General features: G+C 58.6%; 54 protein-coding genes and 2 tRNA genes (1 of these 56 cut by a window edge). 30 read left to right on the top strand and 26 right to left on the bottom strand.

Annotated features, from left to right (window positions below; genetic code table 11):
• Positions 1-948, top strand: partial view of a cardiolipin synthase gene (gene cls / locus AC2FNN_RS04900; RefSeq protein ID WP_496756987.1) — the 3' portion only. 465 nt of this gene lie to the left of the window's left edge; 948 of the gene's 1,413 nt are visible here — the last part of the coding sequence; its start codon lies beyond the left edge, outside the window; its stop codon occupies positions 946-948.
• Here cls and AC2FNN_RS04895 read toward each other — a convergent pair.
• Entirely contained in the window at positions 945-1,379 is a 435-nt protein-coding gene (locus tag AC2FNN_RS04895) for an ion channel (protein WP_496756985.1), read from the bottom strand. The genes cls and AC2FNN_RS04895 overlap by 4 nt on opposite strands.
• 173 nt (positions 1,380-1,552) lie before the next feature.
• On the opposite strand from AC2FNN_RS04895, the gene AC2FNN_RS04890 reads away from it, so the two are divergent.
• Genes AC2FNN_RS04890 through AC2FNN_RS04880 form a run of 3 tightly spaced genes read left to right on the top strand, consistent with a single transcriptional unit; the run spans position 1,553 to position 5,641 of the window.
• A complete protein-coding gene (locus tag AC2FNN_RS04890; protein WP_496756984.1) occupies positions 1,553-2,200 on the top strand; it encodes an ABC transporter ATP-binding protein in 648 nt (215 codons plus the stop codon).
• Positions 2,197-4,611 (top strand): ABC transporter permease, encoded by a 2,415-nt coding sequence (locus tag AC2FNN_RS04885; protein WP_496756983.1) that lies wholly within the window; start codon positions 2,197-2,199, stop codon positions 4,609-4,611. The genes AC2FNN_RS04890 and AC2FNN_RS04885 overlap by 4 nt, the downstream gene beginning before the upstream one ends.
• The gene (locus tag AC2FNN_RS04880) at positions 4,601-5,641 is read left to right on the top strand and encodes a lipocalin-like domain-containing protein (protein ID WP_496756982.1); all 1,041 of its coding nucleotides are present in this window, start codon (positions 4,601-4,603) and stop codon (positions 5,639-5,641) included. Before AC2FNN_RS04885 ends, AC2FNN_RS04880 begins: the two co-directional genes overlap by 11 nt.
• 77 nt (positions 5,642-5,718) lie before the next feature.
• On the opposite strand, the gene AC2FNN_RS04875 is transcribed toward AC2FNN_RS04880, so the two are convergent.
• The 4 genes from AC2FNN_RS04875 to AC2FNN_RS04860 form a co-directional block, all read right to left on the bottom strand.
• Entirely contained in the window at positions 5,719-6,150 is a 432-nt protein-coding gene (locus AC2FNN_RS04875) for a universal stress protein (RefSeq protein ID WP_171328294.1), read from the bottom strand.
• Entirely contained in the window at positions 6,147-8,756 is a 2,610-nt protein-coding gene (locus AC2FNN_RS04870; protein ID WP_496756980.1) for a TRAP transporter permease, read from the bottom strand. Before AC2FNN_RS04870 ends, AC2FNN_RS04875 begins: the two co-directional genes overlap by 4 nt.
• Positions 8,757-8,855: 99 nt before the next feature.
• Positions 8,856-9,824 carry a TAXI family TRAP transporter solute-binding subunit gene (locus AC2FNN_RS04865; protein ID WP_496756979.1) on the bottom strand — a complete coding sequence of 323 codons (969 nt, stop codon included), beginning with the start codon at positions 9,822-9,824 and terminating at the stop codon, positions 8,856-8,858.
• A 602-nt stretch (positions 9,825-10,426) separates the two neighbouring features.
• Positions 10,427-10,512 (bottom strand) — tRNA-Leu (locus AC2FNN_RS04860).
• Positions 10,513-10,659: 147 nt separating this feature from the next.
• On the opposite strand from AC2FNN_RS04860, the gene AC2FNN_RS04855 reads away from it, so the two are divergent.
• Both AC2FNN_RS04855 and AC2FNN_RS04850 read left to right on the top strand, forming a co-directional pair.
• Complete coding sequence (locus AC2FNN_RS04855; protein WP_496756978.1) at positions 10,660-11,238, top strand: YqaA family protein; 579 nt, start codon at positions 10,660-10,662, stop codon at positions 11,236-11,238.
• The gene (locus tag AC2FNN_RS04850; RefSeq protein ID WP_496756976.1) at positions 11,235-11,705 is read left to right on the top strand and encodes a disulfide bond formation protein B; all 471 of its coding nucleotides are present in this window, start codon (positions 11,235-11,237) and stop codon (positions 11,703-11,705) included. Before AC2FNN_RS04855 ends, AC2FNN_RS04850 begins: the two co-directional genes overlap by 4 nt.
• Here the strand turns inward: AC2FNN_RS04850 and AC2FNN_RS04845 are convergent.
• On the bottom strand, positions 11,702-12,289 hold the full coding sequence (locus tag AC2FNN_RS04845) for an HNH endonuclease (RefSeq protein ID WP_152458073.1): 588 nt from the start codon (positions 12,287-12,289) through the stop codon (positions 11,702-11,704). The genes AC2FNN_RS04850 and AC2FNN_RS04845 overlap by 4 nt on opposite strands.
• Positions 12,290-12,502: 213 nt before the next feature.
• Between AC2FNN_RS04845 and AC2FNN_RS04840 the strand changes: the two genes are divergently transcribed.
• On the top strand, positions 12,503-13,108 hold the full coding sequence (locus AC2FNN_RS04840) for an rRNA large subunit pseudouridine synthase E (RefSeq protein ID WP_496756975.1): 606 nt from the start codon (positions 12,503-12,505) through the stop codon (positions 13,106-13,108).
• A 32-nt stretch (positions 13,109-13,140) separates the two neighbouring features.
• Complete coding sequence (locus AC2FNN_RS04835; RefSeq protein WP_496756973.1) at positions 13,141-13,566, top strand: VOC family protein; 426 nt, start codon at positions 13,141-13,143, stop codon at positions 13,564-13,566.
• Here AC2FNN_RS04835 and AC2FNN_RS04830 read toward each other — a convergent pair.
• The 3 genes from AC2FNN_RS04830 to AC2FNN_RS04820 are packed head-to-tail and all read right to left on the bottom strand — an operon-like array spanning position 13,563 to position 15,348.
• Positions 13,563-14,051 carry a GNAT family N-acetyltransferase gene (locus AC2FNN_RS04830; protein ID WP_496756971.1) on the bottom strand — a complete coding sequence of 163 codons (489 nt, stop codon included), beginning with the start codon at positions 14,049-14,051 and terminating at the stop codon, positions 13,563-13,565. The genes AC2FNN_RS04835 and AC2FNN_RS04830 overlap by 4 nt on opposite strands.
• Positions 14,052-14,053: 2 nt before the next feature.
• Positions 14,054-14,719: an alpha/beta hydrolase gene (locus tag AC2FNN_RS04825; RefSeq protein ID WP_496756969.1), complete on the bottom strand. Its 666-nt coding sequence runs from the start codon at positions 14,717-14,719 to the stop codon at positions 14,054-14,056.
• Positions 14,716-15,348 (bottom strand): DNA-3-methyladenine glycosylase family protein, encoded by a 633-nt coding sequence (locus AC2FNN_RS04820; protein WP_496756968.1) that lies wholly within the window; start codon positions 15,346-15,348, stop codon positions 14,716-14,718. Before AC2FNN_RS04820 ends, AC2FNN_RS04825 begins: the two co-directional genes overlap by 4 nt.
• Before the next feature lie 97 nt (positions 15,349-15,445).
• Between AC2FNN_RS04820 and AC2FNN_RS04815 the strand changes: the two genes are divergently transcribed.
• Entirely contained in the window at positions 15,446-16,672 is a 1,227-nt protein-coding gene (locus AC2FNN_RS04815) for an MFS transporter (RefSeq protein ID WP_496756967.1), read from the top strand.
• On the opposite strand, the gene AC2FNN_RS04810 is transcribed toward AC2FNN_RS04815, so the two are convergent.
• The 3 genes from AC2FNN_RS04810 to cysS are packed head-to-tail and all read right to left on the bottom strand — an operon-like array spanning position 16,673 to position 20,567.
• Positions 16,673-17,449: a squalene/phytoene synthase family protein gene (locus AC2FNN_RS04810; RefSeq protein WP_496757012.1), complete on the bottom strand. Its 777-nt coding sequence runs from the start codon at positions 17,447-17,449 to the stop codon at positions 16,673-16,675.
• 2 nt (positions 17,450-17,451) lie between these two features.
• On the bottom strand, positions 17,452-19,086 hold the full coding sequence (gene cimA / locus AC2FNN_RS04805; RefSeq protein WP_496756965.1) for a citramalate synthase: 1,635 nt from the start codon (positions 19,084-19,086) through the stop codon (positions 17,452-17,454).
• Positions 19,087-19,124: 38 nt separating this feature from the next.
• The gene (gene cysS, locus AC2FNN_RS04800) at positions 19,125-20,567 is read right to left on the bottom strand and encodes a cysteine--tRNA ligase (RefSeq protein WP_496756964.1); all 1,443 of its coding nucleotides are present in this window, start codon (positions 20,565-20,567) and stop codon (positions 19,125-19,127) included.
• 218 nt (positions 20,568-20,785) lie between these two features.
• On the opposite strand from cysS, the gene AC2FNN_RS04795 reads away from it, so the two are divergent.
• The gene (locus AC2FNN_RS04795) at positions 20,786-21,130 is read left to right on the top strand and encodes an MmcQ/YjbR family DNA-binding protein (protein WP_496756963.1); all 345 of its coding nucleotides are present in this window, start codon (positions 20,786-20,788) and stop codon (positions 21,128-21,130) included.
• Positions 21,131-21,186: 56 nt separating this feature from the next.
• Positions 21,187-22,374 carry a pyridoxal phosphate-dependent aminotransferase gene (locus AC2FNN_RS04790; protein ID WP_496756961.1) on the top strand — a complete coding sequence of 396 codons (1,188 nt, stop codon included), beginning with the start codon at positions 21,187-21,189 and terminating at the stop codon, positions 22,372-22,374.
• An 8-nt stretch (positions 22,375-22,382) separates the two neighbouring features.
• Here the strand turns inward: AC2FNN_RS04790 and AC2FNN_RS04785 are convergent, their stop codons facing one another.
• Positions 22,383-22,913 carry an outer membrane protein gene (locus AC2FNN_RS04785; protein ID WP_496756960.1) on the bottom strand — a complete coding sequence of 177 codons (531 nt, stop codon included), beginning with the start codon at positions 22,911-22,913 and terminating at the stop codon, positions 22,383-22,385.
• A gap of 401 nt (positions 22,914-23,314) precedes the next feature.
• On the opposite strand from AC2FNN_RS04785, the gene AC2FNN_RS04780 reads away from it, so the two are divergent.
• Complete coding sequence (locus AC2FNN_RS04780) at positions 23,315-24,859, top strand: trimethylamine methyltransferase family protein (protein ID WP_496756958.1); 1,545 nt, start codon at positions 23,315-23,317, stop codon at positions 24,857-24,859.
• Between the two features lie 46 nt (positions 24,860-24,905).
• Here AC2FNN_RS04780 and AC2FNN_RS04775 read toward each other — a convergent pair whose 3' ends face one another.
• A complete protein-coding gene (locus tag AC2FNN_RS04775) occupies positions 24,906-25,151 on the bottom strand; it encodes an EF-hand domain-containing protein (protein WP_496756957.1) in 246 nt (81 codons plus the stop codon).
• A 541-nt stretch (positions 25,152-25,692) separates the two neighbouring features.
• Positions 25,693-29,313, bottom strand: a complete 3,621-nt coding sequence (locus AC2FNN_RS04770) for a vitamin B12-dependent ribonucleotide reductase (RefSeq protein ID WP_496756956.1) — start codon at positions 29,311-29,313, stop codon at positions 25,693-25,695.
• Between the two features lie 542 nt (positions 29,314-29,855).
• Here AC2FNN_RS04770 and AC2FNN_RS04765 point away from each other — a divergent pair.
• Positions 29,856-30,290 carry a hypothetical protein gene (locus tag AC2FNN_RS04765; protein WP_496756955.1) on the top strand — a complete coding sequence of 145 codons (435 nt, stop codon included), beginning with the start codon at positions 29,856-29,858 and terminating at the stop codon, positions 30,288-30,290.
• An 11-nt stretch (positions 30,291-30,301) separates the two neighbouring features.
• Here the strand turns inward: AC2FNN_RS04765 and AC2FNN_RS04760 are convergent.
• The 4 genes from AC2FNN_RS04760 to pdxH form a co-directional block, all read right to left on the bottom strand.
• Positions 30,302-30,378: transfer RNA gene (locus AC2FNN_RS04760), tRNA-Pro, on the bottom strand.
• A gap of 43 nt (positions 30,379-30,421) precedes the next feature.
• On the bottom strand, positions 30,422-30,889 hold the full coding sequence (locus tag AC2FNN_RS04755; RefSeq protein ID WP_496756953.1) for a DUF192 domain-containing protein: 468 nt from the start codon (positions 30,887-30,889) through the stop codon (positions 30,422-30,424).
• Positions 30,890-30,894: 5 nt separating this feature from the next.
• On the bottom strand, positions 30,895-31,401 hold the full coding sequence (locus AC2FNN_RS04750) for a cold-shock protein (RefSeq protein ID WP_496757011.1): 507 nt from the start codon (positions 31,399-31,401) through the stop codon (positions 30,895-30,897).
• Positions 31,402-31,543: 142 nt separating this feature from the next.
• Positions 31,544-32,149, bottom strand: coding sequence for a pyridoxamine 5'-phosphate oxidase (gene pdxH, locus AC2FNN_RS04745; protein WP_496756952.1), 606 nt, complete (start codon positions 32,147-32,149; stop codon positions 31,544-31,546).
• 135 nt (positions 32,150-32,284) lie between these two features.
• On the opposite strand from pdxH, the gene fabI reads away from it, so the two are divergent.
• The 5 genes from fabI (at position 32,285) to trpE (ending at position 38,249) form a co-directional block, all read left to right on the top strand.
• Complete coding sequence (gene fabI / locus AC2FNN_RS04740) at positions 32,285-33,091, top strand: enoyl-ACP reductase FabI (RefSeq protein WP_496756951.1); 807 nt, start codon at positions 32,285-32,287, stop codon at positions 33,089-33,091.
• 6 nt (positions 33,092-33,097) lie between these two features.
• Entirely contained in the window at positions 33,098-33,607 is a 510-nt protein-coding gene (gene gpt, locus AC2FNN_RS04735; RefSeq protein WP_152458089.1) for a xanthine phosphoribosyltransferase, read from the top strand.
• A gap of 21 nt (positions 33,608-33,628) precedes the next feature.
• A complete protein-coding gene (locus AC2FNN_RS04730; RefSeq protein WP_496756949.1) occupies positions 33,629-34,804 on the top strand; it encodes an aminotransferase in 1,176 nt (391 codons plus the stop codon).
• Positions 34,805-34,884: 80 nt separating this feature from the next.
• Entirely contained in the window at positions 34,885-36,726 is a 1,842-nt protein-coding gene (locus AC2FNN_RS04725; protein WP_496756948.1) for a peptidylprolyl isomerase, read from the top strand.
• 11 nt (positions 36,727-36,737) lie between these two features.
• Positions 36,738-38,249: an anthranilate synthase component I gene (gene trpE / locus AC2FNN_RS04720; protein ID WP_496756947.1), complete on the top strand. Its 1,512-nt coding sequence runs from the start codon at positions 36,738-36,740 to the stop codon at positions 38,247-38,249.
• 58 nt (positions 38,250-38,307) lie between these two features.
• Here the strand turns inward: trpE and AC2FNN_RS04715 are convergent, their stop codons facing one another.
• A complete protein-coding gene (locus tag AC2FNN_RS04715; protein ID WP_496756945.1) occupies positions 38,308-39,741 on the bottom strand; it encodes a divergent polysaccharide deacetylase family protein in 1,434 nt (477 codons plus the stop codon).
• Positions 39,742-39,939: 198 nt separating this feature from the next.
• On the opposite strand from AC2FNN_RS04715, the gene AC2FNN_RS04710 reads away from it, so the two are divergent.
• From AC2FNN_RS04710 to lexA, 6 genes are all read left to right on the top strand, one after another.
• Positions 39,940-40,521 carry an anthranilate synthase component II gene (locus AC2FNN_RS04710; RefSeq protein WP_152458094.1) on the top strand — a complete coding sequence of 194 codons (582 nt, stop codon included), beginning with the start codon at positions 39,940-39,942 and terminating at the stop codon, positions 40,519-40,521.
• The gene (gene trpD / locus AC2FNN_RS04705) at positions 40,518-41,537 is read left to right on the top strand and encodes an anthranilate phosphoribosyltransferase (protein ID WP_496756944.1); all 1,020 of its coding nucleotides are present in this window, start codon (positions 40,518-40,520) and stop codon (positions 41,535-41,537) included. The genes AC2FNN_RS04710 and trpD overlap by 4 nt, the downstream gene beginning before the upstream one ends.
• A complete protein-coding gene (trpC, locus tag AC2FNN_RS04700) occupies positions 41,534-42,346 on the top strand; it encodes an indole-3-glycerol phosphate synthase TrpC (protein ID WP_496756942.1) in 813 nt (270 codons plus the stop codon). The genes trpD and trpC overlap by 4 nt, the downstream gene beginning before the upstream one ends.
• Entirely contained in the window at positions 42,346-42,819 is a 474-nt protein-coding gene (gene moaC, locus AC2FNN_RS04695) for a cyclic pyranopterin monophosphate synthase MoaC (RefSeq protein ID WP_496756940.1), read from the top strand. Before trpC ends, moaC begins: the two co-directional genes overlap by 1 nt.
• On the top strand, positions 42,816-43,988 hold the full coding sequence (locus tag AC2FNN_RS04690; RefSeq protein ID WP_496756938.1) for a molybdopterin molybdotransferase MoeA: 1,173 nt from the start codon (positions 42,816-42,818) through the stop codon (positions 43,986-43,988). Before moaC ends, AC2FNN_RS04690 begins: the two co-directional genes overlap by 4 nt.
• A gap of 78 nt (positions 43,989-44,066) precedes the next feature.
• Positions 44,067-44,765, top strand: a complete 699-nt coding sequence (gene lexA / locus AC2FNN_RS04685) for a transcriptional repressor LexA (protein ID WP_496756937.1) — start codon at positions 44,067-44,069, stop codon at positions 44,763-44,765.
• Here the strand turns inward: lexA and AC2FNN_RS04680 are convergent.
• Positions 44,759-46,807 (bottom strand): ComEC/Rec2 family competence protein, encoded by a 2,049-nt coding sequence (locus AC2FNN_RS04680; protein ID WP_496756935.1) that lies wholly within the window; start codon positions 46,805-46,807, stop codon positions 44,759-44,761. The genes lexA and AC2FNN_RS04680 overlap by 7 nt on opposite strands.
• 78 nt (positions 46,808-46,885) lie before the next feature.
• Here AC2FNN_RS04680 and gltX point away from each other — a divergent pair, with 78 nt between their 5' ends.
• Positions 46,886-48,286 (top strand): glutamate--tRNA ligase, encoded by a 1,401-nt coding sequence (gene gltX / locus AC2FNN_RS04675; protein ID WP_496756933.1) that lies wholly within the window; start codon positions 46,886-46,888, stop codon positions 48,284-48,286.
• A 121-nt stretch (positions 48,287-48,407) separates the two neighbouring features.
• A complete protein-coding gene (gene gltA / locus AC2FNN_RS04670; protein WP_496756932.1) occupies positions 48,408-49,703 on the top strand; it encodes a citrate synthase in 1,296 nt (431 codons plus the stop codon).
• A 136-nt stretch (positions 49,704-49,839) separates the two neighbouring features.
• On the opposite strand, the gene AC2FNN_RS04665 is transcribed toward gltA, so the two are convergent.
• A complete protein-coding gene (locus AC2FNN_RS04665) occupies positions 49,840-50,907 on the bottom strand; it encodes a PA0069 family radical SAM protein (RefSeq protein WP_496756931.1) in 1,068 nt (355 codons plus the stop codon).
• A gap of 271 nt (positions 50,908-51,178) precedes the next feature.
• On the opposite strand from AC2FNN_RS04665, the gene AC2FNN_RS04660 reads away from it, so the two are divergent.
• From AC2FNN_RS04660 to AC2FNN_RS04650, 3 genes are all read left to right on the top strand, one after another.
• Positions 51,179-51,877: a corrinoid protein gene (locus AC2FNN_RS04660; protein ID WP_171632198.1), complete on the top strand. Its 699-nt coding sequence runs from the start codon at positions 51,179-51,181 to the stop codon at positions 51,875-51,877.
• 148 nt (positions 51,878-52,025) lie between these two features.
• Positions 52,026-53,063 (top strand): Hint domain-containing protein, encoded by a 1,038-nt coding sequence (locus AC2FNN_RS04655; RefSeq protein WP_496756930.1) that lies wholly within the window; start codon positions 52,026-52,028, stop codon positions 53,061-53,063.
• Between the two features lie 77 nt (positions 53,064-53,140).
• Entirely contained in the window at positions 53,141-53,800 is a 660-nt protein-coding gene (locus tag AC2FNN_RS04650) for a DUF1638 domain-containing protein (RefSeq protein ID WP_496756928.1), read from the top strand.
• 2 nt (positions 53,801-53,802) lie between these two features.
• Here AC2FNN_RS04650 and AC2FNN_RS04645 read toward each other — a convergent pair whose 3' ends face one another.
• Positions 53,803-54,213 carry a SufE family protein gene (locus AC2FNN_RS04645; protein ID WP_496756927.1) on the bottom strand — a complete coding sequence of 137 codons (411 nt, stop codon included), beginning with the start codon at positions 54,211-54,213 and terminating at the stop codon, positions 53,803-53,805.
• 139 nt (positions 54,214-54,352) lie between these two features.
• Here AC2FNN_RS04645 and AC2FNN_RS04640 point away from each other — a divergent pair, with 139 nt between their 5' ends.
• Entirely contained in the window at positions 54,353-54,883 is a 531-nt protein-coding gene (locus AC2FNN_RS04640; RefSeq protein WP_496756925.1) for a hypothetical protein, read from the top strand.
• A gap of 6 nt (positions 54,884-54,889) precedes the next feature.
• On the opposite strand, the gene rnd is transcribed toward AC2FNN_RS04640, so the two are convergent.
• From rnd to AC2FNN_RS04625, 3 genes are all read right to left on the bottom strand, one after another.
• The gene (gene rnd, locus AC2FNN_RS04635) at positions 54,890-56,047 is read right to left on the bottom strand and encodes a ribonuclease D (RefSeq protein WP_496756924.1); all 1,158 of its coding nucleotides are present in this window, start codon (positions 56,045-56,047) and stop codon (positions 54,890-54,892) included.
• Positions 56,048-56,161: 114 nt separating this feature from the next.
• Positions 56,162-56,758, bottom strand: a complete 597-nt coding sequence (purN, locus tag AC2FNN_RS04630) for a phosphoribosylglycinamide formyltransferase (protein WP_171614120.1) — start codon at positions 56,756-56,758, stop codon at positions 56,162-56,164.
• Positions 56,755-56,890, bottom strand: a 136-nt coding sequence (locus tag AC2FNN_RS04625; protein ID WP_496757010.1) for an AIR synthase-related protein, incomplete at its 5' end; no start/stop codon positions are given. The genes AC2FNN_RS04625 and purN, both read right to left, overlap by 4 nt.

Here is a 56,890-nt window from a genome sequence, read left to right as displayed (position 1 = left end):
CTGATCGAGGCTGCGAAACGTGGGGTGCATGTCCGTTTCATGACCGATGCCGTCGGCAGCTATGGATTGGAAAACACCTATCTGGACACGATGCGCGATGCGGGTATCGACGTCGCCGACCCGCGCCAGCAACGCGGGCCAAATTTCAGGTTTCAGCTGAATTACCGGAACCATCGCAAAACCGTTATTGTCGACGGTGAAACAGGTTTTATCGGCGGTCACAACGTGGGCGTTGAATATCTGGGAGAAGACCCGCATTTCGGCCATTGGCGCGACACGCATATCAAGATGACCGGCCACATCGTCCGGCAATTGCAACTCATCTTCACCGAAGACTGGCACTGGGCCCGTGATGAAGACCTGATCGACGACCTCGACTGGGCAGGCAGCGAGGCCGAGCAAGACATGAATGCCCTGTTGGTGGCCACCGGACCCGGAGACGAAACAGAAACCGGCGCCATGATGTTCTTTTCGGCAATCGCCGAGGCGAAAGAAAGATTGTGGATAGCCTCGCCCTATTTTGTGCCCGATATCGACGTCATGACCGCCCTGCAACATGCAGCGATGCGCGGTGTGGACGTGCGCATCCTTGTCCCGGATATCATAGACCATCGGCTGCCGTGGCTGGCTGCTTTTGCCTATTTCGACGAAATCCGCGATTGCGGCGCACGCGTGTTCCGATATACGGACGGTTTCATGCACCAGAAGGTTTTCGTGGTTGACGACACGCTGGCTGCGGTCGGCACAACCAATCTGGACAACCGGTCCTTCCGGCTGAACTTCGAAGCGATGGCCCTGTTTTTCGATGCCCGTGCAGCCTTGGCAGTTGATCACATGCTGCGCGCGGATTTCGAGGCAAGCTATGAGTTGACGCGCAGTCTGGCCCAGCAACCCGCCCATATCCGGTTTGGCGCCCCCTTGGCGCGGTTGTTTGCGCCTATCCTCTAGGAAAAGAACTTCTCCTGAAAGACGCGCGTCATCATCGCCACCAGATAAGCGGTCGACAGACCAAAGGCCAAAAGGCCAGCAACCGCAGCAAAAGACCCAAAGATACGCAAACCTTCGCCCAAAACGATATCGCCGTATCCCAGGGTCGTGAACGTCACCAGTGAGAAATAGATGGCCGAGTTCCAATCCGGCAGAACCTCAAGCAACACCCAGACGATGGCCCAAATCCAGACCTGAATGGTATGCGTGGTGACGATAAAGGCCAATGATACCGCGATCGGTGTTGCCGTTCCAAAGAACACCCCCTTGGCGGACCATCTTTCATCCCACTTGATGATCGTGACGGTACACCAGGTTAACAAAAGAATCTCGACCACGAAGCAGAGCGCCAGAAATGAACTGCCCCATATGATCTGATGCAGCAACGTCATGTTTTTCATCCCGATTTACGACAGTGTACCGTCCGGGCAGAATGACCCGTTGAGGTGCAGGGCACAACCCCGGCGATCGTGATGACAACCTGCGGCGAATGGAACCGAGTGCGGGTCCGCACTGGACAGTTTGGAGTTCCGTCGCACATCCTTGGAAGAAAAAAGGCCAGACCATGCTGTTGACCATCGACCGTGTTCAGAAAACCTATCCCGGCGGGCGCCCGGTTCTGCGCGACGTGTCGCTGACACTGGATGAAGGGCAAACCCTGGCCCTGACCGGCGAAAGCGGCAGTGGCAAAAGCACTCTGCTGAACCTTGCGGCAGCGCTTGACTGTTTCGACAGCGGTGAAATTTTCTTGAACAGTACACCCCTGTCCCAACTGGACGATGCCGGGCGGGCCGAATTGCGGCGCAGTCAGCTTTCGTTGGTGTTTCAGCAGTTCAATCTGATCCCGTCGCTGACCGTTGCGCAGAACCTTTCCTTTCATGCCCGCCTTGCCGGCGCCGAAGATGCTGGTTGGACCGCGCATCTGACCGAACGTCTGGGCTTGTCCGATCTTTTGGACCGGTATCCCGAATACCTGTCCGGTGGGCAACAGCAGCGGGTGGCGATTGGTCGTGCCATGGCTGTACGTCCGAAACTGCTGCTGGCGGATGAGCCCACGGGCAATCTGGATGAAACCGCCAGCGCAAGGGTTCTGGATCTGATGTTGACCTTGGTGGCTGATACCGGCGCGGCGCTTCTGTTGGTCACGCATTCCCAACAGATCGCGGCCCGCTTGGATCGAAGTGTCCAACTCAGCGGTGGTCGTATCCAATGACACGCGCCGTCATTCAGGCTTTGATATCACACTGGCGGGTGCACTGGTTGCAACTGGCGACGCTATTGACAGGCATCGCGTTGGCCACCGGTCTTTGGTCCGCGGTTCAGGCCATCAATGCCGAAGCGCGGGCCAGCTATGCCCGGGCCAACGCACAGCTTGCCCTCGGGCAGTTCGACGAGCTGCGCGATCCTTCCGGTCTGATCCCGGTCTCTCGGTACGTCGAACTGCGTCGTGCTGGCTGGCAGGTAGCGGCCGTTCTGGAGGGCCCCTACCGTATCCGGGGCCGCACATTGCGCCTGATGGGTGTGGACATGGTCGCCTACCCGGCCCTGCCAGCGATAACCGAAGCCGACCAAAGCACCGCGCCGACTGAGCCGGCGGACATGCTGACCGCTCCGGGGCGGCTTCTGGTCGCGGCAGAGCTGGAGCCGCTGCTGCGCGACCAGAACAACCTTCCGCCGTTTTCACTCACCACGGCGCTGCCACCGGACGTTATTCTGACGGATATCGGCACAGCCGAAGCCCTGCTGAACCAAACCGGTTTCATCTCGCGCCTCATTGTGTTGCCGGATCAGCCGCGTGATCGGCCACCTTTGGCCGAGATCGCACCCGAACTGGAGCGCACCAGCCCATCCTCGCAAGTCGATACTGCACGACTGACTGACAGTTTTCACCTGAACCTGTCGGCTTTTGGCCTGCTGTCCTTTGCCGTTGGCCTGTTCATCGTGAACGGCACCGTCGGGCTGGCTTTTGCCCAACGCCGAGGCATGATCCGCACTCTGCGTGCACTGGGCGTTTCGATGCGGCGGCTGGTCTTCCTGATCCTGACCGAACTGACGGGGCTGGCCCTGATCGGTGGAACCATGGGTTTGCTTCTTGGGTTCTTTCTGGCCGGAGCGTTGTTGCCCGATGTCGCAGCAACCCTTCGCGGCCTGTATGGTGCGCCCGTGACCGGACAGCTGACATTGCACCCCCAATGGGTGATTTCCGGGATGGCGATGGCTGTTTGCGGCACCTTGTTTGCCAGTGGCCATGCGCTGTGGCGATTATCTCGTATGCCCCTGCTGGCGGGGCCCGGTGTGCAAGCCTGGCAGAGCAATGCTGGCACACGTCTTGTGACAGGTTTGCTCGGCTTGGCCCTGATCGCCGGCGGTGCCATCGCCTATCTCGGCATCGGTGGGCTGGTTGCCGGCTTCGTGCTGTTGGCCGGATTGCTGACGGGCGCCGCGCTTTTATTGCCGGCGCTTCTGACCTTTGCGCTTTCCGTCTTTGGCCACAGGTCCTGTGGCGCCGTCGCGCAGTGGATCTGGGCCGACATGCGCGCACAATTGCCCGGGCTGTCGCTTGCCTTGATGGCCCTGTTGCTTGCACTTGCGGCAAATATCGGTGTGGGCACAATGGTTTCAAGTTTCCGGCTGACCTTTGTCGGCTGGCTCGACCAGCGCCTGACTTCAGAGCTGTATCTGACCGTCCGTGACGAAGAACAGGGGCACGAGATCACGGATTGGCTGCGGCCACAGGTCGACGCCATCCTTCCAATTCGCAACATGGAACTGTCGCACGAGACGGGCCCCTTGTTCCTGTACGGGGTCATTGACGATCCGGTCTATCGGCAACACTGGCCGTTGATATCGGCAATCTCGACCGTATGGGACGACGTCATGGCCGGAGACGCGGTTCTGATCAACGAACAACTGGCACGGCGCGCGAACCTCTGGTCCGGAGATACGCTGACACTGCCCCCGGATCACGCGCTGACCGTCGCCGGGGTTTATTCGGATTATGGAAATCCGACCGGGCAAGCCATTGTGTCGATGAGCCAACTTGACCAGATCGCACCAGGGGCCGAAACCCGACGGTTTGGCATCCGTTTGAACCCCGAACAGGCGACTGAAATGGCGCAAGCCTTGCGCGAGCGGTTTGCCCTGCCGCGTCAGGCCGTGGTCCAGCAGGCCGCCATGAAGGCGCAATCATTGGCAATCTTCGAAAAGACCTTTGTCGTGACCTCGGCGCTTAATGTTCTGACCCTCGGCGTGGCGGGATTTGCCATACTCACCAGCCTGCTGACCCTGTGGACCCAGCGATTGCCTCAGATTGCTCCGGTATGGGCGCTGGGGCTGAACCGGGCGCAACTCGCGCGGCTGGAGCTTTTGCGCAGCGTGCTGCTCGCTGCTCTGACCGCGTGTCTGGCGTTGCCGCTTGGTCTGATCCTCGCCTGGGTTCTGTTGGCAGTGATCAATGTGCAAGCCTTTGGCTGGCGGTTGCCGATGTTTGTGTTTCCCTGGGATTGGGTGTGGCTGTTCCTGTTGACCCTGCTGGCCGCCCTGGTTGCAGCGGCCCTGCCCGCGCTGCGCATGTTGCGTCTGCCCCCCGCCGATTTGCTGAAGGTGTTTGCCAATGAACGTTAATGCCCTTTTGGCCGTTCTCGTGTTTTTGTGCCCATCGCCTCTTTGGGCGCAGGGCTTTGCAGGTCTTGGAGGGTCGGCGGAAGGGTTCGAGGTTCCGCAGGCGGGGATAGAATTCGACTTTCCCAAAGACCACGGGCCTCATCCCGCCTATCGGATCGAATGGTGGTATCTGACGGCCAACCTCAAAGGCGAGGACGGGCGTGACTATGGCATCCAATGGACCCTGTTCCGGTCGGCCCTGAAGCCGTTTGAAACAGATGGCTGGCAAAGCCCGCAAATCTGGATGGGCCATGCGGCTGTCACCACGCCTGACACCCACTATTTTGCCGAACGCCTGTCGCGTGGGGGGATTGGGCAGGCAGGTGTTGCGGTGCAACCGTTCGAGGCCTGGATCGACGAATGGCGCATGGCCGGACCGGATATGGACACCCTGACCCTGACGGCAAACGGGGCTGATTTCAGGTACGATCTTGCACTGAGTGCACAAGGCCCGTTGGTGTTTCATGGCCAAGCGGGCTATTCTGTGAAATCCGCCGACGGGCAAGCCAGTTATTACTATTCGCAACCCTTCTATTCAGTCGAAGGCGTACTGCACCTGCCGGATGGTAATATGCGCGTCACCGGTCAGGGCTGGCTGGACCGGGAATGGTCTTCGCAACCCCTGGCCGAGGATCAAACCGGTTGGGATTGGTTTTCGCTCAGCTTCGAGGGCGGGGACAAGCTGATGGCCTTTCGCCTGCGCGGTGGTCGCGGCGATTTCACTTCGGCCACATGGATCAATTCAGACGGCAGCACCGATGCCATCCCCGACGGATCCGTCAGGTTCGAGCCGCTTGCGAACGATCAGGTGGCAGGGCGCGACGTCCCGACGCAATGGCGCGTCGTGCTTGCGGACCGAGGCATCGACGTCAAGGTATCCGCCCTGACGCCGGACGCCTGGATGGGGACACGTTTTGAATATTGGGAGGGTCCGGTCACGGTCACCGGCAGCCACGAGGGCGTCGGGTATCTCGAGATGACGGGCTACTGACCTAGCTGCCGGAGCCCGAACGGCAGCAGGCGACCGTCGGGGCCCGGCACCTCTGTGCGCGGCCTCTGCTTTTCGCGTCAGCGAACCACGTAAACCGAGACGTTGGAATGTCGCACCACGCGTGCCGCATTCGGGCCCAGCAGGTAATCCTTGAAATCCGGTTTGTGGGCTCCGATTACGATCAAATCAGAGCCGGCACTTTCGGCCGTCTTCAAAATCTCTTGATAAGCTGTTCCTGTCGCAACCACATGGCGGATGGTTTCGTTGCGTTCGGCCCCCAGGGCCGATACGCACAGTGCCGTCAGCTTGGCCTGCGCTTCCTCCAACGCCTTGTCGTGAAAATCGGATTCGAAAAAACCCGACACCCAGCTTTCCCCGAAATCGGGCAGCACTGTCACCACGTCAAGTTGCGCCCCCTCCATATCCGCCAGCGCGGCTGCTTTTTGCAGAACCGGTGCATCAATCTCGCCGTTGCTGATATCAACGGCACACAGAACGGAACGTGTCATACGAGCACCTCTTGTCTGGCGGCACGGCCGCGTTGCAGGAAAGCGATCAGACCCAGAAGGATCAGCGCCGGGATATAGACCAGTTGCTTCGGAGGCTGGCTGGACGGCAGGCTGGCCGAGCTCAGGCGCACGGCCTCGTCACCGTAATAGTCAAAGTTGGCCAGATCTTCGGCAACCGGTGATCCAAACATCGGCTCGTCAAGTTTCACAAGGCCATCCTCTTCCAGCAACAGCAGCCCCATGGCATCGACGCGCGCTTCACCGCCCTCTTCGGATCCGACTGGCACGACAACCGTGGTGTCCACCATCTTGCCGGTATCGAAATCCGGCCCGCTGATCACCATGCGAACCTCGGTTCCGGGCGGAGTCTGGCCAATGGTTTCGACAAACGCCGCAGGCTCGACCGAACTGTACGGGGGCGCGATGCGATCCATGAAGAAATCCGGCCTGAACAGGGCGAAGGCCACGGCGATCAGCGCAATACTTTCGTAGATGCGGCTGTGGGTCAGGAAATACCCCATAGTGCCTGCGGTAAAGACAAGGATGGCAATAGTGGCAAATATCGCCACTGTTATCCCTTCGACCCATGTCACATCGATCAGCAGAAGATCGGTGTTGAAGATGAACACGAAGGGCAGCGCCACGGTGCGCAGGCTGTAGAAGAACGCCGTGAAACCGGTTTTGATCGCATCACCGCCCGACACAGCCGCAGCCGCAAAGCTGGCCAGCCCGACCGGAGGTGTAACGTCCGCCATGATCCCGAAATAGAACACGAACAGATGGACAGCGATCAATGGAACGATCAGCCCGCTTTGTGCGCCCAACTCAACAACCACCCCGGCCATCAACGAGCTGACGACGATATAGTTCGCGGTTGTCGGCAGACCCATACCCAGGATCAGGCTGAGCAGCCCGACCATGATCAGCATCAGGATCAGATTGCCTCCCGACAGGAACTCGACCAGATCGGCCATCACCTGACCAACACCCGTCAACGTGACGGTTCCCACGATCACGCCTGCGGTTGCCGTGGCAAGCGCGATGCCGATCATGTTGCGCGCCCCATCGATCAGCCCTTGCCACAGGTCGGCAACACCATCGATGAACGTGTTGTACAGGTTGCTCTGCCCCCTGAACATCGCTTTCAGCGGCTTCTGCGTCAGCAGAATGACAAACAGCAGCGATGTGGCCCAGAAGGCGGACAGGCCCGGTGACTTCTGTTCGATCATCAAGAAATAGACCAGCACGATGATCGGCAGCAGGTAATGCAGGCCAGCTTTGTAGATATCGGCGATGACCGGCAGTTGCACTTCTTTGGCATTGGGGTCGTCCGGTTCCAGGTCAGGCACCTGTGCCGCCAGATAAAGCAGTGCGACATACACCGCGCAGATGATCAGGCTCAGCACCAGACCGGCCGCCGACGGCACCCAGCTTGTTACAGCATCCACCGGGAATTGCGACCCATAGCAAAGACCTGCAAACACCAGGAAGAAGCCCAGCATCCCCACCACGGTCCGCGCCAGATGAACGTCGCGGTCGCCCAGCGTGGGCATGTTCCGTTTCACGGCTTCGAGATGCACGATATAAACCAGTGCGATGTAGGAAATCGCCGCTGGCAGGAAAGCATGGGTGATCACCTCGACATATGAGATGCCCACATATTCCACCATCAGAAAGGCCGCAGCGCCCATCACGGGCGGCATGATCTGCCCGTTGACAGAACTGGCAACCTCGACCGAGCCCGCTTGTTCACTGCTGAATCCGACACGCTTCATCAGCGGGATGGTGAAGGTACCGGTGGTCACGACGTTCGCGATGGACGAGCCCGAGATCAGACCGGTCGCAGCCGAGCCCACAACCGCCGCTTTGGCCGGACCACCGCGCAGATGACCCAGAGCTCCGAACGCCATCTTGATAAAATAGTTCCCTGCCCCGGCTTTATCCAGCAATGCGCCAAACAGCACGAACAGGAAGACGAATTTCGTGGAAACACCCAGTGCGATACCAAATACGCCCTCGGACGTGATCCACATGTGGCTCATCGCCTTCTTCAGGCTCGCACCCTTCCAGCGGATCACTTCAGGCACCCATTCCGAGGCACCGAAGAAGACATAGGCCAAAAATATGGTCGCGATAACCGCCATGGCCGGGCCAAGCGCACGGCGCGCGGCCTCGAACAACAGCACCAGGCCAAGCAACGCAACCCATTTGTCAGTGTCGTCGGCCAAACCGCCCGCATTGACGATCTTGTCATAGAAGAAATAGCCGTACAGCGCGACGAACGCACCCACCAATCCCATGATCCAATCCTGAACCGGGATATAGTTCCGCGGGCTGGATTTGAGCGCCGGATAGGCCGCAAAGGCCAGAAACAAAGCAAAAGCCAGATGGAATTGCCGAGCATTGTTCACGACGCTTCCGGGCAAGACATAATTCGCCAAGGGCGAAGCCAGAACAACTTGAAATATCGACCAGATCGCGGCCACGACCGCCAGGAAAACGCCCACGTTCCCGACCGGATTGCGCCCTCCTGCGTCAGAAGATGCAACCAGATCCTGAAGCTCTTCTTCGGAAAGCGGACGATTGGATTGAGTGTCGGAATTCATCAAATGTCTCCCCGTCGCGGCCATTGTTCGGCCTTCTGAAATCCCGTTTCACACGGGTTTTGTGCAGGGCGCCCTTGGGCACCCTGCGTCAGGTCTGGTTTACTGAATCCAGCCTTTTTCTTTGTAGTACTTCTCGGCACCCGGATGCAGCGGAGCCGACAGGCCGTCCGCAATCATCTCTTCGGGCTTGAGGTTCGCAAATGCCGGGTGCAGCTTTTTGAAGTCATCGAAGTTTTCAAAGACTGAGCTGACGACCGCATATACCGCGTCGTCCGACACATCTGCCGAAGTTACGAAAGTCGCGCCTACGCCGAATGTCTGGGTGTCGCCGTCGGAACCACGATACATGCCACCGGGGATGGTTGCAGTGCGGTAGAACGAATTGTCATTGACCAGCTTGTCCACGGCCTCACCGCTGACGTTCACCAGAACCGAGTCACATGCGGTGGTCGCTTCCTGGATCGAACCCGAGGGGTGGCCAACAGTATACACCATTGCGTCGATCTGGTTGTCGCACAGGGCAGCCGATTGTTCAGCCGCTTTCAGCTCGGTTGCCAGTTCGAAATCATCGGTGGTCCAGCCCATTTCGCCCAGCAGGACTTCCATAGTGCCGCGTTGACCGGAACCGGGGTTGCCGATGTTGACGCGCTTGCCTTTCAGGTCTTCAAAGTTTGTGATGCCCGCATCGGCGCGGGCCACAACGGTGAAGGGTTCGGGGTGCACCGAGAACACGGCGCGCAGGCCTTCGAACGGGCCGGTTTCTTCGAATTTCGAGGTGCCGTTATAGGCGTGGTACTGCCAGTCGGACTGGGCCACACCAAACTCCAGCTCGCCTTCGCGGATGGTGTTGATGTTGTAGACTGAACCACCGGTCGATTCGACCGAGCAGCGCACGCCGTGCTCTTTCCGGCCCTTGTTGACCAGACGACAGATCGCGCCGCCGGTCGGATAGTAAACGCCGGTGACACCGCCGGTACCGATTGTAATGAACTCTTCGGCATATGCCGCCGGAGCCAGAAGGGCTGCGGTGACGACGGCGCCGACGCTCAGTTTGCTGCTGTTTTTCATCTGTTAACTCCCACTTTTTTTGTCTGGCAGTTGGAAATCAAGTTTGATCACCTGCTCAGGGAAGCGTGCCGATAATACATACCGGCCCGCATCGCAACGGCTACAAATCTTTGAATTTCCCAATTTCTCCCAACCCTTTCGAGGTTTCATTCAGATACTCGCAATGTCAAGGCCGGCACCGGTCTGACCTGCGCCAATTCGCATATATGAGCATAAATCCCGAACTTTCCCCATCAGTTCACGGGGAACCGTCTGGGTTCATTCCATCACTTCAAATTCAAAGCCTGACCTCATTCCCCGCGTAAGTCACCGCGAAACAGCACGAACCGCGTCTCTGATAGGGACGCAAGGCATGTCACGTTTGTACGATCTGGCGAATCTGACACAGGCCCTTCAACACCAACCCGGTTCACGATCCATCCCACCGGGGACCTGATGACCTGTCTGCTAATGCAGGCCCGGAACGTTGTGGCAATTGCGGCCCGCTACAGAGGACCTCAAACAAGACATGAAGATCAAGGTTGCGGGTCAGCACCTTGATCACGGCACCAGCGCAAAACCCCGCACTGGGGACGGACAGTTTTCTGAGTTTGTCGGAACTGTGGTGCCCAAGGAGAGACTCGAACTCTCACGCCCGTGAAGGCGGGGGATTTTGAATCCCCTGCGTCTACCATTCCGCCACTTGGGCCACGAACACTGGATTAGCGCCCATCCGAGCGAAGGTCCAGAGGCAAAAACCATCCAATATTCCATTTGTTTCGCCCTCGACTGTTGACGGTCCGTCAGGCGCATGGTTTGGCTTGGCTTCAGACCGAAAACGGGATTTGAGTGCTTTATGTTACGATCGCTTTATGACTGGACCATTCGTCTGGCCGAACACCCTCACGCGCTGTGGGCGCTGGCCATCGTGGCTTTCGTCGAAAGCTCGTTCTTCCCGATTCCCCCCGATGTGCTGATGATTCCGATGATTCTGGCCCGCCCGTCCCGGGCATGGTTGATCGCAACCGTGGCGTTGGTTGCTTCGGTTCTGGGGGGTATGCTGGGCTATGCGATTGGTGCGTTTTTCTATGAAAGCATCGGGCAGCCCATTCTGGAATCCATGGGGAAAGCCCATGCCATGGAAGAATTCAATACCCGGTTCAACGACTTCGGATTCTGGGCCGTTCTGACAGCGGGTGTGACCCCCTTCCCTTACAAGGTCATCACCATTATGTCCGGCTGGACCGGCATGCCGCTTGGAACCTTTATCGCGACCTCGATTCTGGCCCGCGCCCTGAGGTTCTTCCTGGTTGCAGGCCTGCTCTGGGGATTCGGTGAGCCGATACGCGACTTCATCGAAAAGCGCCTGGGTCTAATGTTCACTTTGTTCGTCATCCTCCTGTTTGGCGGTTTCCTGGTGGTGAAATTCTTATGACGAGACGTTCGCAGCTTGTCGCAGTGGCAAGTCTAGGATCACTGGCGCTTCTTCTGGCCGCTTTTGGCTTTCAGCATCTCGGCGGGCTTGCGCCATGCAAGATGTGCATCTGGCAGCGCTATCCTCATGCAGTGGCCATCGCGATTGGCGCCGTGGCGCTGGCATTGCCAAGGCTGACCTTTCTTCCTTTGCTGGGCGCAGCAGCGGCCGCGGCGACTTCGGCTATGGGCGTGTTTCACGCCGGCGTTGAACAAGGCTGGTGGGAAGGCCCAAGCAGCTGCACATCCGGCAGCATCAGCGGTCTGTCCGCTGACGATCTGTTCGATCAAATCATGTCCGCGCCTTTGGTGCGCTGCGATGATATCCCCTGGGAGATGTTCGGCATATCGATGGCAGGTTGGAACGCAATTGCTTCTGTCATGCTGGTGCTGATCTGGCTGGCCGCCTGGAAATCCCGCGCGGCTTAGAACTCGTCCAGCTCTGCATCCCAGTACAAGAAATCGATCCAGCTTTCATGCAGGTGGTTCGGCGGGAATTTCCGTCCGATATTGCGCAACGCTTCGGCGTCGGGTTGGCGCGGCGGCTTGCGCAAAGTCATCCGAGCCTGGCGCAGCGATTTCGACCCTTTGCGCAGATTGCACGGGCTGCACGCGGCCACCACGTTCTGCCAGCTGGTCACACCACCGGCGGCCCGCGGCACCACATGATCGAATGTCAGGTTGTCCCGGCTGCCGCAGTATTGGCAGCGGAATTCATCCCGCAAAAATAAATTAAAGCGCGTGAAGGCCACGCGCTTTCTGGGTTTTACATAGTCTTTCAAAACAACGACCGAAGGTATTCGGATCTCGGTGCTCGGGCTGCGGACGACCTCGTCATATTCAGCCACGATATCGACCCGATCCAGCCAGGCCGCCTTGATCGCTTCCTGCCAGGGCCACAATGACAGCGGGTAGTAGGACAAGGGGCGATAATCGGCGTTCAAAACCAGGGCCGGGTGTTGTTTGAGCGCACCCGGCTCCCTTACAAATTCGGTTCTGAAGTCTCCGTCCATCACAGAATCGCTCCTCGCTCTCAGCTGCCCGTTTGTGACACCAGAGCGGGGAGCACCCGCCCCGGTCTTTTTATAACTATATATCGTGTTAAAACTCTGACAAGCCCTGATTTTCCACAATATGTCGCAGACTGGGTAACGCGAATCGGTAACAGGCGCGTGACAGTTATCCACAGCTTGCGCCGGGGGTGACCTTCGGGCTATGCGCAGGTCATGTCCTGGTTCATTCGCTTCAACAAACCTTATGATGTTTTGCCGCAGTTCACCGACCGCGCCAATACGGACAGCCCGCGCAGCACGCTGTCTGATTTCATCGATCTGCCGGGCGTCTATCCGGCGGGCAGGCTGGACCGTGACAGTGAAGGTTTGATGCTGCTGACAGACCATGGCCGCCTGCAATCCCAGATCTCTGACCCAAAGCACAAGATGGCTAAAACCTATTGGGTTCAAGTCGAAGGCACCCCCGACGAGGCGGCCCTGAAAACGCTTCGCAACGGGGTCGAATTGAAGGATGGTCTGACCCGCCCTGCCAGGGCCCGCCAGATCGACGAGCCCGAAATGCTTTGGCCGCGTACCCCGCCGATCCGCGAACGCAAGACCGTGCCGGACAGCTGGCTTGAACTGACCATCCTCGAGGGCAAAAACCGACAAGTGCGCCGGATGACGGCGGCGGTTGGCCTGCCGACATTGCGCCTGATCCGGTACCGCATCGGAGACTGGACCCTGGGTGATCTGGAGCCCGGGCACTGGGACAGTCTGCCAATGCCGACAGTGAACGCGGCCCCCCAACGCAAGCGCGACCGCCGCCCGCGCCGGTGACAGACCCTGCCCCGATCTGCTAAACTGGGGTCATGAAGAAAACGCCTGACATCCCGGCCCCTTCGACCATTCTGGAAGCGGCGCTCTATGTTGATGACCTAGACGCGGCAGAACAGTTTTACGGCGAAGTTCTTGGGCTCGAATGCATCCAACGCGTCGCTGACCGCCATGTTTTCTATCGCATTGGCGGATCGGTCCTGTTGATTTTCAATCCCGACCAGACCGAACAACCGCCGCTCGATCCCGGCATGCCGGTTCCACCCCACGGCGCGCGCGGCCCCGGACATGTGTGTCTTGTGCTGTCACGGGATGAGATCGCGGCGATGCGCAAACACCTTCTGGACTGGAACATACCGGTAGATGCCGAGTTTGACTGGCCCGGAGGCGTACGGTCTTTGTATGTGCGCGACCCAGCTGGAAACTCGGTCGAGTTCGCCGAAGGCCACTTGTGGGACTAATCCAGTTCAAACCGTTTCGAGATTCTGTTCACCGGCGTACCATCGCGCAATGGCACTCCGTAGGCGACGGAGTAATCCCGGAAACCCATTTTTTCATAATAACTTAAACCCGAAAGGTTATCCGCCCGTATGGTCGCATTGATTGCACGAAATCTCAGCGCAGCCGCAATTTTGACCGTTTCCTGGAACAGAGCACGCCCGGCCCCGCGAAGCGTGGGTCTGCGCCGTGTAAATGTGGCAATGTCCGCGCAGTCTTCCGGCAACGCATCATGCGTTCCCAACCACTGAAAGCCGGCCACGTCGTCCTGATCATCCAAGGCGACATGGCAACAGATCTTGTCCGTACCTTCCAGATAACTTTGTGCGAACAAGGGTTCTGAAAACGGAACTTCGAATGCGGTAGTGCCTCCAATCTCGATAATCTGATTGAGGATGTGGCACGCCTCGGCCACATCCTCAGGCATCATCGGTCGGACGGCGATCATGTTCAAAGGCTCAACTTGTCGCGCATGAAGGCCAGCGCAACGCTCAGCCCATCCGGGGCGATACCGTGCCCCGTGCCTTTCATGACATGGGCATAGACCTCTTTGAAACCGGCAGCTTGCAAGGCTTCGGCCGCTTCCGGCAGGGATTGAGGCGGAACTACGTCATCAGCGTCGCCATGCACCAGTAAGACAGGCATCTGGCTGACGGTTTCATCCACCAGCAGATCAGGTTCCAGCAAACGCCCTGAAAAGGCTACGATCCCGGCCACGGGGTCTTCCCGCCGCGGCGCAACGTGCAGGCTCATCATCGTGCCCTGGCTGAAGCCGAACAACACAACCTGTTCGGGCAGAACATCTTCGTCCACCATCAGCGCGTCCAGAAAGGCGTTGAAGTCCTCGACGGCCATTTCCATACCCCGGCGGGCTTCTTCTTCGGAAGATCCATCGATCCACGGAATCGGGAACCACTGAAACCCATTGGGCATTCCGGGGATCTGCTCGGGTGCGTCGGGGGCCACGAACAACGTGTCAGGCAGGTGTTCGCCCAGCGGATCGGCCAATCCCAGCAGATCGGCACCGTTTGCGCCATAGCCATGCACGAACACCACGACCGAGCGCGTGTCGCCCGAAACAGGCTCTTTCCGGAGCGCATTCAAAACCCGTGTCATCTGATCCCTTCTCTTTGTTTTGCAACCCGGTAATAGGCCCACAGCACCCGTGCTGCAACCGAACGCCAGGGCGACCAGACCTCGGCCATTTTGCGCAGTTCCTTGTCCGTTGGGCGGTTGGGCAAGTCATAGAGAATGCGCGCCGCCTCTTGCAGGGCCAGATCACCGGGTGCGATGACATCTGCGCGACCCAGTGAAAACATGGCATAGATTTCGGCTGTCCAGACACCGATACCTGGGACTTGCGTCAATGTGGCGACGACATCTGCGTCTGTTGCATTGCGCAGTGCCTTATAGTCGATACGTGCCTCGGCCAGAGCCCGCGCATATCGGATCTTCTGTCGGCTCAGCCCAACTGCCCGCAGATCATCATCCGTTGCCCACAGGATCTTGCGCGGACCGGTCAACCGGGCATCCTGAAGCCGTTTCCAGATCGCATTGGCCGAAGCCACGCTGACTTGCTGACTGACAATTGCACTCAATAATTGCGCAAACCCGTCGGGGCGGCGGCGCAGCGGCAAGGGGCCGGTCTGATCCATCGCATACGCCATGCGCGGACAGGTTTGGGCCAGCCATTCGGCCCCTTCCGCCACACAGTCCGATGTTTCGATGATGCGGCCTGCGGGCATGCGGTCTCCGTGCTCTGTTATTTCGGGCAGGTTAGGCGCATGTGACGCAGATGCAACCCGCTTGTGCCGCAAACACTTAGCCGATAACCATTCGCCCATGACCATGATTTCATCCCTTCCGGACGACCGGCAGGCCAAACGCAATGTGGCCGTGCTGGTGGCTGCCCAAGCCATCCTGGGCGCGCAGATGCCGATGATGTTCATCGTCGGCGGGCTTGCAGGTCAGTCGCTGGCGTCGAACCCCTGCCTGGCGACGCTGCCGATATCCCTGATCGTTCTGGGATCGATGCTGGCAGCCACGCCGATCTCGGCCATCATGCAAAAATGGGGCCGTCGCGTGGGGTTCCTTGTCGGGGCAACCGCCGGTGCACTGGGCGGGTTGATAGGGGCTTATGGCCTGTTCCTGGGCTCGTTCCCCATTTTTCTTGTCGGCAGCCTGCTGACCGGCATCTACATGAGCGCACACGGATTCTATCGCTTTGCAGCAGCAGACACCGCGTCAGACGACTACCGTCCAAAAGCGATTTCATATGTGATGGCCGGTGGGCTGGCGGCCGCCATCATCGGGCCTCAGATCGTGAAACTTACGTCTGAAGCTTACGTCATCCCTTTTCTGGGAACATATATGGCCGTAATCGGTATCAACGTTCTGGGCTCGGCGCTGTTCTTCTTTCTCGACATTCCGACGCCCGCGAAACCTGCGGCCGATGAACCCAAGGGTCGGTCACGGATCGAGTTGCTGAAGACACCCCGCATCGCCGTCGCGATCATCTGTGCCATGGTGTCTTATGCGTTGATGAATCTGGTCATGACCTCGACGCCGCTTGCCGTTGTCGGATGTGGATTTTCTGCCAATGACGCGGCGGATATCGTAACCAGTCACGTGCTGGCAATGTATGTCCCCAGCTTCTTCACCGGGCACCTGATCGCCCGGTTTGGCGTTGAAAAGATCGTCGCTCTGGGCCTGGCCATACTTGCCGCATCAGGGGTGGTTGCGCTGCAAGGCGTTGAATTGGGGAACTTTTTTGCCGCCCTCGTTCTTCTGGGCATTGGTTGGAATTTCGGCTTCATCGGTGCGACCACGATGCTGGCCGCGTCGCATGAACCGCAAGAACGCGGACGGATGCAGGGCCTCAATGACCTGTTGGTGTTTGGCGGTGTGACATTGGCATCGCTGGCCTCGGGCGGGTTGATGAACTGCTCGGGCGGATCCGCGATCGAGGGGTGGAATGCCGTCAACCTTGCCATGATCCCCTTGCTGACACTGGCAGGCGGCGCATTGCTGTGGTTGGTTTTGCGCCCGGCCGATCCCGAAAGGGTCTGATCACCAGCGCCCGCTGCCGACGGTCCACATCAGGGACAGTCGCTGACGGATTTCGCCTGGTTCAAGCGTTCCAGCCGCCACCCGCTCGGGTTGGGCGATGGCCTGCTTCAGAACCCGTTCCGCCAGCCAACCAGCATACAGCGCGGGACGCGCATCAGGCGCTATGTCGCCCCGGTTTGATCGCGCCTTGCGCAATCGGTCCAAAGCGGATTGGGCCAGTTTCTGAACGCCGCCCGTCGTACCATCAAGCAAAGGTACGCGACCCCGCTTTTCCAGTTCAGGAATGGCGCGGAACCAATTTGCCACACCGACACCGTACCCGAAATCGCGCAACACGCTTTCATCCGCCGCACCCAGCGCCTGCGCCGAGGCGACGACAAGGGATCCGGAACTGTGGTTGATATAGGCGTCAAAATGTTCCTGATCCTCAAAAGGATCCCTGTATATATCCCAACGCCTTACGGCGACAAATTCATCCAGAACGCCCGCAAGATGCGGCGACAGGATCCGTGACAGAGGCGTCACCACCTCATGCCGCCGCACAGCGGCGCCTTCTGCAATCTCCTGCAACGCGTCGCGCCACCATTGCAGCCGCATTTCGGCAATCATGGCCTCTTGCGTTACCCATGGCGCGCGGGCGACTTCAACATTCAGCGCATAGATCGGAAACAAAACCACGCGGGCCGCGACCGGAGCAGCCATCGTCGCGCGGAAACGGTCAGGATCCGCTCGCTGAACCAGCGCGGCGCAGGCTTTGACATCATCGTCGAAGGTCACATTCACTCGGCCGCTGCCTTTTGCGGATCGCAATCACGGACTAGTTTCCACTGGATCGCGTCCAGCAGCGCCTCGAAGGACGCGTCAACTATGTTCGCGCTGACGCCCACGGTCGACCAGCGTCGCCCCTGCCCGTCTTCGCTGTCGATGATGACGCGTGTCACCGCTTCGGTGCCACCCTGGGTGATACGGACCTTGAAATCGACAAGACGCATATCCGACAGCACCTGCGAATACTGGCCCAAATCCTTCGCCAGCGCCTTGGCCAGCGCGTTCACTGGCCCCCGGTCGTTGCCCGAGTCGTCCATGGATTCGCTGACCGACAGTTTCTTTTCACCGTCCACTTTGACCACAACGACAGCCTCGGACAGGCTGACCATCTTGTTGTATTTGTTCTTACGCCGTTCAACGGTGACTTTGTAACGCTTGACCTCGAAGAACTCAGGCAGTTGCCCCAGTTCATCCCGCGCCAACAGTTCGAAACTGGCCTGCGCGGTGTCGTAGGAATACCCAACCGCTTCACGATCCTTGATCCGTTCGAGGATGCGGCCCAATGCGGGATCACCGGCTTTGACGCTCAGCCCCGCCTCGGTCAGGCGTTTGCGCAGGTTCGACTGACCCGCCTGGTTCGACATCGGAATGATGCGGGAGTTCCCGACGCTTGCGGGTTCCACATGCTCATATGTCGATGGATCCTTGAGGATCGCGCTGGCGTGCAGCCCGGCCTTATGCGCAAAAGCCGACGCCCCGACATAAGCCGCCTGTTTGCTGGGAACCCGGTTCAGAACGTCATCCAGCATCCGGCTGATGCGGGTCAGCCTGGCCAGCGCATCCAGACTAACTCCGGTTTCAAACTGCGAAGCGTAGGGTTCCTTCAGCAGCAGCGTCGGAATTAAAGCCGTTAGGTTGGCATTGCCACAACGCTCGCCCAAACCGTTCAGCGTACCCTGAATCTGCCGCGCGCCTGCTTCGACTGCTGCCAGAGAACAAGCCACTGCGTTCTCGGTGTCGTTATGGGTGTGAATACCCAACCGATCACCGGGCAGCCCCGCCGCGATCACTTCTGACACAATCCGTCCGACCTCGGACGGCAAAGCACCACCATTGGTGTCGCACAGCACCACCCACCGCGCGTCCGCGTCCAGCGCGGCGCGACAGACCGCGACCGCATAATCAGGATTGTCCTTGTAGCCATCAAAGAAATGCTCGGCATCGAACAGCGCTTCGCGACCCTGCGCCACGATATGTGCGACCGAGGCGCGGACGTTCTCGACATTGTCCTTAAGCGAGATCCCCAGCGCATGGGTCACGTGATAGTCGTGCGATTTGCCCACCAGACAGACGGCCCGCGTGCCCGCATTCATTACGGCCGCAAGCACATCGTCATTCTCGGCCGAGCGCCCTGCGCGTTTGGTCATGCCGAACGCCGTCAACCGGGCCGAGGTCTTTGGGGCCACCTCGAAAAACGCGCTATCGGTTGGGTTGGCGCCGGGCCAACCGCCTTCGATATAGTCCACCCCCAATGCGTCCAGCGCCTGCGCGATCTGCACTTTTTCAGCGGTCGAAAACTGCACGCCCTGCGTCTGCTGCCCGTCACGCAGGGTCGTGTCGTAGAGGTATAGGCGTTCTTTGGTCATCGTTTTGGCTCTTTGGCTTGTTCGGGGAAAACGGCTGCTTAAGCACCTTCCAGTTTTGAGGGGTTAAAGTCCGGACCGGGAACTAAATCCACTTCGCCTTTACTCATGCGAACTTCAACGCCCGCTCCAATCAATTTTTTCTTCAGTTTATCTACTTCGGTGAAGTCCTTAGTGATTTTCGCGTGTGTGCGAAGCCCGTCCAGCTCCGCCGCTAGGCTGGCCAAAACTGGGTCACTGGAAACACCTGCTCCCGACGGGCTAAGGAGAAACTCATCCTTCCATTTTTTTCTCGATTGATCGGAAAGGAAGCCAAGCCAGCGTGCATTGTCCAGAAGCGCTTGAGGGTTTCGAGACGCAATGGCCGCAAGATTCATCAAAGCCAGGTGTGTGTTCAGGTCACTCGACAAAGCTTCAACTATTCTCGAGTCAGGTACAAAGTCCTCGAAGGGCGTTGGCTCCAGACCAACTGTGAGTCGATGCCAGTCGTCGAGTACATGATATGCATGTTCGGCTTTGGATTTGGTCCAGTCCATCGGCTTGCGATAGTGCGTTTGCAGAAAGACAAACCGGATCACCTCACCCGGCACGCCCTGCTCCAACAGATCGTGCACGGTAAAGAAATTGCCCACCGATTTGGACATTTTCTTTCCTTCAACCTGCAACATCTCGTTATGCAGCCAGACCCGCGCGAATTCGCCATGCGGGTGTGCGCATTTGCTCTGGGCGATCTCGTTTTCGTGGTGTGGGAACATCAGGTCGTTGCCGCCCCCGTGAATGTCAAAACTTTCGCCCAGCAACTCATAGCTCATGGCCGAGCATTCGATGTGCCAGCCCGGACGTCCCCGCCCCCATGGGCTGTCCCAGCCCGGCAATTCATCGGTCGAAGGTTTCCACAAGACAAAATCCATCGGATTCTTCTTGTATGGCGCGACCTCGACCCGCGCACCCGCGATCATGTCATCGACTGAACGGCCCGACAGCTTGCCGTAGCTGTCTTTCCAGCTGTCGACCGCGAACAGAACATGGCCTTCGGCGGCATAGGCATGACCCTTGGAGATCAGGTCTTCGATCATCGCGATCATCTGCGCGATGTATTCTGTGGCGCGCGGCATCGCGTTGGGCTCCAACGCCCCCAACGCGCCCATATCGTGAAGATACCAGCCAATCGTCTCGTCCGAGCGTTCCTGAACCAGTTGCTCCAACGACCCTTCTGCACCAGCCTGTTTGCGCGCCAGTGCCGTGGCGTTGATCTTGTCGTCCACGTCGGTGAAGTTGCGCACATAGGTCACGTGCTCTGCGCCATAGACATGGCGCAACAGACGATAAAGAACGTCGAACACGACCACCGGGCGGGCATTGCCCAGATGGGCGCGGTCATAGACCGTCGGACCACAGACATACATCCGCACGTTATCAGGGTCGATCGGTACGAAATCTTCCTTCGTCCGCGTCCGCGTGTTGTGCAGCTTGATCGTCGTCATCGGTCGGGCTCCTAGAAAACAGCAAAGTCTTGCGCGTTGGCGCGGGCTTAGCAACTTGTCTCAGGGATGAAAACGAAAGAAACCGGCCCGCTTGATAAATCAGCAGGTAATGCAGCAGATAATGATGCAGGTCACCGGGTTCATGCCCCTCGGTTAGCACGGGATCCCCCCTAAGCCAAGCGTTGAGTTTGTTCACCCGGTCCGGCACAGTGCCCGTCATGGACCGAGACTTCATCAATTCCATCTGCAAGGAATTTCCCGGTGCAGAACTGTCAGACCCATGGGGCGGCGGTCATGACGCGTGGAAAGTTGGCGGCAAGATGTTTGCCTGTATCGGAATTGCAAATGACGGTGTTTCCGTCAAAACACCCGATGTGGAAACGGCTCAGATGGTGATTGATGCCGGTGTCGCGGTGAAAGCCCCCTATTTTCACCGCAGCTGGGTCCGCCTGCCGTTTGATGCCGAGACTGAGGAGCTGCGCCACCGTCTGACGGTTTCCTATGACCTTGTACGCGCATCGCTGACAAAAAAGCTTCAGGCGACGCTGCCACCGCGAAGCTGATTGACAAACGGCCAGCGCTCTGCCCCATTCAGCGGAAAGCAACCAGGGGCGATTTCATGAGATTGTCTGAACGCATCACGCAGATCACCGGCGGCGGCAGCGATGGCTGGGACGTGTTCTACCGCGCGCGTCGGATGTTGAGCGAAGGACAAGCCGTAACCGAATTGACGATCGGTGAACATGACACCCGAACCGACCCTTCGATTCTTCGGGCGATGGAGCTGTCGGCCCACAACGGTCATACAGGATACGCAATGGTGCCCGGCACGGACCTGCTGCGCGACACGGTCGCCGCTCGGGTTCAGACCCGCACTGGCGTTCCGACCTCTCGGAACAACGTTCTGATCACCCCCGGCGGGCAAGCCGCCCTGTTCGCGGCACATATGGCCGTTTGCGATCCCGGTGATGTCGGATTGTATCTCGATCCGTACTACGCCACCTATCCCGGCACGATTCGGGGTGTTGGTGCCGTGGCACGTGCGGTTCAAACCGCCGCTGACGACGCTTTCCAGCCCCAGGCCAAGCGGATCGATGCCGCTGCTGAAGGCGCGGTTTCGTTGTTGATCAACACGCCGAACAATCCGACCGGCGTGGTCTATTCCCGTCAATCGCTGGAGGCGGTCGCTGACGTGTGCAAACGGCGCGATCTCTGGCTGATCTCGGATGAGGTGTACGACACCCAGGTCTGGGACGGTGAACATCTTTCTCCGCGTGCGCTGCCCGACATGGCAGAGCGAACGCTTGTGGTTGGATCCATGTCAAAATCGCACGCCATGACGGGGTCTCGGTGTGGATGGGTCGTCGGCCCCGAGGAGGTCATCTCCCATCTGATCAATCTGGCGACCCACACCACCTACGGCGTTCCCGGGTTCGTACAGGACGCTTCGAGCTTTGCGCTGACCGCGGGTGTTGAACTTGAAGAAAAAATCGCCGCTCCGTTCCGCCGCCGCCGTTCCTTGGCCATGGATATATTGGCCTCGCAAAACAGCGTCGGCCTCGTCCCCGCGCAGGGCGCCATGTATCTGATGCTGGATATCCGCGCGACCGGGATGTCGGGTGACGCGTTTGCCAACGCGCTGCTGGACGTACACAAAATTGCCGTCATGCCCGGTGAAAGTTTCGGCAAGGCCGCTGCCGGGCACGTACGGGTGGCCATGACAGTAGCGGATGAACGCTTTGCAGTTGCGCTGAAAACGTTGTGCCAATTCGCGTCGCAGCTTGCGAGAAAGCACGCAGCTGAATAAGCCTGCTGTCAGAAACGGAACGTTGTGCGCAGGTTGAAGACGTTGGTTTCCAGACCACCGGTGGATCGGGTAACATCATCGAAATCTTGCCGCAGCGCCTCACCGCTGATGACAAAATTTTCACCAATCGGATAAGCGATGCCGATTCCGTAAACAGCGGCGGTATCGCTGTCGACGGATGTTTCGGCCCGTGCCGCGCCAACGACGACATATCCCAGCGCGCTGCCGAAATCGTACCCGCCACGCAGTTTTACTCGGGTCATGCTGTCTAGACTGCCCTGAGACTGGCTGAGGTTTAGGGAAAGACGGTTGTATTCAAGTTCACCGCCCAGAACGAAAGCCCCGAAATCCTGGTCATAGCCTACATGCGCACCAAAGGCGGTGTCGTCCCCGCTTGATCCACCCGGTCCATCCGCATCCGCGTACCCAAAGCTGAGCCCAACGTAACCGCCTGTCCAATCCTCTGCCAAAACCGGGCTGGCGCTGGCCGTCAGAGCCACGACAATCAGGGCAGAAAAAAGTTCAATAGTCTGTTTCAACGCGATTTCACTCGGGCTTCAGATCATGTGTTAACTTATAATTCAACTGGGATCGCTTTTGTCAGAGTTCAATTCCTCGCACGCAAAGCTCAAGAGTAAGTGAATGCAGTATAACAGATTTCTGTCCTCGCGGGAGAAAATCTGCCTGAGAATTCCGCCAGAGGTTTGTTGGGCAGATATTTGCTGAAGTAAATTCCGTTGAGGTCGCAAACAGAACAGATTGCGTCGCCGTGTTTTGGAATTCTTGCGCCAAACGTTGAGAGGCGGAATGACTGACCACGACTGGAAAATCAGCCTGATCAGCCGCACCATTGGTGCGGACCGGGGGCGTGCAGCGAGAGGGCGGCCGTAAGCGGCCATTTGCCAGTTCCCCAAACATCTCTCATAGATCGGAAAAAGAAATGAACGACCAATCCCGCAACACATCGCGCAGCGGCGGTCGCGCTGCGCGTCGCGCCGCCCGTGCAACCGCATTGCCTGATCATCTGCGCCCCGTGCGCCCCGGTATGGAAGGCGGTGTCCTGAATGTCCTGACCCAGGCACAGATCGAACGTATCCACGAGGCTGCCCTGACCGCATTGGAAACCATTGGTCTGGCGGACGCGCCGCAAAGCGGGATCGACTATCTGGTTGGTGCAGGCTGCATATTGGGCGATGATGGCCGCATCCGCTTTCCCCGTGCGCTTGTCGAAGACACGATCACAAAAGCCAACCGCAATGTCACTTTGTACAGCCGTGACGGAAAAACCGATCTGGATTTAACAGGTACAAAAGTACATTACGGCACGGCTGGAGCAGCCGTTTCCATGGTCGACGTGCATGGTCGCGAGTATCGTGATTCAACCGTTCAGGATTTGCACGATGCCGCACGCATCTGCCAACAGCTTGACAATATTCACTTTGTTCAGCGCCCCATGGTCTGTCGCGACATCGCGGACAACCTGGAAATGGACCTGAATACGATCTACGCCAGCTGTTCAGGAACATTCAAACACGTCGGCACATCCTTCACGGAACCCAGCCACGTCGCCCCCGCGATGGAGATGATCTACATGATCGCGGGCGGCGAAGACAAATATCGCGAGCGACCATTCGTGTCGAACTCGAATTGCTTTGTCGTCCCTCCGATGAAATTCGCCACTGAAAGCTGCGAAGTGATGGAGGAATGCATCAAGGCTGGAATGCCGGTTCTGTTGCTGTCGGCCGGCATGGCCGGCGCCACCGCGCCATCAACCATCGCCGGAGCAATCGCCCAGGCCACGGCGGAATGTCTTGCGGGATTGGTTTATGTAAACGCCGTAAGTCCCGGCGCGCCCGCAGTTTTCGGCACCTGGCCCTTTGGCCTTGATCTGCGGACCGGCGCAATGTCCATCGGTTCCGGGGAACAAGCCCTGCTGACAGCAGGCTGTGCCCAGATGCACCGTTTCTACGACTTGCCGGGGGGTGCAGCCGCTGGTGCATCAGATTCGAAGCTGCCCGATATGCAGGCCGGCTGGGAACAGATGTGTTCGAACGTGATGGCAGGGCTGTCTGGGTTGAACATGGTCTATGAAGCCGCTGGCATGCACGCCTCGCTTCTGGGATTCTGCTTTGAAAGTCTTATCCTCAGCGACGACCTGATCGGTCAGGCACAGCGCTGTGTGCGCGGGATAGAAGTGACCGACGAAACTCTGGCGCTGGATCAGATGGCCGAAGTCTGCATGGGCGGCCCCGGTCATTATCTGGGCACGGATGCGACCCTCAGCCGGATGCAGGCCGACTATGTCTATCCGACCTTTGGTGACCGTTCCTCGCCCAAGGAATGGGTGGAGCTTGGCAAACCGGATCTGGTTGAAAAGGCAGTGGCCCGAAAGAATGAGATCCTGTCCACCCCGTCGGCGGCCCGGTTCGACCCGCTTCTGGATGCTGAGATTCGGGAAAAATTCAACATTCACTTGACGTTATAGCATCTGAAGAAAGCGGCCCGATGAGTGTCGGGCCGCCCTTTCTTGTTTACCCGTTGCTGGGTGGAAGCAAACCTGCTTCTTGCGCAACGGCCACTTCATCAGCATCCAGCGCCCCGTCGCCATTTGCGTCCATCGCCGAGAAGGTATCGGCGTCAACATCGGGCAACACGGCCTGAATTTCTTCGATGGTCAGAACGCCATCGCCATTGGCGTCGGTTGCGGACTGCGCCGAGAGCACCCCCGGCAAGGTCAGTGCAGCAATGGAAATCCCAATCAAGTACTGCGGTTTCATTTTCGTGCCTCCTGGATAAGTTGATTATGTCTTTGTCCGGACAGGCCCCAGAAACACCGGAACAACCGCAGGCGTCACCCGTTTTACGTGATTTCCGGGAAATCGCGCCAATCTTTGCGTGTTTGCCCGAGTCGGTGTTGCGACGCACCGCCGGGCAAAACCCTGCCAGACCCGTTTCGGCAGAACTTGCCCGACAGGCATGGCCCGATCCGGCAAGACCGCGCTTATCGGGGCACCCGGGCGCAAAAAAGAAAGGGGGCCGAAGCCCCCTGTCAGTTTCGCCATCCAGGCTCATTTCGTTGACCGCCCGGTGTTTTTTTGCCTGCGGCCTGGACGTCGCATGGAACGAGCGCACCCGTTCCGTGAAAGAGTGGGAGGGAGCAAATATTCCGCCCCACCCTGTTCCCGGCCAACACGGGCATGTCGACCGAGTGGACCAAGGCATCAACGGTAAGTCTCAGCGCCTTGCTCCGTATTCGTCGGGGTCGGTACCTGTGGCAGCTATCCGACCCCTGCACCCCGGGTTGCCGGGGTGCTAAACTCAGCTACACCCGCTTGTCGCGCCGCAGGTGTTGCATTTCATGCAAGTGCCGTTGCGCACCAGCGTGTAGTTTCCGCATTCGCCGCAGGGATCGCCCTCGTACCCCTGCATCTTGGCCTTTGTGCGGGCATCCATGCTGGTGGCCACCGCCGTTTCAGCTACCGGTGCTTCGAAAGAAGCCGCCGGTTCAGCCATGCCGTTCACCTCGACCTGACCCGCGTTGAACACAGCCAGATCTTGCGGCAAGCGCTTGCGCAGATATCCGGTGGAGCTGATTTGTTTCAGCACTTCCAATGACTTGGACGCGGCTGATTCACTGATTTCCGACACGTTCGAGACACCCTCGTCCTCGCCCCGACCCAGATCGTCGAAGGTTGCACCTTCGGGTTTCACATGGGCCAGATCGGTACGATCCAGATAGGACACGGCCAGCTCGCGGAAGATGTAATCCAGGATCGACGTTGCGTTCTTGATCGAGTCGTTGCCCTGCACCATCCCCGCCGGTTCGAACTTGGTGAAGGTGAAGGCGTCCACGAACTCTTCCAGCGGCACGCCGTATTGCAGGCCGACCGAGACCGCGATGGCAAAGTTGTTCATCATCGCCCGGAAGCCAGCGCCTTCCTTGTGCATGTCGATGAAAATCTCGCCTAGCTGGCCGTCTTCGAACTCACCAGTGCGCAAGTAAACTTTGTGGCCACCGACGATCGCCTTCTGGGTATAGCCCTTGCGGCGATGCGGCAGTTTTTCACGATGGCTGCGGATGATTTCCTTGACCACAACCTTCTCGATCACCTTCTCGGCCAGAACGACGGCCTTTTCCTGCGCCGAGCCGCTTTCCAGCACCTCTGCCGCCTCGTCGTCATCCTCGACCAGCGCCGCCGCCAGAGGCTGCGACAGTTTCGAGCCGTCGCGATAGAGCGCGTTGGCCTTCACACCCAGCGACCAGCTGAGTTCATAGGCTTTCTGGCAATCTTCGATGGTCGCGTCATTCGGCACGTTGATCGTTTTGCTGATCGCGCCCGAGATGAAGCTCTGCGCCGCTGCCATCATGGTGATGTGGCTATCAACCCCAAGGAAACGCTTGCCTTTCTTGCCGCACGGGTTGGCGCAGTCGAAGATGGCGTAGTGTTCTTCCTTCAGATGCGGTGCACCTTCCAGCGTCATGGTTCCGCACACGTGGTCGTTGGCCGCGCCGATATCCGCGCGGGTGAACCCCAGATGGCGCAGCAAATCGAAGGTCGGGTCATTCAGCTTGGTCGCCGGGATGCCCAGAACGCCGGTGCAGAAATCCTCGCCCAGTGTCCACTGGTTGAAGACGAACCGGATATCAAAAGCGCTTTCCAGCGCGGCGTCTACTTTAGCCAACTCATTCGGGCCAAAGCCATGACCGGTCAGCGAGGTGTGGTTGATCCCCGGCGCGTTGCCGATGGTGCCGTGACCAACGGCATAGGATACGATTTCTTCGATCTGCGACGAGGAATAGCCCAGCTTTTCCAGCGCCGAAGGCACCGAGCGGTTGATGATCTTGAAATACCCGCCACCGGCAAGCTTCTTGAACTTCACCAGCGCAAAGTCGGGCTCGATCCCGGTGGTGTCACAATCCATCACCAGACCGATGGTGCCGGTGGGTGCGATCACGGTGGCCTGTGCGTTGCGGTAACCGTTCTTTTTGCCGAGGCTCAGCGCCTCATCCCAGGCAGACATGGCCAGATCGACCAGGCGCTTGTCCGGGCAGTTGTCGTGGTCCAGAGGCACTGGTTTTACGGCCAGTTTTTCGTACCCATCAGTCACACCCTGCGACGCGCGGCGGTGGTTGCGGATGACACGCAGCATATGGTCTGCGTTGCGCTCGTAGCCTTTGAACGGTCCCAGCTCACCGGCGATTTCCGCCGAGGTCGCATAGGCCACGCCGGTCATGATCGCGGTCAGTGCGCCGCAGATCGCCCGGCCCTCATCCGAGTCATAGCTGTAGCCCATGTTCATCAGCAGGCCGCCGATATTCGCATAGCCCAGACCCAGCGTGCGGAAGTCATAGGACAGCTGCGCGATTTCCTTCGATGGGAACTGAGCCATCGTAACCGAGATTTCCAGTGTTAGGGTCCACAGGCGAGAGGCGTGCATATAGTCCGCTGCCTGGAACTCACCGTCCTTGAGGAAGGTCAACAGGTTCATCGAAGCCAGGTTACAGGCCGTGTCATCAAGGAACATGTATTCCGAGCATGGGTTCGACCCACGGATCGCGCCATCTTCGGGGCATGTGTGCCACTCGTTGACCGTGTCATGGAACTGGATGCCCGGATCGGCACAGGCCCATGCAGCATGGCCGACCTTTTCCCACAAATCGCGCGCCTTGACGGTGCGGGCGACCTTGCCATCAGTGCGGTTGATCAGTTCCCAATCGGCGTCCTTTTCAACGGCGGTCAGGAAGGCGTTGGTGACGCGGATCGAGTTGTTTGAGTTCTGACCTGAGACGGAGCTGTAAGCTTCGGAGTCCCAGTCGGTGTCGTAGGTCGGGAATTCGATGCTGTCGTGGCCCTGCTTGGCGTAATCCAGCACGCGTTTGATATAAGTCTCGGGGATCGCAACCTTTTTGGCTTCACGCACCGCCTTTTTCAGGGCGTCGTTTGCGTTCGGGTCATAGGCGTCATCGGCAGATCCATCCCAAGACCGGATGGCCTCGAAAATGCCGTTCAGCATCTTTTCGTGCATCTTCGACCCGGCAACGATCGAGGCTACTTTCTGCTCTTCGATCACCTTCCATTCGATGAATTGCTCGATATCCGGGTGATCGGCATCGACGATCACCATCTTTGCTGCCCGACGGGTTGTTCCGCCTGATTTGATCGCGCCAGCGGCGCGGTCGCCGATCTTGAGAAAGCCCATAAGGCCCGAGGATTTGCCGCCACCCGACAGCGCCTCGCCTTCGGCGCGCAGATGGCTGAAGTTGGTGCCCGTTCCGCTCCCGTATTTGAACAGGCGCGCCTCGCGCACCCACAGATCCATGATGCCGCCTTCGTTCACCAGATCATCATCGACTGACTGGATGAAGCACGCGTGCGGCTGAGGATGCTCATAGGCCGATTTCGACTTGGTCAGCTTGCCGGTCTTATAATCGACATAGTGGTGCCCCTGTGCCGGGCCATCGATCCCGTAAGCCCAGTGCAGGCCCGTGTTGAACCATTGCGGCGAATTCGGCGCCGCGCGCTGGGTTGCCAACATATAGCGCATCTCGTCAAAATAGGCCCGCGCGTCTTCTTCGGTCGAGAAATAGCCGCCCTTCCAGCCCCAATAAGCCCAGGCACCGGCCAGACGGTCAAACACTTGTTTCGACGATGTTTCGCCTTCGAACTCTGCGCCGTCCGCGGGAACCGATCGCCACAGGAATTCAGGAACGTCTTTTTCTTTCACCTTCTTGAGCTTGGTGGGCACCCCCGCCTTTCGGAAGTATTTCTGCGCAATCACATCACTTGCAACCTGCGACCAGCTGGTAGGGACTTCGATGTTATCCAGACGAAAAACGATTGTGCCGTCCGGATTTCTGATTTCAGATGTTGCAGACACAAAATTCAGTTCCGCATAGGCGTCCTGATCCGGTTTGGTGAATTTTCTTTCAATCTTCATGTCCGCAGCCCTGGTTAATACAGCTCAATTTCCGATTCCCGACACCAAGTCTTGTGTTGCAGGGTGTCGCCCGCAACGCCCTGAGAAGCGCGCAAAAAGGTACTGTTCGCTGTCTGAGACAGCGCAAAGCCGCAAATGCGACCGCACGTAAAACGATTGTGCTTTTCCGACCCTCGCCCGCTGCCTTTTCCGGACTATACACCAGATATTGTGGCAATCTCGTTGGCCCATACAATTTGGCGTATGTTCCCATAGAAGGTCAACGCCCTTTTTCGGTCATTTTCCAAATCTTTTTTGTTGACCTGACGGTTGCGTGAAGCCTTCTGCGTGCAGGTCGCGATTCCTCCACAACTTCATCCACGGCGTATTTCCGCCGGTGTTTTGAACTCTCAAAATGAATTCCCGTTTTTACCAGCATAGTTATCCGCATTTGATCAACCAATGACATGCTGGTTACCCTGAAGTGGAATCAAAGCTGTCCGGGCAAACTGTCCCGCGCCATGTGCTGAACGGTCTACCCAAGAGCGAGGGAGCTCAAGCGAATGAAGTTGTTTCATTTTATCCCGGCCACAGCCTGCATCGTTGCGTGCGCACCACAGGATGTGCCCATCCCGTCACGGAGCGCACAGTTTGACTCCTTCCCTCAACGACTGTTCGACACGTTTGAAACCAGTTGCTCGGGCCCTGGCGAGTCTTTCAGGAAAACCGGGAACCAGATCTTTGAATGCAGTGAGTTCCTGCCCCCCAAGGCGACAGCTTATCTGATTCTGACCTATGACGGTCATCCGCAGGATCTGCCGCAAAGCGTCATGCGCCTTACGTCAACGAAGACAAACGCAGGGTATCGCGTGGACGCGCGTGTTTTCTTCCACGTCCCGCAAAAATCCGGTGCGGCAGTCGAAGTTCCGGTTGAAAGCAAGGTTCTGAACCAAGCCATCAGCGAGCTCTACCAGACAATGGGTGGCTCGCCGAATTAGCTTGATGGAAGTGGTCGGGGCGGCAGGATTCGAACCTACGACCCCCTGTACCCAAAACAGGTGCGCTACCAGACTGCGCCACGCCCCGGACCGTGCGCCTTCCTAACGACGCCGATCTGATTTGAAAAGCCCTAACAGGGCCAAATTGCAGGTCCTTGCGAAAAAATTTCGTGCTTCATCTGTGTCCCGGGCCCGATGGAGTAGCGCGCGGACAATCCTGCATTGATTTCCAGCACCGCAAATACGGAATCGCCCCCTTCAATCGGCGTAAGATCACCCGGAATTGCGCCTTCATGCACACGCGTCACCAAACCGGTGCGATCCAGAAAAACCATATCGAGCGGGATCAGGGTGTTCTTCATCCAGAACGCAACGGGCTGCGGCGGGTCAAAGACGAACAACATACCGGATCGAGCCGGCAACGATTCGCGAAACATCAAACCGCGGGATCGTTCTTGCGGTGTAACGGCGACTTCCACGTTAAATTGCACCGTCGCACTGTCATTTCTGAGTGTGACACGGTCCGATCTGCATGCGGCAGCGGCAACTCCTGCCCACAACGTTACGAATATGGTCAAGAGTATCCGAAGCTGTTTCATCCGGTTCAGCTATCCAAAGCCGCTTCCCAGGCCAGAACCTGCGCGGCCATCCGACCCCGCTTGCCGTCGATCACCCTCATGGCCAGCGCTTCACCTGGTTGCAGATCGGCAAGCCCCGAGCGGCGCAGCACCTCGATATGAAGGAATACGTCTTCGTTACGCCCAAACACATTGGCAAATCCGAAACCTTTGCCCTTGTCGAACCATTTCACCCGTGCGGCCTCCAGCGGCGCTTTTGCGATGACCTCCGGATCCAGCTCGGCAAAATCGGCAAGCATCATCGAGTCGGTCCGCGCCGGCGGATCAATCGCAACGACCTCGACCGCCTGAACCCCTCGGTCCGTGCGGTGAGTCATGATTTCAATACTGGCACCGTCCGCGACCGAGCTCTGGCCGTAGTTGCGCAGAACATTCACATGCAACAGAATATCCGGGCCGCCCTCTTCGGACACAACAAAGCCATACCCCTTGGCAGGGTCGAACCATTTTACGTGTCCACGGACGCGGTACATGTTGTTCAGGTCTTCTGGCACGGTTTTCCCATCGCGAATTTCAGCAGTTCGTTAAGGGTTTGTTGTTTAGGGGAATGGCAGGCAAATTCAAGCTGAAAAGATTGTTTGTTTTCTGCCTGTTGCATTTCACGACACGTGAACGTCATGGATTCAACCTTTCAACATGCCATGCCGATCCCGGCTCAATTCGTTGCCATCTGAACCGATCATGCAAGCGGAACGCTCCATCGGCCCAGAACTCAATCTCGGTGGGCGTCAATCTGTACCCGCCCCAATACGGCGGACGCGGCGGATTTGGCCCAAGTTTCGCCGTCACCTTCGCGACCTCTGCCATCAAGGCTGCTCGGCTTGAAAGCGGTTGCGACTGCTTCGAGGCCCACGCGCCCAGCCGGCTTTTCAATGACCTTGATGCATAATATTCATCTGCCTGGGGCCCATTTTCACGACTTATTGTACCACGAACGCGAAGCTGACGCCGCAAAGATTTCCAATGCATCACAAATGCAGCTTTTCCGGCGGTGTCCAGTTCCTTGGCCTTGGCGCTTTCGTAGTTCGTATAGAAAACAAACGAACCCGCTTCGATTTCCTTGAGCAACACCATGCGTGCATTCGGCATGCCATCCGGGTCAACGGTTGCAAGCGCAATCGCATTCGGGTCGTTCATTTCAGTTTCTTCAGCCTCGGCGAGCCACCGGGCCGCTATTTCAAACGGATCGGAGCCAGCAAAGATGCCATCACGCTCGGTCATTTCCATCCCCTGGAAAGTATTAACGACGAACCTAAGGCGAGAACCCGCTGCGGGCAAGAGCGCACGGCCTTGATGCAGCGCAACCAATGGCATAAACCAACTCAACATAACGCGAAGACAGGCGGAGAACCGAACATGTCAAATCAGTTGATGGCCGGCAAACGCGGCCTCATCATGGGACTGGCCAATGACAAATCAATCGCATGGGGAATCGCCCGCGCCTTGTCGAATGCCGGGGCCGAGCTGGCCTTTTCCTATCAGGGCGAGGCTTTGAAAAAGCGCGTCGACCCGCTGGCGGCGCAATTGGGCAGCGAAATCGTTCTGCCCTGCGACGTCAGTGACGAAACATCCATCGACGCGCTCTTTGCAGCGCTGGAAGAGAAATGGGGCAAGCTGGATTTCATCGTCCACGCCATCGGCTTTTCCGACAAGAACGAGCTGCGCGGTCGCTATGTCGACACCAGCCGCGCGAATTTCAAACTGACGATGGATGTGTCGGTATATTCTTTCACAGCTGTGATGCAGCGTGCCGAAAAGATGATGTCCGAGGGCGGCAGCGCTGTGACCCTGACCTATTATGGCGCCGAGCAGGTCATGCCGCACTATAATGTCATGGGCGTTGCCAAGGCCGCGCTGGAGGCGTCGGTCAAATACCTGGCTGAAGATCTGGGCAAGGATGGCATCCGCGTGAACTCGATCTCGGCCGGGCCGATCAAGACGCTGGCCGCCAGCGGCATCGGTGATTTCCGCTATATCATGAAGTGGAACGAATATAACTCGCCCCTGCGCCGGAACGTGACCATTGACGATGTCGGAAACTCGGCGCTGTATCTTCTGTCGGATCTGTCCAGCGGCGTAACCGGTGAAAACCTGCATGTGGATTCCGGTTATCACATCGTCGGCATGAAGGCCGTTGACGCCCCCGATATGGAAAAAGGTTAAGAACACATGAGCGCCAAAGACCGCCTGCCCCACGAAAAAGGCTTTCACATCAGCTGGGACCAGATTCATCGCGATTCGCGTGCACTGGCCTGGCGTCTTGACGGGCAAGGGCCCGATGATGGCAACTGGCGGGGTGTTGTCGCGATCACGCGCGGCGGCATGGCGCCTGCGATGATCGTCAGCCGCGAACTGGACATCCGTACGGTCGATACGATCAGCGTGCGTTCATACCACCATCAGGAACAGGGTGAAGCAGAGGTGTTGAAATCTCCGGACGCCGACCTGATGGGTGACGGAACCGGTATTCTGATCATCGACGACCTGGTCGACAGCGGAAAGACGTTGGAACTGGTTCGGGACATGTACCCAAACGCTCATTTCGCGACGGTTTACGCCAAACCCAAGGGCCGCCCGATGGTGGATACCTTCATCACCGAGGTCAGCCAGGACACATGGATCTTCTTCCCATGGGATATGGCCCTTCAATATGTCGAGCCGTATCGCGGCACCGATTGATTTCTGAACAGTAGACCGCACATGACGCTCAGCCGTACCGCCGCAACATTCGCCCCTCCGGTGATGGAGGCGCGCCGATGGGTCGAGGGCGTTGCCTTCCCATCCGACCGCCCGTTGATCAACGTAAGCCAGGCGGCCCCGGTCGATCCGCCGCCGCTGGCCTTGCGGCAGGCTATGGCCGAGTTCGCCGTTCGCGAAGACAGCGCACATCTTTATGGCCCGGTTTTGGGCAATGACGATCTGCGCTCCGAATTGGCGGCGCAGATCAGTTCTCACTATGCGGCGCAGGTAGATGCACCTCGGATCGCCATCACCTCGGGCTGCAATCAGGCGTTTTCGGCCGTGATATCGGCGATCACCGGCGAAGCGGATGAGGTCATTCTGCCAACCCCATGGTATTTCAACCACAAAATGTGGCTGGACATGGCCGGAGTACAGGCCGTTGACCTGCCGACCGGCGATGATCTTTTGCCCGATCCAGAGCGTGCGCGCGGATTGATTACCGACAAGACACGCGCCATTGCGCTGGTCACGCCCAACAATCCGGGCGGCGTCGAATACCCCGCCGAACTTGTCAGGGCCTTTTACAACCTGGCCCGTGAAACCGGGGTTCGCCTGATCGTTGATGAAACCTATCGCGATTTCGACAGCCGCAGCGGCGCCCCGCATGATCTGTTTCAGCAACCCGGCTGGGACGAAACGCTTGTCCATCTGTACTCTTTTTCCAAGGCTTATCGCCTGACGGGCCACAGGGTGGGTGCCATCGCAACAAGCCCGGCGCTGTTGGCCGAGGTCGAGAAATTTCTGGATACGGTCGCCATTTGCCCGGGCCAGATCGGCCAGTTCGCAGCGTTGTGGGGTATGCAAAACCTGTCGCAATGGCTGGCCGGCGAGCGTGTCGAAATTCTTGACCGCCGCGCGGCCATTGCAGAAGGGATGCCAGCGCTTGAAACCCGGGGGTGGCGGCTTTTGGGACTTGGCGCCTATTTTGCCTATCTCGAACATCCGTTCGACATGCCGTCAGACGAACTCGCGCGCCGTCTGGTCAGCGAAGCTGGCGTGCTGCTGTTGCCCGGCACCATGTTCATGCCCGATCATGACCCGGCCGGAAAACGGCAGGTGCGCATTGCTTTTGCCAATCTGGATCGGGCCGGGCTGGGCCAATTGTTCGACCGGTTGCAGGACCTGTCCTTCTAAGCTTGCCCCTCGGCGGTGTGCGTCGTATTCAGGGCCGCAACCGACAGGGCAGAACTCTGCCGAAAAAACAAGAGGGCATCATGGCCGCAGGCGCTAAAAGTCTTTCGAAAACCTTTGTCTGGATTCTGATGGGTCTGCTGATGCTGGGCCTTGCGGGATTTGGCGCGGTCAACCTCAGCGGGACGATCCGCACAGTTGCGACAGTCGGCGAAGAAAGCATCTCGGTCGATGACTACGTGCGCGAACTGCAGCGCGAGATCCGAGCGGTGGAGGCACAATCCGGGCAGCCTTTGCAGATGTCGCAAGCCCGCGACCTGGGTCTGGACCGAAACGCCCTAGCCCGCCTGACCGCCTTGGCGGCGCTGGATAACGAGGTCGGTCAGCTTGGGATTTCCATCGGCGATGAGAACCTTCAGCAAGAGATCGTCTCGATCCCGGCGTTTCAGGGTGTCAACGGAACTTTTGACCGTGAATCCTATCGCTTTCAGCTGGAACAGGTCGGCATGACCGATTCCGAATTCGAATCCGATCTGCGCAAGGAATCCGCCCGAACCATCGTGCAGGGCGCAATCATGGGCGGCGTGAAAATGCCGGCAACGCTGACGGACACGATGATCGATTATATCGGCGCGCGGCGCAGCTTTGCGGTTGCAACTGTTGGAACGGAAGCGCTGGATACTCCTGTGGCCGAACCAACGGACACACAGATTCAAAAATTCTATGATGACAATGGGGACCAGTTTATGCTGCCCCGCACCAAGCAGCTGACTTATGCGATTCTGTCGCCAGCAATGTTGGTGGACACGGTCGACATCGATGAAGACGCGCTGCGCAAACTCTATGAAGAACGAACCGACGAATACAACCAGCCCGAACGCCGTTTGGTCGAACGTCTGAACTTCCCAAGCGAACAGGCCGCCAAGGACGCTTTGGCGCAGCTTGAAGTTGGCGGCACAACTTTCGAACAGTTGGTTCGGGATCGCGATCTGGAACTGAACGACATCGATCTGGGCGACGTGACGCGTGAGGACCTGGGCCAAGCTGCGGACTCTGTGTTTGCGGCCGAGCTTGACACTGTCGTGGGCCCGTTGCCATCGGTGTTCGGTCCGGCCCTGTTCCGCGTCAACGGATCACTGGCCGCGAGCAATGTTCCATTTGAAGAGGCCGAGCCGGCACTTCGGGAAGAGTTGGCGACTGAACGCGCCCGCCGCCTGATCGAGGCGCAATCTGAAGATATCAACGACATGCTGGCCGGCGGTGCCACTCTGGAAGAGCTGGCAGAAGAAACCGAAATGGAATTGGGTCAGATCGACTGGACCCGTGACAGCGACGAAGGCGTTGCTGCATATGACGGGTTCCGAGCGGCCGCAGAAGCCGTGCAAGAAGGGGATTTCCCTGAAATCGCCTTCCTCGAAGACGGGTCAATTTTTGCCCTGCGCCTTGACGAAGTTCTGCCGCGTCGCCCGGAACCGCTGGATAGCGCGCGCGTCCGTGTCGCCGCGGCCTGGCAACAGGCTGAGATCAACACAGCGCTGCGCGAAAAGGCAGAAGCCATTCTGAACCAACTGGCCACTGACGGTGATTTCGCAGTGACCGGCCTGCCCTTCCGCGTCGAAAACGCCCTGACCCGCACCGCGTTTCTGGATGACGTTCCGGCCAATTTCATGAACGAAGTATTCGCGATGGAACCCGGCGAACTGCGCGTTGTTGGGGGCAATGGTGCGGCTTGGATAGTGCGTCTGGATGAAACCCTGCCGCCGGCGGATACGGACGAACTGCGTCAATTGCGTGATGCCCTGAGCTCGCAGATGGATCAGGCTTTGGCACAGAATATTTTCAACGTCTACGTACGTGACGCCCAGACCCGGGCGCGCCCCGTGGTGGATCAACAGGCGCTGAACGCCGTGCAGGCGAGCTTTTAAACGAGACCGATATGGCCCTGACACCCGAATTCGAAACCTTCGCGCGCGCCTATGATGCGGGCGAAAACCAGGTTGTATATACGCGTCTGGCCGCCGATCTGGACACACCTGTTTCACTGATGCTCAAGCTGACGGGCGCGCAGAAAGATGCGTTCATGCTGGAATCGGTGACAGGCGGTGAGGTTCGTGGCCGCTATTCGATCATTGGCATGAAACCTGATCTGGTCTGGCGCTGTCACGGGGAAACCTCGGAACTGAATCGCTCGGCTCGGTTCGATGCCGACGCCTTTGTCGCGCAGGACGGAAATCCGATGGATAACCTGCGTGCCTTGCTGGCCGAAAGCCGTATTGAGCTGCCAGAAGACCTGCCTCAGGCTGCCGCCGGGCTATTTGGATATCTGGGCTATGACATGGTCCGGCTGGTCGAATACCTGCCGGACGTGAACCCCGACCCACTGGGTCTGCCCGATGCAATCATGCTGCGCCCGTCTGTCATCGCGGTGCTGGATGGGGTCAAGGGTGAGGTGACGGTGGTTTCACCCGCCTGGGCCAGCGACGGTCAATCGGCCAAGGCGGCCTATGCGCAGGCGGCTGAGCGTGTGATGGATGCGGTCCGCGATCTGGAACGCGCCATGCCCGCTGAAACCCGCGATCTGGGCGACGCGCGCGAGGTTGCCCCGCCGGTGTCGAACTTTACCAAGTCCGGCTATATGGAGGCGGTTGAAAAGGCCAAGGAATACATCCGCGCGGGTGACATCTTTCAGGTTGTCCCGGCACAGCGCTGGACGCAGGATTTCCCGCTGCCGCCTTTTGCTCTCTACCGGTCCTTGCGGCGCACGAATCCGTCACCTTTCATGTTCTATTTCAACTTCGGCGGTTTTCAGGTGGTGGGCGCAAGCCCCGAAATCCTGGTGCGTGTATTTGGCAACGAAGTCACCATTCGCCCCATCGCAGGCACGCGCCCGCGTGGCGCGACGCCCGAAGAAGACAAGGCGAACGAGCTGGATCTGCTGGCCGACAAGAAAGAACTGGCCGAACATCTGATGCTGCTGGATCTGGGTCGCAACGATACCGGTCGCGTGTCAAAGATCGGAACCGTGCGTCCGACCGAAGAGTTCATCATCGAACGCTACAGCCACGTGATGCACATCGTATCAAACGTGGTGGGCGAACTGGCTGAAGACAAAGACGCGTTGGACGCCTTCTTTGCGGGTATGCCCGCAGGAACGGTTTCAGGCGCGCCAAAAGTACGCGCGATGGAGATCATCGACGAGCTGGAGCCGGAAAAACGCGGCGTTTACGGCGGCGGCGTCGGCTATTTCAGCGCGGGCGGAGACATGGACATGTGTATTGCCCTGCGCACCGCCATCGTGAAAGATCAGAAACTCTATATCCAAGCCGGTGGTGGTGTTGTTTACGACAGCGACCCCGAAGCCGAGTTTATGGAGACCGTTCATAAATCCAACGCCATACGGCGCGCGGCGGCAGATGCTGCCCGGTTCACCGGGAACGGAAACGGCTGAAAATAACAGAGGCGGCCGATCAGATGATCACCGCCTCTTTTCGTTGCTTTTTGGCAGGTTACTGCACCTGTTTCATCATGACGGCCGAGATAGGAGCCATTGCCACGCGGTTGCCCCGATCTTCCAGCCCCCACAGCAACAGGGCTGAAATCGTCTCGGGACGCACGCGCCCCAGCATGACCACTGTCCCTTCCTGACCCGCACGGAACGCGGCCTGATCCAGGAACCTGCGCATGATTTTGGGATCCTGCCGTGCGCCGTCGATATCGCGAAAGACGATACTGGACGGAATTCCGTTTCGCACCGCCAGCTTCTGCACAGTGTTGAGCCCGTTGTCCTGCGTAATCAGCCCCCGGCCGGTTCCCGCAGCAATCGCGGCGACCTGATCAGCCAGTTTGCGATTGCCCTGAATCCCGCTGTTCACGCCTTCCAGAATACCAACCGTTTCCGGCAGGGTATCCAGCCACACCGACAGCGACACCTCGGCGTCCTGTGCGCTAGCGGCCTCGGGCAGATCCGCCAGGGCCAGCACCTCGAACCCGGCATTGCGATGACGGGCCATCTTTTCTGCCGCGTCAGGATCCGAAGGGTTCACGGCAAAGCTGATCGGATACGGAAAGTCCTGCAACGCCTCGGACCCGAATGAACCCTCGTCATCAATCAGAATGATGGACATCAGCGGCTTGGCTTCGGGGTTTTCGAACTTTGCCGCAAAACGCTCGATCGGCTTGGCCGATTTCGGCGGTTCAGCCGAGGCCTGTTCCACGACGGGCTCGTCATCACGTTCCGTTAGCGGAACGACGCGTTTCCCGATGATCGAGCTGGCACTTGCTTTCTGCTCACCCCCGATCTGGGGCAGCGCAGCGATGCGCGGCAGGTCGCGTGGCATGGTGTCTTCATCGCCTTCCACGGCAATCGGGCTGTTTTCAAAGGGGTTCTGTTCTTCGACCTCTGTCGACTCTGGCTTTGGTTCTGGCGCTGCCTGTGGCAGGGGGTCAGGCTCGGGCGCAAGCGCAGCCACCTCGGTGTTCTCGGGCTCTGCTGGCGGGGCCGGTGTTTCATCAATTACGGCAGGCAGCGCATCGTTTGGCTGAATCGCGGGAACCTGACTTGGCTCTGGCAGGGCGGCGGGTGCTTCGATCACGAATGACACTTCATTTGCACCTGCCGCTTCCGGTTGGTTCGGTGCGTCCGTTGCCGCGCCGACAACCGGCTGTGAATCGATTGACGTTTCCAGCCCCGACAGATCGGCCAGATCCTCGCTGGTGTCATCGGCGGCTTCTGGCGCACGCGGGGCAAGTTCCACCAGATCGGCGTCAGAACCGGCGTCTGCCACCTCAGTCGGAGCCTCGGGAGTTTCAGAAATCGTCGGCGCCGGTGCTTCGGTTGCAACAACCGGGGTATTCACCATCGGCGTCTTGAGCGACACAACCGCGCCCAAGATCAAAACAACGATCGCGCCCGCGACCATTCCTCCGAAAAATCCGCCCATTTTCCTGCCTTTCGCCTCTTTCCTCTGCCTCGTTCAGCTCTGCGCCATCTGGTGTGGCGCTCGGCCAATTGAACGCGTCAGAAACGGTATGTCCTCTTGACGCTGCCGCTCAAGCCTGAGCATGTATGTGCGGACATTATACCGTGGCCCGGGGCTGCATCGCCAGCCCGAAATGCCCAAGCGAAGATAAGTGCCCAAATGCTGCTGCTGATCGACAACTACGACTCGTTTACCTACAATTTGGTACATTATTTAGGCGAACTTGGTGCCGAAATGGTCATTCGCCGAAATGATGCGCTGGATGTGCAGGAAGCGATGGCCATGAACCCTGCCGGCATTCTGCTGAGCCCCGGCCCCTGCGACCCGGATCAGGCGGGGATTTGCCTGGCGCTGACCGAAGCCGCCGCAGAAACCAAAACACCTTTGTTGGGGGTTTGCCTGGGCCATCAGACCATAGGTCAGGTGTTTGGCGGCAAGGTGGTTCGATGCCACGAGATCGTTCATGGCAAGATGGGCACGGTGAAGCACACCGGCAAGGGCCTGTTTGCCGGGCTTCCCTCACCCTTTGAAGCAACGCGCTACCATTCGCTGGTGGTCGAGCGCGAGACCCTGCCCGATTGCCTTGAGATCACGGCCGAGCTGGACGACGGCACGATCATGGGATTGCAGCACAAGGAATTGCCGATCCACGGCGTGCAGTTCCATCCGGAATCCATCGCATCCGAGCACGGTCACGCCCTTCTCAAAAACTTCCTGCAAGAACTGAAAGTCCCGGCATGAGCGACGCGCTGAAACCGCTGATCGGAGCCGCTGCCGATCGTCCTTTGACACGTGCCGAGGCCGAAAAAGCCTTTGCCATACTGTTCGATGGCGAAGCGACGCCCAGCCAGATCGGCGGATTGCTGATGGCCATGCGGACACGCGGTGAGACGGTCGATGAATACGCCGCAGCAGCAGCCGTGATGCGTTCGAAATGCAATGCCGTAAACGCACCCGAGGGGGCGATGGATATCGTCGGCACCGGCGGCGACGGCAAAGGCACCCTGAACATCTCGACCGCGACCGCTTTTGTCGTGGCCGGTGCCGGAGTCACGGTCGCAAAACACGGCAATCGCAACCTGAGCTCCAAATCCGGCGCAGCGGACGCATTGGGCCAGATGGGTATCAACGTCATGGTTGGCCCGCAAGTTGTTGAAAGCGCGCTGAAAGACGTTGGAATTGGCTTCATGATGGCGCCAATGCACCACCCTGCTATCGCCCATGTGATGCCGTCCCGGCAAGAATTGGGAACGCGCACGATCTTCAATATTCTTGGGCCCCTGACCAACCCTGCCGGCGTCAAACGGCAATTGACCGGCGCCTTCAGCCGCGACCTGATCCGTCCGATGGCCGAAACGCTTGGCCTGCTGGGGTCAGACCGCGCGTGGTTGGTACACGGATCGGACGGGACGGACGAGCTTACGATTACCGGTATCAGCTGGGTCGCCGCCCTGGAAGACGGGATTGTGAAAGAGGTCGAACTGCACCCCGAAGACGCAGGTCTTCCGGTGCATCCGTTCGAGGACATCATCGGCGGCTCGCCCGAGGAAAACGCCGTTGCGTTCCGGGCTTTGCTGGAAGGTGCGCCGTCAGCGTATCGTGACGCGGTGTTGCTGAATTCGGCCGCTGCTCTGGTCGTCGCCGAAGCGGCAAATGATCTGCGCGAAGGCGTGGCCATGGCTGCTGAAAGCATCGACAGTGGCAATGCCAAAAACAAAATCACGGCCTTGGCCGCCAAGACACAGGAAGCCGCATGACCGAAACCGTTCTGGACAGAATCAAAGCCTACAAACTGGAAGAAGTCGCGGCAGACAAAGCGCAGAAATCCCTGGAAACACTGGAAGGTGAGGCCCGGGCCGCCTCGGAACCCCGTGGCTTTGCCAATGCGCTGCAACACGCCTCGCGGCAAGGCTATGGCCTGATCGCCGAGGTCAAGAAAGCCAGCCCGTCCAAGGGGCTGATCCGGCCGGATTTCGACCCGCCCGTTCTTGCAAAGGCTTACGAAGAGGGTGGCGCGACATGTTTGTCCGTCCTGACCGACACCCCTAGTTTTCAGGGTCAAAAAGAGTATCTGACGCAGGCGCGCGACGCGACATCCCTGCCCGCCTTGCGCAAGGATTTCTTGTACGACCCGTATCAGGTGGTCGAAGCGCGCGCCCTGGGGGCGGATTGTATTCTGATCATCATGGCCTCGGTCAGTGACGATCAGGCGGCTGAACTGGAAGACACCGCATTCGAATGGGGCATGGATGTTCTGATCGAAGTACACGACGAAGCAGAGCTTGAACGCGCGGCACAGCTGAAAAGCCCGTTGATCGGTATCAACAACCGCAATCTGAAGACATTCGAGACAACGCTCGACACGACGCGCCGCCTGTCCAAGCTGGTGCCCGCCGATCGCACCATCGTGTGCGAAAGCGGACTGGGCACGCCAGACGATCTGAAGGACATTGCACGTTATGGGGCCCGCTGCTTCTTGATCGGAGAAAGCCTGATGCGCCAGGACGATGTTGAAGCGGCAACGCGCCATATCCTGTCAAACCCGCTGATCCCCGGAGTGATGTGATGCCGCTGACCCATTTCGATGCCCAAGGTCAGGCACATATGGTCGATGTCTCGGACAAAGAGGTGACAGATCGCGTCGCCGTTGCCGAAAGTCACATCAGGATGGCGCCGGAAACCTTTGAAATCATTTCCGAAGGTCGCGCCAAGAAGGGCGATGTTCTGGGCGTTGCCCGTTTGGCCGGCATCATGGGCGCGAAGAAGACGCCGGACCTCATTCCGCTGTGTCATCCTTTGCCGGTGACCAAAGTGGCGGTCGAGCTGACTCTTGACCCGGACCTGCCGGGTGTTCGGATTCAGGCCACCGTCAAGACCTCGGGCCAGACCGGGGTTGAGATGGAAGCGCTGACCGCCGTATCGACAGCCGCGTTGACGGTATACGACATGACCAAGGCCGTCGATAAGGCGATGGAGATAGGCGGCATTCGCGTTCTGCTCAAAGATGGCGGTAAATCAGGGCGTTACGAGGCGAAATGATTACTGTCGAAGAGGCGCGCACCCTGCTGTTCGATCTTGTGGGGCCATTGTCGGCAGAAGAGGTTCCACTGGCCCAGTCCGCAGGGCGCGTTCTGTCGCGGGACGTCACGGCCACGCGGGACCAACCGCCTTTTGCCGCGTCTTCCATGGATGGCTATGCAGTCAAATCTGACGAGGTCGAACTGCACGCCATGTTCAAAGTCGTGGGCGAGTCAGCAGCCGGACGTCGTTTTGAGGGCATTGTAGGCCCCGGACAGGCCGTTCGCATCTATACCGGCGCTCCTGTGCCCGAGGGCGCGGATTTCGTTGTGATTCAAGAGGATACGGACCGCCGCGGTGATCTTCTGACGATCACGGACGCACCCGGCGCCAAAACGAACATCCGACCCGCTGGCGTGGATTTCAAGGCTGGCACGTCCATATCGGCCCCGCGTTTGATCCGCGCTGAAGATGTGGCCTTGATGGCCGCGATGAACATCCCTCGCGTCCCGGTTTCGCGCAAACCCGTTGTCGCCCTCATCTCGACCGGTGATGAATTGGTCATGCCCGGGGAAGAACCCGGCCCTGATCAGATCATCGCCTCGAACACATTTGGCCTCAAGGCAATGCTCGAAGGATTGGGGGCTGTGGTGCGCGTGCTTCCGATCGCGCGGGACACTGTTTCGTCGCTTGAAACGGCCTTTGGCCTTGCGCAGGGGGCGGATCTGGTCGTGACGATCGGCGGGGCGTCGGTTGGCGATTATGACCTCGTGTCGGACGTCTCGCAGGGGTTGGGGATGAAGCAATCCTTCTACAAGATCCGAATGCGCCCCGGAAAACCCCTGATGGCCGGTCGTATCGGCAACGCGGCGATGGTCGGGTTGCCGGGCAACCCGGTCAGCGCCATGGTCTGCGGCTATCTTTTTCTGGCCCCGATGGTGCGTCGGATGCTGGGGCTGGAACAGGTGCTGCCCCCCTTCCGCACGGCCCGGCTGAATGTCCCTTTGCCCGAGAATGGCCCGCGCGAGCATTATATGCGCGCCGTGGTGACGGATGCCGGTATCGAAGCTTGCGCAGATCAGGACAGTTCCCTTCTCAGCGTATTGGCTCGGTCCAACGCGCTGTTGGTCCGCGCCCCACACGATCCGGCGCGCGACATCGGGGAAATGGTCGAATACCTGCCGATCTGACCTGTCCTCAAATTCGTTGACACAAAACGTGAACATGCGTAGAACAAAAGAAAACGCATGAGCGACGAGGTGTGAGCGATGCTGACCAAGAAGCAATTGGATTTGCTGGAATTCATCCACAAACGCGTGCAGGCGGACGGTGTTCCGCCCAGTTTTGATGAAATGAAGGCTGCTCTTGACCTGCGGTCGAAATCCGGCATTCACCGGTTGATCACCGCATTGGAGGAACGCGGATTTATCCGCCGCCTTGCCCATCGCGCTCGGGCCATCGAGATCGTGAAATTGCCCGAAAGCCTTGGCGGCGAGCCGACGGCTGGCTTTACGCCACGCGTGATCGAAGGCGACCGGCCCAAGGGCCGCCGCCCCGCGAACGTGGAGCCTGTATCGGTGGACGCGCTGGAGCTGCCGGTCATGGGCCGGATCGCAGCCGGTGTTCCCATCGAAGCCATCAGCCATGTATCGCATCACGTGGCCGTTCCCGGCCCCATGGTTTCGGGACAGGGACAGCACTATGCGCTTGAGGTTCGCGGCGACTCGATGATCGACGCTGGCATCAATGACGGTGACGTGGTCGTCATCCGGGAAACCTCGACCGCGGATAACGGCGACATCGTGGTTGCCTTGGTCGAGGATCAGGAAGCGACCCTCAAACGGTACTTCCGCCGCGGCAATGCAATCGCGCTGGAGGCTGCAAACCCGGCTTATGAAACGCGCGTCCTGCCCGAAGAAAAGGTCAAGGTTCAAGGCCGGTTGGTCGGACTGATCCGCACCTATTGAACCTGCTTGGAATGACGGTCCCCGGCAGGTTTCGGGGACCAAAGCCGGTGGCCGGTCATGTCCGCGCTCGAGGTCAGCTTTCCGTTCGAAACCGACAGGCTGCCGGTTTCGTACAACCGCTCCGGATCGAACACCCCGCATGAACCTTGCAAGGCAAGCGCAACAGCCGAGATGATGATCTGGTTTTCCTGACACTCGTCAAACGCCCGCGCCGCCCTTTTTCCGGTGATATGGATGATCTCATAGTCCTTCAGCGGGTATCGTTGCACGATGTCGCTGTCCGGCCATCTGAGCGCCGCCTCGATCTGGCCAACACCGTCTCCGTCATTTTCAAGCCAGACACCGGCGACAAACCCGCTGCCTTTGCTTTTGCTGAGGGCCCGCCCTTTGTCGGTCATAACGCCCACCAGTCCGCCATTTTCAGCGATCAGAACATCCGGTCTGTGCCCCGAGTTCCACAGCAGAAATGCCAGGGCAACAGGCACTGCTCCGGCCCATCGCGCTTGTCCCTGCCACAAAGCCATCCACAAGGCGCCGAATGCGACCAGGGGCAGGATGTACCAAGGTGGGCTGACCACAAAACCCTGCGCGCCCTCAAGGTGCGACACCCAGTCGGAAACCGTAAGGATCCAATGCAGTGCCCACCCCATGACGGTCAGGGCAATTGCCTCCAGTCCAAGCGGGGCCAGAAGCGCCGCAACGACGGCAGAGGGCACGACAAAAAGGCCCATGACCGGAACGGAAAGCAGGTTGGCCAGCAGACCGTAATGGGACATCGTATTGAAATGCGCAGCACCTATGGGGGCTGTTGCAAGGCCTGCAATTGCCGATGACATCACCACGCCGACGACTGGTTTCAACCAGTTTGGGCCGGGCAACGGGCCCATCTCTCGCAACGCTCCGAAGACGGCGACCAAGGCTGTGGTTGCGGCGAACGACATTTGAAATCCGGGGCTCAGCAGCGACTCGGGCCGAAGGACCAGCACGATTACGGCGGCAACAGCGACCGCACGCAGCGAAATCGCGCGCCGGTCGATCAACACGGCCCCCAGCATGACGCTGACCATGACAAAGGCCCGTTCGGTCGCGACGTTACCCCCGGACAACAACAGATAAAGGGTTGCGGCACAAAGCGCGAGAACAGCAGCCACCTTGCGAACCGGAACTCGCAACGCAACAGGGGGGCACAACGACAGCCCCAACCGAAACGCCACGAACACGAACCCTGTCAGCAGCCCCATATGAAGCCCGGAAATGGCCAGCAGATGCGCCAGATTGGATGCCCGCAAGGAGGATAGCGTCTCCTGCCCCATCCCGCTGCGATCTCCGGTGGTGACAGCCGCGGCAAATCCACCGATTTCACCGGGCAGGATCTGCCTGACCCGCTGCGAAATGGCCATGCGGATCGCAGTGACCCGAATGCCGTCGATCCCCTCGGTCGCTGGTGCGATGGTCATAATCGCGACGCGAGTATAGCCGACCGCACCCAATCGTTGAAACCAGGCATGGCGGCGAAAGTCGAAACCTCCGGGCTCGACCGGCCCCTGCGGCGGCGAAAGATGACCCGTGGTCATAACACGCTGCCCCGGTGCGATTGCGCCCGTTGGAACATGAACGGAAAGACGGATGCGCTGCGGCCTGCGCTCCTGAGGTACATCCCCTATGCGTACCTGATCAAGCGTCAACCGCAACGCATCCGAGGCAGACCGATCCATGGCGACGACCCTCCCCTCGACAGGGCCATAATATCGCCACGACAGAACCGGTTCTGCCACCATGTGGGCGCGAACGCCTGCCAGAATGAAACCGGCAGCGATCAGCGCCCCCCCGATTGCCAACGTTCCCACCCCCGGTGGCAGCCGGCGGCGCAAGGCGACAAGAGCGATCCCAAGACAGATAAGACCGGCATATACTGGCCAATTCGGCTCGACGCGGACGCCGAAATAAAGACCAATCCCCGTCGCCAGCAAAACCGGCGTCCAAGGGAAAAGGTACCCTGTCTGGTGCAGCAGCGCGGCCTCGACCCGTGCAAGAACACGCATGGTTGCCCCCGTCCTTCGGGCTCGTTAGACAGGCTTCAATCTATGCCAGATACGGTTACCAAAAGGTTAATCCTCACCATGACTGAACAGGTCGTCACTCGTTTTGCCCCCTCGCCCACCGGTTTCCTGCATATCGGCGGCGCGCGCACTGCATTGTTCAATTGGCTGTATGCGCGTGGTCGGGGCGGCAAATTCCTGCTGCGGATCGAAGACACCGATCGCGAACGTTCGACACCCGAAGCGACCGCCGCGATCCTTCAGGGCATGGCCTGGCTTGGCCTTGATCACGACGGTGATGTGATCAGCCAGTTCGAAGGGGCCGCCCGTCACGCCGAAGTCGCGCATCAGTTGCTGGCCGAGGGCAAAGCATACAAGTGTTTCTCGACCCAGGAAGAAATCGCGGCTTTCCGGGACCAGGCGCGCAGCGAAGGGAAATCAACCCTGTTCCGCAGCCCATGGCGTGACACCGATCCCTCGACATATCCGGACGCACCTTTTGCCATACGCATCAAGGCGCCTCAGGACGGGGTGACCGTGATCCACGATCAGGTTCAGGGCGATGTGAGCATTCGCAATGACCAGTTGGACGACATGATTCTTCTGCGCTCGGACGGAACACCCGTCTACATGCTGGCAGTCGTTGTCGACGATCACGACATGGGTGTCACCCATGTCATCCGCGGCGACGATCACCTCAACAACGCCGCACGGCAAATGATGATCTACGAAGCCATGGGCTGGGACGTTCCGGTCTGGGCGCATATCCCGCTGATTCACGGGCCGGATGGCAAGAAGCTGTCCAAGCGCCATGGTGCACTTGGGGCGCAGGAGTATCAGGCCATGGGCTATCCTGCCGCTGGAATGCGCAACTATCTGGCCCGGCTGGGCTGGAGTCATGGCGACGATGAGTTTTTCACGGACGCGCAAGCAAAAGATTGGTTCGATCTGGATGGGATCGGCAAAAGCCCTGCACGGTTCGATCTGAAAAAGCTTGAAAACCTGTGTGGGCAGCATATCGCAATCTCGGACGATGCTGCACTGCGGCAAGAGATCGAAGCATATCTGACCGCGGCAGACCTTTCGCCCCTTACGGAAACACAATCCAGTGATCTGGAACGTGCGATGTATTGCCTCAAGGACCGGGCGCGCACCTTCCCGGAACTGCTTGAAAAGGCTCATTTTGCGCTGACAAGCCGCCCGATCGTTCCGGATGAAAAGGCGGCAAAGGCACTGGCAACTGTATCCGATGGTATACTGACGGAATTGACGCCGCATCTGCAAAATGCTAGCTGGTCGCGGAACGAACTGGAGGAGTCACTGAATTCCTTTGCCGAGTCAAAGGGGCTCAAGTTCGGCAAGCTGGCCGGTCCGCTGAGGGCCGCCCTGGCGGGTCGGGCCGTTACGCCTTCGGTTTTTGACATGATGCTTGTGCTGGGACGGGAAGAAACCCTGGCGCGGCTTTCTGAAGCAGCGAAATAACCCAAGCTTCATAAACGGGTAACGCTGCTCCGCTAACACCCGGACTGCGCGTCCACGCGCAGTCATTGCCCGTATCACCGGAGGTATCTCTGGCGTGCGCATGAATGAAGAAGGGACAACCATGACCGAAAGCAACAAAACAGCCACTCTGACCGTTCACGGCAAAGAGTATGAGTTGCCTGTTCATTCTCCGACCGCTGGTCCGGATGTCATTGATATCCGCAAGCTTTATGGTCAGGCCGGCGTCTTCACCTACGATCCGGGTTTCACCTCGACCGCCAGCTGCGACAGCACCATCACCTATATCGACGGTGAAAAAGGCGAACTGCTGCACCGCGGCTATCCGATCGACCAACTGGCCGAGAAATCGCATTTCCTCGAAGTCTGCTATTTGCTGCTCTACGGAGAACTGCCGGCGGCAAAGGATCTTGAGAAGTTCGAGACCACGATCACACGCCACACCATGCTGCACGAGCAGATGCAGTATTTCTATCGCGGTTTCCGCCGTGACGCGCACCCGATGGCCATCATGGTCGGCGTTGTCGGCGCGATGTCGGCCTTCTATCACGATTCAACGGATATCGCCGACCCGCAGCAGCGTGAAATCGCATCGCATCGTCTAATCGCCAAGATGCCGACAATTGCTGCGTGGGCCTATAAGTACCACACCGGTCAGCCTTTCGTGTATCCGCGCAACGATCTGGACTATGCGTCGAACTTCCTGCGCATGTGCTTCAGCGTTCCTGCCGAGGAATATGAGGTCAACCCGATCCTCAGCCGCGCGATGGACCGCATCTTTACGCTGCACGCAGACCACGAACAGAATGCCTCGACATCGACCGTGCGTCTGGCGTCGTCTTCGGGTGCAAACCCGTTTGCCTGCATCGCCGCTGGCATCGCCTGCCTTTGGGGTCCGGCCCATGGCGGCGCAAATCAGGCCTGCCTGGAAATGCTGGAAGAGATCGGCACTGTTGATCGCATTCCCGAATTCATCGCCCGCGCCAAAGACAAGAACGATCCGTTCCGCCTGATGGGCTTTGGTCACCGCGTTTACAAGAATTTCGATCCGCGCGCCAAAGTAATGAAGCAATCGGCAGACGAAGTTCTTGACCTGCTGGGCGTTGAAGACAACCCGAAATTGCAGGTTGCCAAGGAACTGGAACGCGAAGCGCTGGAAGACCCGTATTTCGCCGAGAAAAAGCTGTTCCCGAATGTCGACTTCTACTCGGGCATCATCCTCGAAGCGATGGGTTTCCCGACTTCGATGTTCACGCCGATCTTCGCTCTGTCACGCACTGTTGGCTGGGTCAGCCAGTGGAAAGAAATGATCGCCGATCCGCAAAACAAGATCGGCCGCCCGCGTCAGCTGTACCTGGGCGAAACGCTGCGCGATTACGTGGATATCGAAAATCGCTGATACGCGCCTTGCGGCAATCTGTTTCGAAGGCCCCGGTACTGCCGGGGTCTTTTTTGTTTGGGCGGAAGCAATGAGAGCGCGAAGACCCGGTGTTTTCCCGCGCAAGACAGCAACGGACAAGCCGGGACGCATGACCTCAGAACAGGCTCAGCTGATCTCCGGGCTGCGGCGGCACCGCAAACAAGTCGCAGCGCAACGGGGCCGATTTTATGGACAGCCCCAGACGCTTGCAGGATTTCATAAACCTTTGAGCGATGATCCCGGCATACTCACCCTCGCCCCGCATTCTGCGCCCCCAACGCGGATCATAATCCCGTCCCCCATGCATTTCCCGCAGTTTGGACATGACCTTTTCCGCCCGCGAAGCCTCATGATCGGCAAGCCAGCCCTGCCAAAGCTTCGATACTTCGCGCGGCAGCCGCAACATGATCCAGCTTGCGGCATCCGCACCGGCCTCTTTCCCGGCTTCCAGAAGGTTTTCCAGTTCATGATCCGTCAGCCCCGGCACGATGGGTGACGTCATCACACGCACCGGAACGCCCGCTTCCGTCAGCGCTCGGATCACACGCAACCGCCGAAGGGGCGACGGTGCCCGTGGTTCCATCCGCCGGGACAAATCCGCATCCAACGTGGTCAGCGAAATACCAACCCGCACCAGCCCCCGGCCTGCCATGTCGGCAAGCAACTCCAGATCCCGCTCTATCAAAGCACCCTTGGTGACGATTGCGACCGGGTGATTGAACTCATTCAAAACCTCAAGGCATGACTTTGTAATCATGTGCTTTTTCTCAATCGGCTGATACGGATCCGTATTCGTACCAATTGCAATCGGCGCAACTTTGTAGGATCTGGCGGACAATTCCTTGCGCAAAACACGTCCTATGTTGGGTCGAGCGATCAGGCGGGTTTCGAAATCCAATCCTGCCGATAGCCCCAGATACGCGTGGCTGGGCCGCGCAAAACAGTAAACGCAGCCATGTTCACATCCCCGGTACGGGTTGATCGAACGATCGAAGGGCAAATCAGGGGATCGGTTGTACGTAATAGCGCTGCGTGCAACCTCTTCTCGTGTCTCGGTACGCAGCGGCGGCAATTCTTCCTCAATGTCCCACCCGTCCTCGGTGGCGGTGGTGGCAAAACGTTCAAACCGACCAGCTTCGTTCGTCGTTGTTCCTCTTGCCTTGATCGTCCGAGCGATATTCATGTCAGTGTGTTCTTCTTTTGTTCACCTGCGAACATAGGCCTGTCACCAATTTGGCGCAAGCCCCGCCAAATCACCGACGGATTGAAGCGAGATGAAATCTCCGCAGGATGATCTTGCAGACTTTTCTATCGAGCCCCCCCATTTTTTGTCCTATAGGTCGGTCCCGAAACGACCGACGTCGCAATCGTCACAGTCAGAATGCGACGTTTTGGCCAAAACGGAAAAAAATGCCACCACGGGCCGATGGCCCGCCCAGCACAGGGAACACCCCATGTCCGACGAAGAAGACATCGTCCTGTCCGAATTGAATGACGACGAACTGGTCGAGCAGATGTTCGACGATCTCTATGACGGCCTGAAGGAAGAGATCGAAGAAGCCACCAATATCCTGCTGGAACGCGGATGGACACCTTATGACATCCTGACCAAGGCTCTGGTTGGCGGCATGACCATCGTGGGCCATGACTTCCGCGACGGCATCCTGTTCGTCCCCGAAGTTCTGCTGGCCGCAAACGCCATGAAGGGCGGCATGTCCATTCTCAAGCCGCTGCTGGCCGAAACCGGTGCACCGCGCGTCGGCAAGATGGTCATCGGCACCGTGAAGGGCGACATCCACGACATCGGCAAGAACCTTGTTTCGATGATGATGGAAGGCGCTGGCTTCGAAGTTGTCGATCTGGGCATCAACAACCCGGTCGAAAACTATCTGGAAGCGCTGGAAAACGAACAACCCGACATTCTGGGCATGTCGGCCCTGCTGACCACTACGATGCCTTACATGAAAGTGGTCATCGACACGATGGTCGAACAGGGCGTCCGCGACGATTACATCGTTCTGGTCGGCGGCGCGCCCCTGAATGAAGAGTTCGGCAAGGCCATCGGCGCGGATGCCTATTGCCGCGACGCAGCTGTTGCAGTGGAAACCGCCAAGGAATTCGTGGGCCGCAAGCACAATCAACTGGCTGGCTAAGACCCGGAAAATACTGATTGAAAGGCCGTCCGATCCGGGCGGCCTTTTCGATTCCGAAGCACTTTGCCACCGGAAGATCCGGATTATCCAATTTTAAACCAAAGCAGGTCTAAAAGAACGAGGCATCCACATCCCAAGGGGGGGTCTCGTGCCGACTACGTTTACGGCCATCTCGCTCGGCAAGCTTGCCGATATCGACAGTTTCGAAGGCAACAACACAGCTGAAAACGCTTCGGCGCTTGTAGGGAAAACCTTTGGCGGGTCCGACGATCCGCTGGCTCATAACAGCGTCACTTGGAGCCCGGTCGGCAATCCGGGTACGGTCTATAACATGAACAACATGTCGGCCAATGATCGGTTTTCGATCGATGGCGGGCCGCCTCAGACATTCGATGGCACTTCGGTCTACAATGCCACGATCACCTATTTAGACGGATCAACTGCCAGGATTACCGCAGTTGTGGCGCAGGATGTGGATGGCAACACCTATCTGATGCCGGAATTCTCGGACAATTCGGACCAATCGGCCTTGGAGGCTGGCCCTGTCCGCTCGATCACGCTCAACAGCCTTGCCGGAAACCGGTATTCAGGCCTGACATCCCGCCGTGAAGATTGGGATCTGGTGCCCTGCTTTACCCCCGGAACGATGATCCGCACCAAGCAAGGCGCGCGGCCGATTGATACCCTGTCCGTCGGTGACCGTATCGAAACCCATGATCATGGGCTGCAACCCCTACGTTGGATGGGGCGGCGAACCGTCAAGGCAACGGGTCCGCATGCGCCAATTCTCTTCAAAGCGGGCGCCGTCGGAAACACGCGTGACCTTCTGGTGTCACAACAGCACCGCATGCTGATTGGGGATTGGCGTCTCGAACTGCACACCGGACATAGCGAAGCCCTGGCGCCTGCCAAACATCTCGTGAACGGGTCCAACATCATACTGCGGCCCGGAGGGTTGGTGACCTACATCCACTTGCTGTTCGACCGGCACGAGCTGCTCTGGGCCGAAGACTGCCTGAGCGAGAGCTTTCATCCCGGCGCGCAAATCTGGGACAGTCTCGGTTCCGCCGAACGGCAAGAAATCCTGTCGCTGTTACCGGAACTGTCGTTGAATGGTGTCGCCGCGTACGGCCCGCTGGCCAGGCCCCTGTTGACCGCGTTCGAAGCGCATGCGTCGGCAGCCTGACATGAGATGTCGGATCGGGGCTTGCCCAATGGCCGCAATCAGCCTCCTATGGAAACAGCCCCGGAGGATGCCACCTGATGTCAAACGAATCCCTGCCAGATGATGCAAGCCTGACCACGAAGGGCTATGACGATGCAGGCAAGGGAAGCATCCTGTTGATTGCCTGCGGCGCTCTTGCGCGCGAAATACTGGACATCAAAACACGAAATGGCTGGGATCACATGGCTCTGACCTGCCTGCCGGCAATCCTGCACGTTCACCCGGAACGGATCACCCAGGCTGTGGAAGACGCCGTGGCCAAGCATCAGGCCAATTATGACAAGATCTACATCGTTTACGCCGATTGCGGGACCGGAGGTCTGCTTCAGGCCGCCTGCGAAAAGCTTGGGGTCGAAATGGTGAAGGGGCCCCATTGCTATTCCTTCTTCGAAGGAAATCAGGCCTTTCAGGACCACGGAGAAGACGAAACAACCGCTTTTTATCTGACAGATTTCCTGGCCCGGCAATTCGACGCCTTTGTCTGGAAACCACTGGGCCTGGACCGCCACCCGGAACTGCGTGACATGTATTTCGGCAACTACACCAAACTTGTCTATCAGGCTCAGATCGACAACCCAGAACTGACGGAACGCGCGCGCGAATGCGCAGATCGAATGGGCCTTGAATTTGAACGCCGGTTCACCGGTTACGGCGATTTGGAAAACACACTGTCAGATTGGGCAAACCGCCCAAGTTGAGGTCAGGCGTTTTCCTGTGCGACCTGCCGGATGCGTTCGATCATCGACCGCAAGCCGTTTGAGCGCTGAGCGGACAGGTGGTCGTTCAGCCCAAGGCGTGCCAGTTCCGCCCCCGCATCGACCTTGGGAACTTCGGCCACGGGCAAACCGTTGTACAAGGACCGAAGAACAGCGATCAGGCCACGCACGATCAGTGCATCGCTGTCACCATCGAACTTGAAGACGCCGGATTCAATCATCGGATGCAGCCAGACCTGACTGGCGCATCCATGCACTTTTGTCGCCGGAACCTTGAATGCGTCGTCCAAAGGATCCATCGCCTTGCCCTGCTCGATGACATGGCGATACCGGTCTTCCCAATCCTCGAGAAACTCGAAATCCTCGACAATCTCTTCAAAGGCGGGCGTGGCCATGATGCGGTGATCCTTTGGTTGCATTCACAATTGTGACCTAAGCCGGTGACCGGCCACTGTCCAGCCCCCGCGGTGGCTTTTCAACGCGAAGAAATTGCGCTAACCCATTGCCTGAACTCGTGTGAAAGTCTGTGGGTCCATGCAAAAATCTCTGTCCGTTCTTATCATCGCCACGCTGACCCTGACTGCATGCAGCAGTTGGCGTGACTCTCGGGTGAACCCGTCAAACTGGTTCGGATCCAGCAGATCTGTCGAAGCCGAAACACCGCCCGACCCAAATGCCGCCGACGCACTGGTTCCGAAGCAAGGCGGAGGAACCGGCCTGTTTTCCCGCCCCGATGCCGAAGACACCAGCATTCCAATTGGTCGGATCGACGAATTGCGCATCGACCCGACCCCCTCTGGCGCGATCATCTATGCGTCTGGCACGGCTGTCCGGCAGGGGGCATTCAACGCGCGTCTGGTTCCTGTTGACAAGGAAGAAAACCAGAAAAACGGAACTTTGGAATTTGTGTTCCGCGTGACCTACCCCAGCTATGAGACGCCGCAAGGGTCGGAACGTACTCGGATGGTATCGGACGCCATCAATATCTCGAAACAGGAACTGGAAGGTATTCGGCTGGTCCGCGTGGTCGGACAACAGAACGCATTGGAATCACGGCGCCGGTAAGCGCCGTTACAGGGACACGACCTTGACCGACTGCCCTTTGGCCGCCAGGGCAATCTTTCCTTCGCACAGCTTGAGAGCATCCTCGCCAAAGACCTCGAACCGCCATCCCGACAAGGCTGGAACATCCCGCTCGCCGGCTGCAATCTGATCCAGGTCCGAGCTTGTGGCGATCAATTTCGCCGCAACACCTGAACTTTCGGTTTTTGACTTCAGCAGAACCCTCAGCAGGTCAGCCAGCGCCGGATTGACCTTGAGCTTGTCGCGCGAGGTGTCGACATTCGGCAATTTGTCGGGCGGGCAATTCACGCCACGCTTGACCGCTGCCAGAATACCTTCGGCGATCGCCCCTTTGCGGGCTTCGCGCAGCAACAGGCGGGACCCGCCCAAATCCGAATGTGTCTTGGGTTTCGTCGATGCCAACTCGATCAGCGCGTCGTCTTTGAATACGCGGTTCCGGGGCACGTTGTTTTCCTGCGCATAGGATTCGCGAAACTGCGCCAATTCGCGCACAACGGCCAGAAACTTGGCCGAGTTCGTGCGCGTCTTTACCCGCTTCCATGCGTCTTCTGGGCGGATGTCATATGTGGCAGGCTGTGTCAGCGTCCGCAATTCTTCGGCAACCCAGTGGCTGCGCTGCGTCTTTTCAAGTTCTGCGGCCAGACGCTCATAGATGCCGCGCAAATGGGTCACATCTGCAAGAGCATAGTTTTTTTGAGCATCGGTCAGCGGGCGCCGGGACCAGTCGGTGAACCGAGAGGTCTTGTCGACACCCTGCTTGCAGATTTTCCGAACCAGAGTTTCATAGCCAACCTGTTCGCCAAAGCCACAAACCATCGCTGCGACCTGAGTGTCGAACAGCGGCTTGGGAAACACGCCGGCTTCGACCCAGAAGATCTCAAGGTCCTGGCGGGCGGCATGGAACACCTTGACCACGCTTTCATTCCGGAAAAGATCGTAAAGCGGGTCAAGCGACAGGCCATCGGCAAGCGGATCGACCAGAACCGCGCCGTCTTCATCTTCGGACGGGACAGCCAATTGCACCAGGCACAGCTTGGAGTAATACGTCCGCTCGCGCAGGAATTCGGTGTCGACCGTGATGTAGGGATAGCCTTCGGCGGCCTTGCAGAATTCGGCCAGCTCTTGCGTCGTCGTCAGGGTTTTCATGCGCCGTACTAGTATCGCTCTTGTTTTTGTGCCTGCCCGTTTTTGTCCTCGTCCCGAGCGTTGTCGACGACCATAGGCCGATTATTGCACGGGTGTAAATCACCCACAGAGCGTTCACGGCAACAGGACGGGCGACCTGTTGCCTTCAGCAAAGCGCCGCAGCACTTCGGGGTAGAGTTTGTGCTCCCACACCAGCACCCGCGCAGCCAGCGATTCCGGGGTATCATCGGCTTGGATCGGTACCCGTGCCTGGCCCAGAATCGGGCCATCATCCAGTGCCGCCGTCACCTCATGCACCGAGCAGCCGTGTTCGGAATCTCCGGCTTGAATCGCGCGGGCATGGGTGTTTAACCCTTTGTATTTAGGCAATAATGAAGGGTGGATATTCAGCATCCGCCCTTGAAACCGGGAAACGAAATCCGCTGTCAGAACCCGCATGAAGCCAGCCAGGCAGACAATGTCGGGTTGCGCCTCTTGCAGGGGCTTCAAAAGCTCGGCTTCAAAGGCGCTGCGGTCCCCTTTGAAGGGGCGATGATCAACCACTGCGGTCGGAATGCCACGGTCCGCAGCTTTTTTCAGCCCGCCTGCCTGCGCATCATTGGACAGCACCAAACAGGGTCGCGCCGGATGATCTTTGGTCATGCTGTCAACCAGCGACACCATGTTCGACCCGCCCCCGGAGATCAGGATCGCGACGCGCTTCTGGCTCACAGCAGTTTGCCCGAATAGGCAACGCCGGGCGTTTCCGTGACGGTACCGATCCGAGCGACGGTTTCACCGGCATCCGCCAGCAGGGCCGACAGCTCATCCGCCTTGTCCGCGGCGCACACGACAATTAGGCCG

The sequence above is a fragment of the Ruegeria sp. BHSA118 genome (assembly GCF_059613405.1).
Note: the sequence above shows the minus strand (reverse complement) of the source record. Positions and strands in the feature narration are given on the sequence as shown.

Excerpts from the sequence above, each read along its gene's own strand:
- AC2FNN_RS04850 (WP_496756976.1), top strand. The coding sequence starts at position 11,235 with ATGACGAGACGTTCGCAGCTTGTCGCAGTGGCAAGTCTAGGATCACTG.
- gltX (WP_496756933.1), top strand. The coding sequence starts at position 46,886 with ATGACTGAACAGGTCGTCACTCGTTTTGCCCCCTCGCCCACCGGTTTC.
- AC2FNN_RS04775 (WP_496756957.1), bottom strand. The coding sequence starts at position 25,151 with ATGAAACCGCAGTACTTGATTGGGATTTCCATTGCTGCACTGACCTTG.
- AC2FNN_RS04870 (WP_496756980.1), bottom strand. The coding sequence starts at position 8,756 with ATGAATTCCGACACTCAATCCAATCGTCCGCTTTCCGAAGAAGAGCTT.
- AC2FNN_RS04855 (WP_496756978.1), top strand. The coding sequence starts at position 10,660 with ATGTTACGATCGCTTTATGACTGGACCATTCGTCTGGCCGAACACCCT.
- AC2FNN_RS04835 (WP_496756973.1), top strand. The coding sequence starts at position 13,141 with ATGAAGAAAACGCCTGACATCCCGGCCCCTTCGACCATTCTGGAAGCG.
- trpD (WP_496756944.1), top strand. The coding sequence starts at position 40,518 with ATGAGCGACGCGCTGAAACCGCTGATCGGAGCCGCTGCCGATCGTCCT.
- AC2FNN_RS04875 (WP_171328294.1), bottom strand. The coding sequence starts at position 6,150 with ATGACACGTTCCGTTCTGTGTGCCGTTGATATCAGCAACGGCGAGATT.
- trpE (WP_496756947.1), top strand. The coding sequence starts at position 36,738 with ATGGCCCTGACACCCGAATTCGAAACCTTCGCGCGCGCCTATGATGCG.
- AC2FNN_RS04890 (WP_496756984.1), top strand. The coding sequence starts at position 1,553 with ATGCTGTTGACCATCGACCGTGTTCAGAAAACCTATCCCGGCGGGCGC.
- AC2FNN_RS04880 (WP_496756982.1), top strand. The coding sequence starts at position 4,601 with ATGAACGTTAATGCCCTTTTGGCCGTTCTCGTGTTTTTGTGCCCATCG.
- AC2FNN_RS04770 (WP_496756956.1), bottom strand. The coding sequence starts at position 29,313 with ATGAAGATTGAAAGAAAATTCACCAAACCGGATCAGGACGCCTATGCG.
- AC2FNN_RS04815 (WP_496756967.1), top strand. The coding sequence starts at position 15,446 with ATGACCATGATTTCATCCCTTCCGGACGACCGGCAGGCCAAACGCAAT.
- lexA (WP_496756937.1), top strand. The coding sequence starts at position 44,067 with ATGCTGACCAAGAAGCAATTGGATTTGCTGGAATTCATCCACAAACGC.
- AC2FNN_RS04640 (WP_496756925.1), top strand. The coding sequence starts at position 54,353 with ATGCAAAAATCTCTGTCCGTTCTTATCATCGCCACGCTGACCCTGACT.
- AC2FNN_RS04845 (WP_152458073.1), bottom strand. The coding sequence starts at position 12,289 with ATGGACGGAGACTTCAGAACCGAATTTGTAAGGGAGCCGGGTGCGCTC.
- cysS (WP_496756964.1), bottom strand. The coding sequence starts at position 20,567 with ATGACGACGATCAAGCTGCACAACACGCGGACGCGGACGAAGGAAGAT.
- AC2FNN_RS04730 (WP_496756949.1), top strand. The coding sequence starts at position 33,629 with ATGACGCTCAGCCGTACCGCCGCAACATTCGCCCCTCCGGTGATGGAG.
- AC2FNN_RS04840 (WP_496756975.1), top strand. The coding sequence starts at position 12,503 with ATGTCCTGGTTCATTCGCTTCAACAAACCTTATGATGTTTTGCCGCAG.
- AC2FNN_RS04645 (WP_496756927.1), bottom strand. The coding sequence starts at position 54,213 with ATGGCCACGCCCGCCTTTGAAGAGATTGTCGAGGATTTCGAGTTTCTC.
- rnd (WP_496756924.1), bottom strand. The coding sequence starts at position 56,047 with ATGAAAACCCTGACGACGACGCAAGAGCTGGCCGAATTCTGCAAGGCC.
- AC2FNN_RS04765 (WP_496756955.1), top strand. The coding sequence starts at position 29,856 with ATGAAGTTGTTTCATTTTATCCCGGCCACAGCCTGCATCGTTGCGTGC.
- AC2FNN_RS04885 (WP_496756983.1), top strand. The coding sequence starts at position 2,197 with ATGACACGCGCCGTCATTCAGGCTTTGATATCACACTGGCGGGTGCAC.
- AC2FNN_RS04780 (WP_496756958.1), top strand. The coding sequence starts at position 23,315 with ATGAACGACCAATCCCGCAACACATCGCGCAGCGGCGGTCGCGCTGCG.
- trpC (WP_496756942.1), top strand. The coding sequence starts at position 41,534 with ATGACCGAAACCGTTCTGGACAGAATCAAAGCCTACAAACTGGAAGAA.
- cimA (WP_496756965.1), bottom strand. The coding sequence starts at position 19,086 with ATGACCAAAGAACGCCTATACCTCTACGACACGACCCTGCGTGACGGG.
- AC2FNN_RS04750 (WP_496757011.1), bottom strand. The coding sequence starts at position 31,401 with ATGTACCGCGTCCGTGGACACGTAAAATGGTTCGACCCTGCCAAGGGG.
- AC2FNN_RS04755 (WP_496756953.1), bottom strand. The coding sequence starts at position 30,889 with ATGAAACAGCTTCGGATACTCTTGACCATATTCGTAACGTTGTGGGCA.
- AC2FNN_RS04865 (WP_496756979.1), bottom strand. The coding sequence starts at position 9,824 with ATGAAAAACAGCAGCAAACTGAGCGTCGGCGCCGTCGTCACCGCAGCC.
- AC2FNN_RS04665 (WP_496756931.1), bottom strand. The coding sequence starts at position 50,907 with ATGAATATCGCTCGGACGATCAAGGCAAGAGGAACAACGACGAACGAA.
- AC2FNN_RS04790 (WP_496756961.1), top strand. The coding sequence starts at position 21,187 with ATGAGATTGTCTGAACGCATCACGCAGATCACCGGCGGCGGCAGCGAT.
- AC2FNN_RS04710 (WP_152458094.1), top strand. The coding sequence starts at position 39,940 with ATGCTGCTGCTGATCGACAACTACGACTCGTTTACCTACAATTTGGTA.
- AC2FNN_RS04715 (WP_496756945.1), bottom strand. The coding sequence starts at position 39,741 with ATGGGCGGATTTTTCGGAGGAATGGTCGCGGGCGCGATCGTTGTTTTG.
- AC2FNN_RS04830 (WP_496756971.1), bottom strand. The coding sequence starts at position 14,051 with ATGATCGCCGTCCGACCGATGATGCCTGAGGATGTGGCCGAGGCGTGC.
- AC2FNN_RS04680 (WP_496756935.1), bottom strand. The coding sequence starts at position 46,807 with ATGCGTGTTCTTGCACGGGTCGAGGCCGCGCTGCTGCACCAGACAGGG.
- gltA (WP_496756932.1), top strand. The coding sequence starts at position 48,408 with ATGACCGAAAGCAACAAAACAGCCACTCTGACCGTTCACGGCAAAGAG.
- AC2FNN_RS04650 (WP_496756928.1), top strand. The coding sequence starts at position 53,141 with ATGTCAAACGAATCCCTGCCAGATGATGCAAGCCTGACCACGAAGGGC.
- AC2FNN_RS04795 (WP_496756963.1), top strand. The coding sequence starts at position 20,786 with ATGGACCGAGACTTCATCAATTCCATCTGCAAGGAATTTCCCGGTGCA.
- AC2FNN_RS04895 (WP_496756985.1), bottom strand. The coding sequence starts at position 1,379 with ATGACGTTGCTGCATCAGATCATATGGGGCAGTTCATTTCTGGCGCTC.
- AC2FNN_RS04820 (WP_496756968.1), bottom strand. The coding sequence starts at position 15,348 with ATGCCCGCAGGCCGCATCATCGAAACATCGGACTGTGTGGCGGAAGGG.
- AC2FNN_RS04825 (WP_496756969.1), bottom strand. The coding sequence starts at position 14,719 with ATGACACGGGTTTTGAATGCGCTCCGGAAAGAGCCTGTTTCGGGCGAC.
- pdxH (WP_496756952.1), bottom strand. The coding sequence starts at position 32,149 with ATGACCGAGCGTGATGGCATCTTTGCTGGCTCCGATCCGTTTGAAATA.
- AC2FNN_RS04725 (WP_496756948.1), top strand. The coding sequence starts at position 34,885 with ATGGCCGCAGGCGCTAAAAGTCTTTCGAAAACCTTTGTCTGGATTCTG.
- AC2FNN_RS04690 (WP_496756938.1), top strand. The coding sequence starts at position 42,816 with ATGATTACTGTCGAAGAGGCGCGCACCCTGCTGTTCGATCTTGTGGGG.
- AC2FNN_RS04660 (WP_171632198.1), top strand. The coding sequence starts at position 51,179 with ATGTCCGACGAAGAAGACATCGTCCTGTCCGAATTGAATGACGACGAA.
- gpt (WP_152458089.1), top strand. The coding sequence starts at position 33,098 with ATGAGCGCCAAAGACCGCCTGCCCCACGAAAAAGGCTTTCACATCAGC.
- fabI (WP_496756951.1), top strand. The coding sequence starts at position 32,285 with ATGTCAAATCAGTTGATGGCCGGCAAACGCGGCCTCATCATGGGACTG.
- moaC (WP_496756940.1), top strand. The coding sequence starts at position 42,346 with ATGCCGCTGACCCATTTCGATGCCCAAGGTCAGGCACATATGGTCGAT.